The sequence below is a fragment of the Candidatus Chlorohelix allophototropha genome, from assembly GCF_030389965.1.
Classification (GTDB): Bacteria; Chloroflexota; Chloroflexia; order Chloroheliales; family Chloroheliaceae; genus Chlorohelix; species Chlorohelix allophototropha.
Genome location: NZ_CP128402.1, coordinates 57,672 through 115,342, shown reverse-complemented (window position 1 = coordinate 115,342; position 57,671 = coordinate 57,672). Strand labels below are relative to the sequence as shown.

Sequence of the window (57,671 nt, the reverse complement as noted above, 5' to 3'; positions counted from 1 at the left end):
CTTAGCCGGCATCATTCGGCAGATCTCTTTGAGCGTGCGCTTCAATGTTTCTTAGAAGCACCAGGGTGGGAAATATGCCGTTCTCTCGAAAGTGGGTCTAGTGAGTTTTTCGGCTCAGAGTGTCCTATCAGACACAACCTGGAGTTACTAGCAACTCCTCTTGTACAAAATCGACTACAGGATTTATTCTCATTGTGCGATTATAACCAATACCACCTTCCAATACGACAGATTCTTTTGTTACTGGTTAATGCAGTTCTCGGTCATCCAGATGCCAAAGATCAACTTATGAAGGCAAACGATGTACCTAATATTATCCGTAAAGGAACTGTTGCTAAAGCAAGTCTTTACAATAATCTTTTGGGAGGGAATTTATCGGATACGCGTCGTGAGTCTATCCTTGTCTTTGATGCTCTCAACCGATTCGGGATAGGATTTGAAACCTCTAATCGCATTGATAACATACTCATATTTGGTGATACTGATGAACTTTTACAGCCCTATTTCAATCAATATATAAACACCGATAAATTTTATGGAGCTGATCCCAGTTATGCTGCTGCACAGCGGGAATACATAGAGGGAACAGATGAAGATGAAGAACGTAGCTCCAGATTTTTACGAATGCTTGTCAGTCAGCGAAGAGGCCTTTTCTTTAAAATACCTCATAGCGAAGCAGCCGACATGCATCTATGGGATTTGACTGTTTTTTGCTTCGCTGGTGAATACCTTGAACAAGTCGTGAGTGCCTTGGAAATGGGGAAACGGGTAGCCCGGACAATCTTAGCAAGACTTGTTCGTGGCCTTAATCGAGTATTCACAGGAATGTTAGTCTCAGATGACCGAGATCTTCTGCTGGCTACAAGTCTGGCGCTGTCACAAGGTAAGGTAAGTAGACTTTTAGAGGAACGCATATCGGTTGAGCCACGACGAGGTGAAAGGGTTGATATTATTTTGCGTGAAGATGGAACTGTACCTCTGTTAGAGGTAGCATTCAGCCGCGAAATCAGTTGCACATTTCCTCTCTATCTTACCCGTTATGAATTTCTCAGTCGTGTTGCACAAGGGGCTTTACCAAGTAGTTTCTCAAAAGAATGTTATGAAGATGTGCTTGCCTTTAAAAGCCAATTACTGACTGCGTTAACTAAACGTCAAATTCATGATGGAGAAGAACAGAACGATGCATCACTTGCCTTTAGACTTTTAGAAGTCGAAGAAACAGGCAAGGTTACAGTACAGAATCTAGAGATTCGTGAAATGTAATATTATAGGAATAAATGGGTAAGAAGAAATGCCGTCTACTTCTGAAACTAAATCATTCAACACCGAACAATCCGCCATTACACTCTGCCCAGGTGTCTGGACTGGTGTATTGGATACCTTGCCTTTTGTCGAATCACCCTCAGGACTCCGCCCAAATAAAAAAGATCATAAAATTGATCTATGGCTAGATGAACAGATTTGGGGACACCGCATATGGGATTCACAAAGTCCCTGGCTTGTTTTCCTTGAATTTTTGAATGTTGCTGAAGCACGCCATCGACAAGGGCAACTTTTCTCAGATAACGCCCCCTACCCCTTACGCTATAGGCCACGACAACGCATGTATCTGCGCAATATTCTTTTCAACAATGATGAAGTGTTCCGCATTGCTGAAGAGCAAGGGGATAGTGGAAGAGCCTGGCAAAAATGGCTCAAGAGTATGGAAGATTCAGCGCAAGGCGTGCCAGAGCGTGATTTTTCATATCTTAGAGAGCGCTTTCATTCGTTTGATGAGTTTGCGAAAGTAGTTCGTATCATTCGAGGCACGGCGGTAGAGCGGGAAAGCAATAAACGCTGGTCTTCGCGATTTGTTTTCCCTTTTGGACAGAATTCACTTTACATCGATCTCAATATCAACCTTAACGGTCAACCAAGTCGCGAATATATTAATTTTGGTCGGAGTGGAGAAATTCTTTATACAATGTTATCTCGCTCGTCCTATCGTAGTGAGTTAACAAATTCCGTTCGAGTTATGGTTGAAGGAAGTAATCGATGGGATAAACTAGTTGCGTCATTACAACCGGATGATAAAAATGACCAAGAAGGTGAAAACAAGAGTTGCTTTTTACCATATCTTTATCATCCTGTATATGACGATCTTGCACGAGATTGGCTCGCTATTTACAAATTACAGTTGCCTGCGTTCGACGGATATCCACATTTGGTAACCCTTTCCGCACTGCATTTATTACGCTACCACCTAGCGGTCGCATCAATTTGGGCAGATAATAAAAATCCATTCTATTTGGTTTGTGAAATTATAGCCCCGAAGAAAACACTTGTGCGAGAGATCGCCTTGGAGAGTTATGGTCTTAACAATGGTATATCTACCCAGGCTGCTGAGTTTTTTGTTGAACGTATCCGCCAATCCCATTCTTGGCAATCGGCTTTAACTGAAGGGGATTCAGGTGCATATGTGCGTTGCTTAAACGTTGTGCGAGAGGCGGTTTGGTGGGGCGACGACTACAAAGGAGCTAATGACCCAGATAAACTATTAGACGAGTTAAAGGGAGAGATTCGAAAGGGTCATAAGCAGCATGTAGCGCAAGTTCATCGTAGTTATGGCAGAGAAATTGGTCTTATTTCAAGGAGGGGAACAACACGTTTTCGTTACGCTCCTACAGATCAATTGATAAAAACACTCTTATTCGCTACAGTAGATCGACGTATGGAGTTTGATGAGTTTTTAGCCCATCTGTTTAAGAAATATGGGTTAGTGATCGGTGACCACGAAGCTGAGCAAGTGCTATCTACAGAGGAATTCGACCGAAAAGCATTTCAGGCTAATGCACGTCGGTTAGAGCAGAGGTTAGCTAGTTTAGGTTTGCTACGTAGACTTTCAGATGCATGTGCTTATGTAGAAAATCCCTACGGGAGATGGAAAAATGACTAATGAGCAAACCCCAGCTTCAACAACTGATAGCACACAAAAAGTATCTCAATCGCGCGAGATACTCCTAGGGAATGTTGTTGCCTCGTATCTGCGCGAACGATTAGATGACGATGATGCAAGTGGAAATATAAGTGGAACAGCACGTTTCATCATTGATTGTTTATCACCGATGCAGACCGCGGCAATCGCTCAGGCAATCCTGGCTGACCCCCATTTATCAGAGCAATTTGACATCAAACTGCCCAAGCACTTCATGTCTGGATTTGAATTGCCTTCAGAAATACTCACAGAAGAAAGGGCGACCTACTTTCGAAACGCCCCCTGTGCGAAACCAGCTTTGTTACTTGCTAATACTGGTGACGACGAGGAACAATCCCTCCGTGAAGTAAGTTCTATTGGGGCTCCAGATTTGCTGGCTCGAGCAGATCTATGGGTTTTGGCTGCGTGTAAAGATTTAGCCATTTTAGACGATGTCCGGAGATGGTGGGAAAAAGCTTTAAAGGGTCTCAACGATCAGAATTTCGTAAACCTTGACCGGTATGCAAACTATGTATTACGGACAAAAAAGTTAATTGAAGAAGAGGGTCTTCCTTTTGACGAAGCCTTAGATTCAGCGCTACCTGCGCTTCGGCTGCCTAAAAAAGCCGGTCAATTCCGGGGAATGGCACCGGGTACGCGTGGCCAGGTAGCAAAGTGGCGCGCTCAGTATAAAATGGTTCAAAGTAAGTACTCTTGCTACCTGATCAAACAAAATCCCTCTGGGGTCATGTTAAATGAAGATGAATTAAGAATAGCGTTCGAGCGGGTTAAAAACGATATTCCTGAGAAATATCATCAAGTCATTTCTGATTTCATTGCAGCACCGGGAGGTTGGACCCCACAATCCGCAAACTTATCCGAGTGCGAATGGGAAGATATTAGACCACTCTTTGATGGTCTCAGACGGGAGAAATTCAACCTTGGGAAAGCGACTTTGGATTTTTATAAGGAGCGTAATCCAGAATTATTAACTACGATAGAGTTGGATTACATTGAACGCTTAAGCAGGCGTCGTAGTTCCGAAGCGGATATTGAGGATGATCGCCAATTTTATGATGCTCACCGCGATGAATTGCGTGAAGATCGCAAACTTAAATCTGCCTGGGATCGTTTCGTTTTTGGAACCCTAAAGGAAACACATGATTTTCTTAGCGGATTAGTTACTTGTATGGAAGGTTTTAGCTGGGAAACACCATGTACTAATCGTAAGCTGCTTATAAGTTGCGATAGTCTCTACCGTAAAGACTTAAGAAACCTAAATGTTGATGCCGGTCTCTATTTTGCAAGACGCTATGCGGGTCTTAAAGAATTGCTTGGTCGTCATGTTGAGTGGAATGTAGGCGCGCTTTTCAAGTTTCCTGACCTTATCGAAGAATGGAAAGTTCGTGGGCAGCAGTTGAATCGTTCTGAAGCAAAAGCAACTTTACAACTAAAATTCTTCGTTACCCTTGAATTTAAAACTCTCGATGGGGCAGATGAACAAGCTGTCGCTCAATTCATTTGGCGATATAACCCTCAATGGATTGCAAGCGAGTTTGTCAATGATTGGAATCGGTTGGTGACAAAACCGTTCATCATTTGTCGGGCCAATCGCGAGTCTACAAGTAGTAAAGGAGCAGCACAGAATGTCGATCTCTGGAATGTTCGTACGCTTATGGCAGCCTATGGGCAAGATAGAGGTTCTCTAGTTGGTGTATATAAAAAAGCTAACGATCTGAAATTTTTATGGCATTCAAAATTGGATGAGGCAAAATCGAAAAATCTAATAAGCGTGAGTAACGCTGAACAACTTGCTACAGAATTTGAAAGATTTGCACGAGAATATGAGGCAGCTGTTATAGATTTTAAAGTAACTGGGCTCTCCTCATTGAAACTCGAAGATCAGGTTACCACATATGGGACACTTCTTGAATCAATTTGTTGTCTGGCTCAGGGTGATCGTAATCGACAATTGCTTTTACGTCCGATCCTTCAACTAGGTACTGTAGGCGTTGAAGGTGGTCGCCCTACAGCAATTATTGCCCCCTGGCATCCATTACGCTTAGCAGCAATGGCCCGGAAAGCACGTCGTTTCGCAAATGTTATACGCACTTTACTGACAACACAAGAAATTGAATTTGGCGATCCTCGGCTTTTCTTTTCAGAGTTGCGCGAGGAGCTAGCACATATACATTATCCGGAAGTTGTACTTGGCTGGCAAGATAACCAACCTGAGCTTTTAGCTCTAACCGATACTGCTGGAGACTACTCACTTCATGAGTCACCTCTTGCTGCGGATGCTGGTGCAGATGATACAAACGAAAATCCTTCTGAGGGTGCAACACTGGTAGTAGAGCTTGTTCAACGCTACCTCAAGCTGCATCCACATGAACAAGCTAATCTCTCGGTAGTTCTTTATAATTGCGATTCTTCACGTCTGCCTCTGGCAGTTGTAGATAAATTTGGACGTCTTTATCAAGATGATGAGGACACTCGTTGCCAGATTGTACTTAGACATCGAGATCCAAAACAACTCAGCTGGTTATATGAACAGATCGTGGATGCATCGGATGGTGATGGGGGGGATAGATATGTTGCAAGCGAGGCTACACAAGATTTTATGGCTCGGCTACGCATTGGTATCTCAGCAGATCAAGCTCCGCCTCCTGACCCCTTAGATGGTTGCCCACAAGACATTGTTTTTCTTCAAGATGTGATTGCACGCCATGCTCGTCTGGATTGGTATTTAGTGAATTCTCAACCTGCTGATCCAGCATCATTAAATCCTGCCCAATGGTCTCGTCGACGTCCAGCCACTATCGGTGATATGAAATCAACAGTATATCTTTGTTGCCCTGTTCAGCGAGCTGAAGCTTGGGCACATCTTACTGCAGTAACAACATTCTTTAAAGGAGATTGGAATAGTAGCCGTGAAACACGCCTGTTACCAGCACGGCAACTCGACTTTCGCGACAGCACAACTGCAAAAATTTTTGAAGAGACTCACAACCTTGCTAGCTGGGTGGTTAATTACGACGAACTGCTTGACCGGCGTCAGCTGATTGAGCAGAAAGTACAAATCATCCGGTACAAACATATAGCTACGCAAGGGCGTAACTTGATTATCTCTTCTATGGCCCCCATGGGTCTTTTACGCTCTATGGTGGTGAATCGCCTCCGGAATCTTGATTTGGGAATTAGCAACAACGATATAACTGAACTTGCTACCCGCTTTATCAATGATGCAAATGATGTATCGGGGGATATTGTTTTACGTGCAGCGCAACGAGGGCAGAGCGCCAGTGAGTTAATAGGTATAGTTTTAAGCCGATATCTCATTAGCTACGAACTTGGTCATAATCAGAGTGTTGGTTGGTTTTTCCTGGATGACTATGCCGATTGGCTGGGCCAAAAGGAAGAGCAAATTGCGGATCTGCTTGTATTACATCCGACGTTTACGCCGGAAAATAAAATGCTCCTGGTAGTGATAATAACTGAGGCTAAGTATATTGACTTTGGCGGTCTCGCTAGCAAACGTAAGGAATCTCATAAACAACTACGTGATACCCTTAAGCGTGTTGCAGGCGCTGTTATTTCAACACCCCCGCGTTTGGACCGTGATATTTGGCTAGCACGCCTTTCAGACTTGTTAGTGGATGGAATACGTCTTCCTTCTGGGGCCCCACTAGATTTATCAAAGTGGCAGAGAGCAATTCGTGATGGACAGTGCATTCTTGAGCTCCGTGGATATTCTCATGTGTTCATATCTGGTCCATCTGATGCAGTAAATATCTCCGCGCACATACGACTGCCTGAAGCGAAAGATGGTTTTGACGCTCATCAGGAGGTATTTGGCCGCGATCATGTGCGAGAATTGGTCCTGCGATATTATCATCGTGGCGATCCAATGGGTGTAAGGCGTGAGATTGATGTCAATTATTGGGATTTAGTTACGAGCAATAATCACTATAGACCTGGTCAATCCCAAAGCTCTATAGATTACCAAAGTGGGAAGGTCACTAATAATGATAGAAATCAAAAAAATGATATAGACGTAAATATTCCTAGTGATTCATTTGTAACCGAAAGTCATAATTCAGCAGTAGAAAAAATAGAAAATACAAATGACTCCGCCATAGTGATTATTGAGCCAGTACCCAGTGCAGATAAGCTCAAAACGGATAGTGAGTCAGGGGTTCGAGAATCTCAAAAATGGGCATTTCCTAGTATACTTAAGTGGATTCAAGAAATCCCACGTGACATCAAGGAAAGTGAAGAAGACCAGTCCTGGTTACGACAGGTTGAAACAACTACAAAAATTGCCTTACAGCAGTTTAAGCTACAGGCAAAACTTGTTCATAGTGTATTAACTCCAAACGCAGCGCTACTTAAATTCCAGGGTAGTTCACTCCTTACAATTGATCAAGTGACACGGCGAAGAACAGAGTTTCTGACGACTCATGGTCTCAACTTAATTGGTGTACAACCGGAGCCTGGTGTAGTGTCACTATCAATAGCAAGACCCGGCCGTCAAACAGTATCATTACGCCAACTCTGGCAACGATGGACACCCGACGTAAAAAATGGAAACCAGGACCTACTTATTGGTGTCCGTGAAGATGATGGAACATTACTTATCCTTTCCCCGGGCAGCGATCATGCTCCCCACACTTTAATTGCTGGCACAACTGGTAGTGGTAAGTCTGTTCTAGTACAAAATATTATACTAAGTATCGCTGCAACTAACCTACCTGAGCAAGCAAGAATCACGATAATTGATCCAAAGCAGGGGGTTGATTACTTCACCTTCGAAAGCCTTCCTCATTTAGACGGTGGGATTATTGACCAGCAAGATACCGCTATTAACCGCATCCAAACTTTAATTACCGAAATGGATAATCGCTATGTACTAATGAGGAAAGCTAGAGTTCAAAATTTTCGGGCATATAATGAGAAAGTTAGCTCTGGAGAACGATTACCAGCCTTGTGGCTAATTCACGATGAGTTTGCTGAATGGATGTTATCTGACGAGTATAAGCAAGAAGTTTCCTCGTCTGTTCAGCGTTTAGGCGTAAAGGCACGTGCTGCGGGAATTTATTTAGTGTTTGCGGCGCAGCGGCCTGAAGCCAATGTTGTCCCAATGCAATTACGAGCGAATTTAGGTAACCGTTTAATACTTCGTGTAGATTCTGAGGGTACCTCTGAGATTGCTTTAGGAGAACGTGGGGCAGAGCGCTTACTTGGCAGAGGGCATTTATTAGCTAAACTTGAAGGCAATCTTTCACTTGTATATGCCCAAGTACCGTATGTAACTCCCGATGAGATTGACGATCTTGTAAAACTTTTACGAAGTGATAATTTGTATTGAGACCCTTTTATAATTCGGTTTTTAACAGTATTGGTGCTGACTTTGGGTTCTGTCTCACTTTTGCTGATTTTGAAACCTTGGTACGTATATAAATAGCGGAATAATTTAGCGGTAAAATGATATCTCAAAAAGGAGAAAACCATTTCAGACCTTAGTCTCTTGCTGCCTGCCCAAGTTGGATTGGTGCTCGAAACCATTGACAGAGAAGTTGACCAGGAATCGTGGAGTATAGGAAGAGAGAATGCTATACTATTTCACGAAAGGGGCAGAAATGGGAGAGACACAGAAAGAGTATCCAGTAGAATTTAAGCGAGAAGCAGTGCGGTTAATGGAAACCAGCGGTAAAACAGCCGTACAAATCGCTAGAGAACTGGGAGTATCGGACAGTGTGCTATACCATTGGCGTAAAATATTGGCCGAAAAAGGGGAGCAAGCCTTTCCTGGTAAGGGTCATCAAACTGAGGCTGAAGAATAACTCCGTCAGCTGCGAATGGAGAATGAACGACTGCGGATGGAAAGGGATATCTTAAAAAAAGCCAGAGCCATCTTCACGCAGAACCAAAAGTGAAGTTTCAGTTCATTTATGAGCACAAGCAGGAATTTCTGGTAAGGTTAATGTGCAAGGTGCTGGTGGTTTCTGAAAGCGGCTATTACGCCTGGCGGAAACGACCAAAAAGTGCCAGAGCCAAGGCTGACCGGGAACTGGGAGCAGAAATTGAGCCTATATTCGAGCAGTCCCGGCAAACTTACGGTAGTCCCAGAGTAAAGGCGGCGCTAAGGCGTAAGGGGATAAACTGTTCTAGGAAGCGGGTAGCCAGACTGATGCGGTTGCTGGGGCTAGTCTCCTGTCATCGACGTAAGAAGCGCAAGGTTCTAACGACTAATAGCCAGCACAACAACCCGGTGGCACCCAACCGGCTAAAGCGGGATTTCACGGCTACCAAGCCTGATGAGAAATGGGTGGGAGATATTGTCAACAGGCGTTTTAAAGTGACCCACTAACCAGCATAAAAAATGACCCACCTCAATGTCTGCAATTCAGTTTCTAAAACCATACAAGCATTGCCAACTACCGAAAAATCAATTGTCGGGAGGAGGGCAATCAGCTGTATAGCTAATAATTTCATTCTATCTTGCCATTTGGTATGGTGGGCTTAGGTACAAGCGACAAAGTCTCGGTATTTTCTAATCCGGCTTGGCGTTTCTCTTTTAACCTAAAACTCGCCCCACGAATGTTTATCACCGTGGCTCGGTGAAGTAGGCGGTCAAGGGCAGCACTAGCCATTACTGCGTCTCCTCCAAAAAGCTGAGCCCACTCACCAAAGGGCTTATTGGAAGTTAACACCAGGGAATGCCCTTTTTCGTAACGTTTGCAAATCACCTGAAATAAGAGGCCAGCCTGAGTTGCATCCAGGGTCAAATAGCCCATCTCATCAATAACTAGCAGCTTGGGTTGAGTTAATACATTGATCTGGCGGTGCAAACGGTTTTCATCGACCGCTTTAGTTAAACGCCGTGCCAGGTCCATCGCCGTGGTGAAGTAGATCCGATGTCCCATTTCTGCGGTCATAACGCCAAGACTGAGGGCGAGGTGGGTTTTGCCTACGCCAGGCGGACCCAAAAAGATAATGTTGCGTCCTTCGTGGAGGAACCGACCAGTAGCCAGTTCGTCAATTAAGCGACGATCAAGCCCTGGTTGAGCAGTAAAGTCAAACTCGTTTAGGCGTTTGAGATAAGGCATATTAGCAAACCTCAGAATTGTCTCGATTGTCTTACGCTGACGTTCGCGCAACTCTCCTTCTAAAAGGTAACCTAGAAAGTGGGTATAACTCCAATTTTCGGCAGCGGCTCGCTGGCTGGCTTGATCCAACTGGTTGAGCGCGGTCTTGAGACCCAGTTGCTCCAGCCCACTAACTGCCAGATGTTCGTATGTTTGGCTCATCAGATTACCTCCTCATAACTAGAAAGGGCGGGAGCCAACACAGTTTCATTAAAAGTGACTTGCCAGCGGTGGGCTGGAGCGGGAGGGTTGCCCAGCGAAAGTTTCCACAGCGCCTCCAGATGCGCTTTTTCTGCTATACACAAACCTGGTTTAGCGGCCTGAATATGTTCGGCAATGATCAGGTTGTTAGAACGGATCACAATTCTTTGCTGTCCTTGGCGCACCTCTACCAACACTGTTTGCCCAACGTGTTCGGGCGGTACACTATAACGACTACCAGCCCAATGTACAAAACTCTCTGCGCTGACTTTTCGCAACTCTCTAGAAGTGATCTGGTAAGGAGGAAGGGTCTGGTAAGCGCCTAATTTTGCCTTTTCTAGCTGCCATAAATCTACTGGACGGTGACCAGTGGTAGCGTGAACCCTGACATTAGCCGTTTGTTCAAGCCAAATCCGACCTTGGCTATTTAGATCAACCAGGTCAATAAAAGTACGCCCTGTGAGAAAATTATCTTTAACGTAATCTACCATACGCTCTATTTTGCCTTTGGTACGCGGGCGGCGTACCCGGTGAGTTTTGGGAACCAGCCCGTAGTATTGGGCGAAATCCAGGTAGAGTGGGTTGAATTGACCGGGTGCTAATTTAATCTGTTTCATATTGTCATAGAGGATCGTAGCCGGAGACCCCTCAAAATATTCAAAAGCGTGTTTATGGCATTCCAACAGTATTGGCAATTCCATTGAGGTAGTGAATTCTAGATACAACATTCGGGAGAAACCCAGTACAATTACAAAAGCATAGATAGGAATGGTTTCGCCATTTGGATCAAGGAAACGGTCACAGTATGCCCAATCCGCTTGCGCCTGTTCTCCGGGTGGGGTCTCAAAACGAATGGTGGCTTTGGCTAAAGCTTGACGACGCGGTTTGAGGGATTGAAGAAAGCGTCTGAGTACGTCAATTGAACCGGTATAGCCCATCGGTTTTATCTCTTCCATAAGCCGAACCGCCGAAAGTGGATACTGCTTAAACCGATTTTCCAAATAGGGCTTAAAAGGATCAAGTTTAGAACTGCGAATTTTTCTGGAGATTTCGTGGGTCGCTCCCGATTGCTGACGTAAGATTTTGCGAACAGTATTACGGCTGTAACTGGTTTGTTCAGCAATAGCTCGAATTGAAAGCCCTTGCTTTTTGAGCAGCTGTACGTCCATCCTTTCCTCCAACTTCAGCATATTGTTCTCCTTTTACGGCCTTTGGGCTTTGATTAGGGAGAACCAGTTTGATTTAGTTAGGGAGGTGGGTCAAATCTTTACGCTTGTTTCTGGCTCATTATTTCACGCTTGTTTTCAATATTACCGGGGTATGGACTAATGAAGGTTGGTTGTACCTAGCAGCCTTGTTAGATATTTATTCCCGCAAAGTAGTGGGTTGGTCGCTGGGTGCCAACCGGGATGAAGCGTTGGTGGAAAGAGCCTTGGTTATGGCATTGGAGCGACGTAAACCGGGAAAGGGGCTTTTACATCATACCGATCGGGGGAGCCAATACACCAGTAGGGGTTACCAAGGATTGCTGGAGCAGTACGGGATCGAAACCAATATGAGCCGAAAGGGTGATTGTTGGGACAATGCACTCATGGAAAGCTTTTTCGGGACGTTGAAAGTGGAATGTACGGATCGTTATAAGTTTGAGAGTAGACGCGAAGCCAAGACAGTTATTTTCGAATATATGGAAGTGTTTTACAATCGGAAGCGGCTACATTCGGCGTTGGGTTTTATGACACCAGTGGGGTTTGAACAGCTAAATGTTTGACTATTCTCACACCCCACTAAACCGGGGCAAGTTCAAATCCAACTAACGCTCGTCCAGAAGAGAGTGGGCGTCACCATCTTTCCCACCCGTTACCTCTTATACCGCTTGATACTGGACTTAAAGCAGTGTAGCTTTCACCTTGTCGAGACTGCTCTGAGAAACACTCCGGTTTGATGGAACCCTTGTTTTCCCTTTATACCGCCGTGCTATGTTCCCTATTGGCTTTTCAGTCTTTAGGTAAGGCGTTGAGCAGTTCCCCTACCCACAGGGAACAGAGTCTTGACCCCACTGAGGTAATGTCCCTTTACGGGCGCACGGGCTATGAGGTAACAGGCAAGGCGGCTTAGAATGTAATCTTTTACTTCGCGCTGCGCTCCTGATCCAAGAGTGACCATTTTACCGGCGCCAGTAAAATGGTCTTTTGCGATTTGTCCTACCTGTTCGCAGGCGGTTATACCGCGCTTAATAGCGACTTCAAAGTTTTGCCACTTATCGTAACCAAGTAGAGGAGCCAGGTCGCGGGCACTCCAGTATTCAGCCCCGTAGGGGCTTATCTGCTTTATTCTCTCAAAATCAAGAGTTGTCGGGATTTCTTTACCCATCTAAATTTCCTTTACGGTTAACAGGTATATAGAAATAAAGTTTTTCTCATAGAACAATTATACTAGAAATTCAAGGGTATTTTCAAGTTTTGCTTTATTGCTCAGGCATATTTTTATCATACCGGTATGATAATTGGCCTTTTTTTTCAATACACCACCGACCCTGATTACTTTTGATTTCAACTTCTCCTTCCGAACTGACCGGTATTTGATGCGCTGGCTCAAATATATACTTTTTTGTAGCCATCTTGTCACCATCTCTTTGTTACTCTAAAGGCCAACTCGAAATTTGATCCAGCCATACTGACCAGATTACGTCGGTAGTTTTTACAGCCTTTTGTGATGAGGAGCAATTGTATGTCCCAGGGCAGCAAGCGGGGAACCTCTGGAAGAAAGGGGTTACCCGGTCGGAGCAGACGCCTGAAAAACAGGAAAAGATCTAAAGTTTGGTTTAGGGGATTGGGTTTTGTCCTTTTCTCAGGCTTTGGTTTTCTGGCAGTCCTGGTGGTCGGCCTTATATTTCTTACCGGGATCAATCCGCTCAACCTTTTGCTGTCCCCTGAGCGAGGCGCGCCGGTGCTGGAGCTACTGGTAAATTCAGACCCTACTGGAGCAACCGTTTATCTGGAAGGCCAACCCATGGACGGTAGCACTCCCACCAGATTGAAACTGCCCCCCGGTAACAACCGGATAGATGTCGGAAAGGGTGGTTTTAGCACCTACCATACCACCCTCCAGGTAACCGGTAAACCTTTATCGGAGGGGGCGCTTCCGGTTTATACCCAGACTATCACCCTCTTTCCCGACCAGGCCACCCTGCACCGCTTACCCCTGCCTTTCCCCGGTGCCCGTCTGGATTACGCCCGCTTTCTTTCTTCACAGCTGCTTGAACTGACCGAGTTGGATTCCGGCCACCAACCGCTCCCGCCCGGCGCAGAGGGCTGGCCAACCAACCTGTGGCTGTATAAGCTTTCCTCCGGCGCTATAAATCCGGTGGTGGTGTCACCGCCCACCCTTGACGGGTTGGTTAAAGCTTCCGGTGCCACCGGCTCTCGGGAAATTGTCCTGAATGCACCAGCTCTTTCTCCCGATGCCGGTCGCCTGGCTTTTGTGGCCCGTCACCTTAAATCCCAGCCGAGTTACACCTTGAGCGAGGCGGGTAACAGCCTTAAGACTGGCCAGCCGGTCTGGGACGATGAAAACCGTCTGGCTGGCCCGCCTGCCCAACACCCTTTCCCCTGCCGGCGCTTTTTTAACCTTGCCCGACCCCCTTCCACTTTTCAGCCTGGGACAACTGACCGATCTTTTACCGGGAATAACACCACCGGCACCGGGCAACTTCTCAGCGCAGCGTTACGCTACCATTGAGCAGCTTTACTGGTCTCCTGCCGGGGACCGGCTACTGGCGGTAATAAAACTGGCACCAGCAGGAAGTGGCAACCCGGTGACGGTGGCGCTGGTAATGGGAGCAGGTGGAGGTACTCCTCCCGGTCTGGCCCTGCTGGCGACACCCCAACCCTTACCACTCACTGTGCTACCAGGCACGGTCGCCTGGAACCAGGCTGGCACCGCCGTCTCTTTTCTGGTAACGCGGGGCAGTAGCTTTGAAAGCCAAACCGCTCCTAGCCTGTGCTTGCTGGATTTGCGTCAGGCCGGGGAAAGAGCCAGTGTTACTGCCACTCCACTGCGTTATCTGGGTGAAGTCTCAGGAGGACGGCTTTGGGAGCAAGCTACCTCGCCAAACCCGCCAGGGGGAGAAAAAGTCTACCCACTGGCTTACGGCCAGAGTCGTTTCAACCCCTTTGCCTGGGCGGGACAAAATAGCCCGACGGATAATCGGGGGGTGTACGGAGCAAGTGCGCCAGCCTGGGCGCAGGATAACAGCAAACCTTTTGACACCCTTTTCCCTCTGCTCACTAATTCTGGCCCTACTGCCCTACCAATCCCGCTACTGGATCTGGGACAACCGGACGGCTCGGCCAGCCGCAAGAGCCCTGGTCGGGATTCTTCAGATAAGCTCAGACAGGATTCCTTCCCTTATTTCAATCAGGACAATAGCCTGTTTTATCTTTCCGGACAGGTAGCTTCCCGGGATAATGGGCCATTTCTCTCCGGCGCTGCTGGCTTACAGCTGCAAATAAAAGAACTGGCCGGTTTCGCCCGGTCAGATAGTCCGGTGGAAATAGCAAAGGGCCTCAGCGTAAAGGTTTTAAACCAAACCCATGACCCGATCCGGTTGCCGCTGCTGGATAAGGTAACTGCGCCTCGCTTTGAAGCCGAGTGGCGTCCGGATGGTCGGGGACTGCTGGTGGCAGTACCAGGGTCACAACCGGGGCAGGGTGGGGATTTCTGGCTGGTCGATTGGCCAGGTTAAATCTTGAAATAGTCGAATGACCTCGGCTAGCAAATACAAATCAGGAAAGGAGCCTCCTATAACAATGCCATTTTTTGACTTCTTCTCAAAACTCCGGCCGGGCGGTCGCGCCGATCCTTTTGCCGGAACCGGTGGCGGAGATTTCTACGACCTCAAAGACGAGGAGCTTAAGGATTACTCTCCCAAAACGCTGTCACGGTTATGTGATACCCGTGACCTGGAACTCTCGCCCATCCGGATCGCCGATGGAATAGCCCTCTTCCAAGGGGGTCGCCTGGCGGCGGCCCTTCTGGTAGGAACCGGCAATTTCAGTCTGTCCGGCGAAACCGAGGTGGCGCAGGTGATCGGAGGATTCCATGCGGTATTATGCCGGCTGACCACCGCTGAAATCCAGTTCAAGGTGCGAATGGTGGAAGCCGGGCTGGAACCGCTGGCCCAGCAGATCGACTATGCCCTCTCCGGTAATACCAGCGCCGCCTTGCATCGAGTGGCATTGGGTCAAAAACAGTTCCTGGCCGAACTGGCGGGGACTGAAGAACTGGTCGAGCGTCGTAATTACGCCATTCTTTCCGTTACTTCCCCCCGGCTGGCCGAGATGGAGGAAGCTTACCGGCGCGAAACCGGTCTACCCGGCCCCCTTTTTTCCGGTGTAAGCCTGAAAACCCAAGCACCCCTCCTTCAAACCCCTAAACCCGGCCATAAAAAGGCTAACTTGAGTCTCAAGGAGCAGCGGCAGGGGCAGCGAAATCTGGAAAACCGCCGGGAAGAAATGGAACAGGCTATGTACGAGGAATATAAGCGCAGCCTGCAATTACTCCGGCGTGACCAGGAGCTGCTGGTGGTGGGTCTGTCGGCTCTGGGGCTAAATATAACCCCTCTACCCGATTGGGAGTTCACCGCCCTGTTCGCCGAATACCTGCGCCCTGAGCTGGCCGATGAGGTGCGTCGCACCGATAGTTTAAGATCCCGCCGCATGTCTATCAGACCACAACCGCCCTTCTCGCTGTCCGGTTTTGTGGGCGCGCAGAGCCAGCTGGTGGTAGCCAGTAATCTGCCGGACAACTCCGCTTTTTGGGAAGGTAGGCAAATTGCCGGTACTGCCCTGGAGAGGGTAGCAACCGTCAATGCGGTGCCACCCCCTTCCCCTGCTCCCGACCAACAACCCTACCGTCCCATGGGCGGTAGGGTCCCTATTCCAAAAAGTATTCCGCCGGTAGAAGCCCCGCTGGGAAAGGGAAACCGGGCTGAAATTTCTAAGGAAGCACCACCGTCAGGGGGGAAAGAATCGGACCAGCCAGGGAACACCCGTCGCTCCGGTACGGCAGTGCTGCCGGAGTTCAAGTCGCCCCAGAATAAATAGTTTTTACTTGAGACCACACGAGGGGGATTAAAGTATCTTCGCTGCAAGCAAAAGGTATTTAGCTACTTTTAGTCAGAGCGTCTTACCGCCCCAAAGGTTACGCTAATTTGGGACAAAAAATAACGAAAGGATAAGAATAACAAAATGGCTTTAGATAATAGAGAAACCGGAAGACCGGTGGAGGCGGAAGCGGTCGAGCAAGCCCTGGCTACCAGTGCCCGCCATCTGCCCGACCTTTTGGCCCCGGGGCAGGTGGAAATCCGGCAGGAATATATCCGGGTTGGGGAGTTTTACTACGGCCACCTGTATATCGCCAACCTGCCCAGAGAGGTAGCCCCCGGCTGGCTTGACCCACTCCTTTCTTTGAATTTGCCGCATGAGGTGGATTTCTTTTTGACCCCTTTGGATTCCCGCCGGGTGATCGCCCGCCTCCAGAAACAACGCCGCGACTTTATCTCTACCCGGCTGCAGGACCAGAAGAAAGGGCGAGTCACCAGCCCCGAGCTGGAACTGGGGCTGGAGGATGTAAACGCTCTGCAGCAGAAGCTGGAAGCCGGCACCGAGAAAGCGCTGAAGCTGGATCTACTGGTGACCACCTGGGGTGGCACCCCACTTGAAACCCGTGACCGGCTGCTTCAGCTAAGGAGCGCGGTGGTCAGAGGTGGAGCTGATGCCAGGAGTATGCCTTACCGCCAGTTAAGGGGGTTCCGCTCTCTTCTGCCGGACGGGCAAAACCAGGTGCAGCGGCCCAAGCTGGTGGATGCCACCACGGTAGCCTTTGCTTTCCCTTTTGCCTCTACCGATCTGAATATGCCGGGTGGGGTTCTTTTCGGGGTTAACGCGGTGGAACGCTCCCCGGTGATTGTAAACCTGTGGAAAAGACCGGAGCTGGCTAACCCCAATATTTTTATCGGGGGCAAGCCGGGAGCCGGTAAGAGCTTCTTTACTAAAACATTACTGGGGCGATTGCTGACCACCGGGGTCAGAGCTTTTGTGATTGACCCTGAGAACGAATATTCCCGGCTGGCCGAAGCGGCGGGTGGTCGTAATATCCAGCTCTCCAGTTCCCGTCCTTTTGTCTTTAATATCTTCCAGTTACCGGCCAGCGCTACCGGGCGGCTGGAGGCCGGGGGCGAAACCGAATCAGAAAGAGCCAATCCCCTGGCCGAGAAAGTGGCCACTTTACTGCCCCTCCTGACCATGCTGGTGCTGGGAGTGGGGGATAGCCGGGCTACTTCTGATCTGCCCAGGGAAGCCAGAGATTTTCTGGAACATGCCGTCTTTGAGACCTACCGGCGTTGCGGGATCACCTATGAGGAGGTGCTGTCTGGGCGTCTGACCGCGCCTCTGTTGGAACAGGGCACGCTGGCTTACGCCGAACTACTGGCCGGTGAAGGTGGAGCAGCCAATAACCGGCAGGTGGCGGAGAGATTTACCCGGCCGCGGATTCCGGCTCTGGCCGACCTGCGCGATACCATCCGGGATCTGGCAGAAGGTAGCGACTTTGGTCTGGCCAGTGCCCTGGAGCGGTATATCAGCGGGGCTTTTGCCGGTTTCTTTACCAACCGTCCCACCACTCTGGATATTTCAGACCACCTGACGGTCTTTAAGATCAGGGATGTCTCCCGGGAGCTACAACCCATAATTATCCTGATGGCAATGGATTGGGTCTGGTCGCTGGCAGTGCGCTACCGCCGCCCGATGGTCTTTGTGGTGGACGAGTTATGGAGTGTAATCAGTTCGGTGGCAGGGGGTAGGCTGGTGGAGAGTTTTGCCCGCCGCTCCCGCAAGCTGGGGCTGTCGCTGGTGGTGGCCACCCAGCAACTGGAGGATCTATTGTCCACCGAGCAGGGGCGGGCGGTGCTTTCCTGCTGTGACACCAAGTGGATCGGTCAGCAGGAACCTCATCAGGAGAAGAGCCTCCGAGAAGCCTTAAAACTTACCGATGAGCAGGTGCGTTTTGTGCTGTTCCAGGCCCAACAGGGGTTGGCGCTCTTAAAATGTGGTACCCGCTGGGTAATGCTGGCGGTAGTGCATAGCGAGGAGGAGTTCCGGCTGGCCGAAACCAACCCGGTAAACGGTCTACCCTCTCAGCGAAATTATTAGGGAAGGGATTGAAATTATGAGCAGGTTAAAGGTAGGTGAGCCAGGTTTGGATTTTAATTCAGCTCAATTTGATTTCCTGGTGGAGGAGTTTAACCGGCCGCCCCTGCCCGGTTCTGGAGACACCCTGGTAGCCCGCCTGATCCCACCCCGTGAGACTATCACCGACCCCCGCCGGCTGGAAAACTTCTTTACCCAGCTTAGTTCGCTGGTAGCCCAGCTGGCCGGACAGCCCCGGCTGGCCGGAGGACGCACCCTTACAAACTCCTCGGCCCGTAAAACCGCAGCGCGTAGGATGGAGCGCCGGGCTTTTCTGGGCCAGGAAGATAAAGTGGGGGGAGCTGGAAAAAGCGACAGGGGATTGGCCGAAACGGCGGCGCTTATGACCGATCCAGCTATCAGGGCCAGGCTGAAAACCCTTGCCAGACGTCACCACCCGCAGTGGGACTGGACCGTCTCGCTGGAAATCGCGGGAGCTTACCAGCAGCTCTCTTTTCTATTAAGAACAAACCGGCCGGAGATGCTGGAAGAATGCCTGAGGCTACTACGCCATGAATATCCTCACCTGCTGGTAGAGCGGCTTAGCAGTGAGCCGGTCGCCGCTTACCGCCTCCACCGCAATCTCAGCTTTAGCCAGGAGGGGCTGAAAGAGTGGCGGAAATTTGACCCGCTGCTCTTTGCCGATGATCCGGCTTCCCAGGTGGCGCAGACCGGCTGGCTGGCCCTCTCGGAACACCCGGCCTTGCCCCTGGAACTTGCCGGTAAGAGCAACCGGGTTGGAGAAAGGGAAAATACCCCGCTGCGCTCACTGCTGGCGGCCCTGTCGGGGCTTAAGCCCGGTGAAGTCGTAGTTGCCCAGCTACTGGTCTTTGGCCCGGCTCCCAAAGAGTGGAGCAAAGCGCAGGAAGGGTTGGCACTAGCCCTGAGAGCCGCTGGGTCAGAACAGGCCCCGCCAACACCCCAGGCTAAACGGCAGCGGGAAGGGGTGTCAGAACATGGAAGGCGTTACAGACCAGACAGTTCTAGCCGGACAACTTCCCAGAGGAGACCGGGGGGCAATTGTGACCGGCCAAATCCCTGGCTCTTTTTAAGCCTGCTCACCCTGGTGGGAGGAGGCTTTGGGTTATGGCTGTTCTACCGTGATTTCATCGGCGGACCGCTGGCGCACGGGGAAACCCTGACCGCCGTTATAAATACAGGGCTGGCGCTGGTCGGGCTGGTTGTCAGTCTGTTTTTTATGGCGGCACTCTGGTGGTTTATGCGGCGTAAAGGACGACCGGGAGAGGTGCTTTCGCCGCTCGCCATCGAGACTAAAATCTCCTGTCCTGTGTCGCTGGCGGCTTTGCGGCTGGTCACTTCCGTACGCCTGGAGCCTTACCTCCGGCAGGCGGTAACAGGTTCGGAGTTTTTACAGCACTTCGGGCCGGGGGAACAAGCCAGAGCCAGAACACTCTACCGGCTCAGGAACAGTATGCTGGAACAAATTGGTAGTGGGGCAGCGAATGTGGCGGGGGGAAGCGGCTTGAAGATAAAGCCGGAAGATCCGGCCATCTGGGAAATGGTGCAGGAGCTGGCATTGGCTGGGGCGGAGGAACGAGGAGAACAACTGTTACAGACCCTGGCCGGCGGTTATGCCGCCTACCAGAACGGCAGCGGCAACGCTTTTGTGGCAGCCCCACCCCAGCGTGAAATTCAGGTCTTTTCCAGTCTGCATCCGCTGGACTGGCCCGACCCTGAATGTTTGAGGGAAGGCTTTGTGGCTAACCTCTGGCCTTTTAACAGCCGTCTTTTTGACGCACTGGCCAACCTGGGTCGCCGGGAGATACCGGCGGAAATTAAAGCTTATCCTGGCCTGGGTTTATTTAACTCGGCAGAACTGGCCGCCCTCTGGCACCTACCGGGCGGTTTAGAGGAATATCCTTTCCTGGAACGCAGTGGGGCCAAGGAGATCGGCCCGGCCCAAACTCTACTGGAATGTACCGGACAGGCTGACACCGGCGCAGAGGGCTGGGCTTCAGCGGGGTTGGGGCTATTGTTCGAGGTCAAAGAGGAAAAATAGGAGTGGGGAGAGAAAGTCTTCTGGCGAGGCGACACTTGCCGGACTGGTGTAAAGAGCCAGATAGAAAGAGGTCAGCATAGCTACAGGAATCAAGGGGAACACCGGCGAATATAGCCAGCAAAATGACACCCAGAGTAATGTCGGACAGCCCCAAAAGGTGGTAGGAAATCAGGAGACAGGTTTTAAAGGGTGCGCAACTGAAGTGCACCTGGACTATCCCCTGTCTGGGACAACCCTTATGTCTGATGATGTAGAAACCTGGGGGGAGCAACCATGAATGTATTGAAAGCGGATAGTTTCCTGGCAGAACCGGGGCTTTTTCTGGGTTATGTGCGGGTGGCCGGCGCAAAAAAACCTTTTTCCCTGCCGCTGGAAAGTGCCCTGAACCATACCCTGATCACTTCCCGCTCCGGCGGCGGCAAAAGCCATACCCTGGCTGTCTGGTGTCTGGGGCTGGCTAAAATTGCCGCGATCCGGCGGCGTAACCTCCGGCTGGCGACAATTTCTAATTCCAATCACCAGACCCACTCTGCCGATAATGCTTACTCACCGGTAAAATCGGTACCCACTACTCCGCCGATTTCCCTGTGTCTGTTTGACCCGCACCGAAGTCTGGCCCGTCGTACCCTCGAAGATATTGCCCGCCTGGTAGCTTCCGTCAGAGTATCCCGCTGGCTGGGTGCGACCAGGGAAAGCGGTATTAACCCGCAGAGATTGGCGGCGCTTTCTCCGACCGAAATCCAACCGGTGTCGACCCAACTGCTCCAGACCAGCAGGCCATCTGAGGGTTGGTGGGAGGAGCTGTTGGAAGAGATGGTGGTATATCTAAATTTGGGAGACCGCCTGCAGCCTTTTGGTCTGAACCTGCTGGATACCGCGATGTGGGATTCCAAGGAGACCTGCGCCGCCACCACTATTGCCATTATGAAGCGCCTCTTTCCGGATAGCTGGGGAGTGCGGCTGGAGGATTTGCTGCGCAACGCCCTTTTTGCCCTTTTTCTGTTAAACACCTGCCGCCTTACTCAGCACCAGTTCACCTTGCTGGACGTGGTGCCGCTTATTACCATTGACCCTCTCCGGGAAGCCTTGCTGGAATTGCCGGTAATCCGCGAAGATAACCCGGCACTCTACGCCTGGTGGAAGATCCAGTTCACCCAGAAGATGGACGAGCGTTTTCGCAACGAGGTGATCAAGCCGGTTCTGAACAAGATCAACCCCTTCCTGACTTCCGACCTTTTGAGCCATCTCCTGGGGCAACCCACCACCACCCTGGATTTCGCGCCACTCATCTCTTCCGGTGGGATAGTGCTGGTAGACCTGGCGGCAGCCGAGCTTGAGGTCGAGAATGCCGCACTGGCCGGGGCAGTGCTGATTGGTTTTCTCTTAAGACAGGCCCGGCAGGGGGCCAGCGCTATTCCCGAGGAAGAAGAGCGACCAGTGGTGCAACTGGTGGTGGACGAGTTCAGCAGTATGCCGGCGGTACCCTACGGCCGGATCTTTGCCGAGGATCGCAAATTCGGGGTACGGGCGCTGCTGGCCACCCAATCCCTGCGGGCACTGGATAAGTTGGACCCCCTGCTCCGTCCACTGGTGCTGGCTAACCAGGCTAATTTACTGGCGTTGCAGGTGAATGCCGAGGATGCCGAGTATCTGCGGGGAGAACTGGTAGCGGATAGCACCGGTGGTGGGGTGAAAAGTTTACAGGGCGGGTTGATCAACCCGGCGGCGGGCGGGGGTGTTAGCGGCCCCGACCTGTACGACCTGGTGAACGCTCCCCAGGGGCTGTGTTACGCCAAACTCACGGTGGGAAAACGCCGCCAACCGGTCTGCTCCATCCAGGTCGCCCCCCGCTTTTCTATCCCTGACTCCCTGAAAGCGGTCGGGCTGGAAAAGCTGGTAGAAATGGAAAGCCGGGAGATTGAGGCAGGGGTGTTGGAGCGCTCCCGCCTTACTCATAGTCGTCCGGTTGGGGAAGTGGCGGATTATCTTAGGCGTAAAGAACTCGAATACCTGGGTATCTTTGAGTTAAAGCTGCCTGACCCCGATAGCAGCGTGCTGTTTTGTGGGTTTGGGGCTGAAATCAAGGGGCAACTTTTTCAGGAGCTGCATTTCTGGCTAAAAGCGGAAGGGAAACGGCGGCAGGAGTACACCGCTCGCAGAGCCTACCGTGCTTCAGGAAGCACCGCCCGCCCGCCGAAAATACCGGAAAGCCAGGCAGCGACAGAAAAGGGTGATAGGAAAGACGGGACTGGTCAGGCTGCCACCAAAGCTAACATCGGTGAAGAAGTCAAGCTATCCGGGCCGAAAGAAAAGGGTGTAAAGCCGGAAAAGCCGTTATTACCACTTCCAGAACCCCTGCCTGCTATCGGGGTGGACTGGAAGGTACCACCCCCGGTACGAAGCCAGGGAACTCCGGCGGAAGATCTGGAAAAAGGTCTTAACTGGCAGGATGGACGGGATTACCGGCCCGAAACTCAGGTAAAGCAGCAGCGGCAGGCACTACTGGCTGCCCAGCGGCGTAAAGCCAGAGAAGTGCTGGCCGCCAGGGAGGCCAGAGAACAAGGGCTGAGATTGGGAGAACAGGCTTTGCGGCAAAAGCAAGCCGAAGCCGCTAAACCCTTCTCTCCCGAAAAGGTCGTCGGCCATCAGGAAGAAAACCGGGAGCCTGGTTCCGCCCCCACCAGGAAAGAACCGATTGACGAACCGGGAGAAGAAGGTGCAGATGATACCCCGTCAGAAAAAGGATAAACGCCAGGGTTTGATTATCACGCAAGCCCGCTATCTGAGCCGACCGGCTTTTGCCAGGTTGCTTTCAGCCCTGGCCCGTTTCCCCTTTGCCTCAACTGCGGAGCTGGTGGAATTCTGCCCTTCCTTGAGCCTGCACCGGGTGCAGATATATTTACACCAGGCGCTGGAGTGGGGCTGGGTGGAAGAGTGCGACCATTATCTGACCGGGAGCGCTGAACTTTCTGGGCTGGCGGCGGTGAGCCCGGAAGGATTCCTACGCTTACCGGGAATACCTCTTTTGGGAAATGAAACAGAAAATTTGCTGGAGGCGTTGGCTAACACGCCGACTGCCACGCAAGCCGCCACCCGGCACCGGCGATTCTGGCTGACCCATCGGGGAGCGCTGGCGCTGGCTTACCTGGTCCAGGCCATTCTGCCTATTGAGGACCTACATTATGCCAGGCTGTCCGGCTGGCGTAACAATTTTGCCAACTGTGCCGGCATAACATTGGGGGAAGTGCCACTTTACCTGAGGCGGGTGGGGAGTCTGGCGTTAGCCCGGCGATTTCTCATGGCACTATACCGGGCGCAAGATCTCACCGGACCACTGGCCTGGGGCGAAGGGGTTTCGCTGGTGGCCGGTGAGGGAGAGGAAGGACCGGTTCTTTCTATACCGGTGGATGCGGTAGGACTGCTGGAATTTCCGGCAGAAGATTTGCCCGAGACTGGAATAAAAAAGGTTTTACTGGTAGTGGTTGATCCAGAAACGCTACCGGATAGCTGGGTGAAGCCTTATCTGAAAGCGCTGGCGGAAAGGCTGCACCAACCAGGAGTAGCCCTCTCCAGCCAACCCTTGCCGCTTGCCGCGGTATCCAATATTAAGGAGCGCTTTTTTCCTGATTTGTTTTTCCTGCCCGGTCTGGCGCGACCCGGTTCAGGAAATTTCACCGCCCCTGAATCGGTCGGGCAAAATCTTACCAATCCAATCCCCGCCTTCTCCGACCCGACACTGGCCCAACGGCTGGCCGCGACCGTCCGGCCAGAACCGGCAGGTCCTGGAGCGGCCTCTCGCTTGCCAGCTACGCCGTTTCCACTGGAGAACCCCCGGGAGATTGGGCTGGTGGTAATCACCAGAAGCCGGGGGAGAGCCGGATTGTGGCAAATAGCCCTGTCTCAGACACTGCTGGAACTTGAATTGGTCGGGCCTGAACCGCTCGCTTTCACCACGGGCGAGTTGGCCGGTATGGACCGTGCTATGTTGCTTTCCCGGTTGGGGGTGGGCAAGAATTTTCCTCCTGGTCCACCTCCTGTAACAATTCAAACCCCTCTGGCAAAGCCTCCTTCTAAACGGTTGACCACCGGCCTGCGTTATTACCTGGAGCATGACCCGATTTTTTCAGGTTATATTGCGGAGAAAGCCAGGCCGGGCTTGCCGAAGATTGCTACTTCGAACCGGCAGGCCAACCTGAGCAGGTTCGGGGAAACCGGGGGTTTATTGTTATACTTGCTGGCCCGCCCGGCTTTGCGCCGGCTGCTTTACACTCTACATGCCTTTGGCCCGCTGGACCTGCCTTCTCTTTACCGCCTTACCGGGGTAAAAATGTCAGGACTTGAGGCCGAATTAAACCGGCTGGAGCATTCCGGGCTGGTGGCCCGGTTCTGGGGTGAGACGGCCGCGGCTTTCCGGCAACTGGCGCGGCCGGAAGTGGCCCTTTTACCTTCCGCCCTGCCGGTAGCGCGATTGAGCCAGGGGCGCCTAAAAGAGCGCCGTCAAAACTATGGGCAGCTGGGGGCTATAGCCGCCGCTGCCACCGGAAGAGAAGGTCCGGTTCCCTACCCCTATGAACCGGAAGAGAGGCGACTGAAACGCTTTAGTTTTTATCTCACTGAACCTGCTCTGGTGGCGCTCTTCTGGCTGGAGGGTTTTGCCCTGGAATATGACCCTCATTACCGGCGGGAAAGAGCCGTTTTCGCCTCTCGCCGCCGCCTGCTCGTCGAGGGTCAGGCAAAACTGGTTTTCTACGACGGGGCGGAGCAGGAAAGTTCAGTGCCGCAGGATCTGGGAAACTCGGTGGCGGAGATCGGCTTTACCTGGCCAAATACGCTGGCAGAACACGCCGGGGCGGTGGTTAACTTCTTTCTGTCCCTGCCATCACGCCACTTTTTTAGCCCTTTCTCTACTACCCCCGGCTGGTACCGTGATACCAAAAAGGTCGAGCGGCTCAAACAACGCTTACCGCTCCCTCCCCCAACTTTCTGGCTGGAAAGCTGGCAGGCCGAGCCCTTCTGCCACCGCTTTTATTTGCCGCCCGAAGAACTCTCATTTGTCGCCTGGCGGGATAAGCTCCAACAGGGAATAAGGCCGCTAACCACTGAGATCGGCTATGCCACCGGCCAGCTTTTGCCGGACGGTTACGGGGAGTTACGGCTGGGAAGTCCCGGCGATACCATTCGCTATCTGGGCTTCTATCTGGAATATGAGCGGGGTCTGCGTAACTGGTCTGCCCGTTATCTCGCTAAAGCGGCCGCCTATGTGCGGCAGCGCTGGTCACTCTGGCTATTGGACTGCTACCGGCGGGGAACAGTGGTCCCACCACCCCGGAAAATAGCGCTGTTACTGGTAACACCGGATCAGGCGAAAGAAGCACAACTGGCCCGGTTGTTTAACGCCGCCTGGCTGGGGGTAGTGAGCCGGCTCTGGTGGGAGGCGACTTACCGGGGAGTGGCGCCGGGTGGAGTGTCAATACCCCAAAGCCCCAAAACTTTCGGGGTGGAACTGGCCCGGCAGATTCTCCGGCTGGTGGAGTGGGTCTGCCCGGTGGAGGAACGATTGGGAGAGCGCTATTTTCTGGGAGAGGAAATACTGGGGTGGGTCAGAGCAGCCTTTAACCTGAACGGAGAAGAGCGTTGGGACGAGTTGGGAGGAAAAGAATCAGAAAGGCTGGTAATGGAAGTGTTGGAGGGGAGTTCCACGGTGGTAGAGACTGACGCTTCGCTGGGCTGGCCCGAGCTGGCGTTAGAACTGCTTACCACCAATGAGACCCTCCTGGCTGAAATAAGTCCGGCAGGGAAAGTCTGGCAGAAGGCGATTACTCCCTGGTCGGATTTGAGCGCTATAAGGGCAAAGTATCTTTCACCAAGGAGGTTGCTCGGCGAGTAGAAAAAGAGCTTCAGCCCAATAGCAAAATAGTCTATAAAAGCGAAAATCCCACCAGGCCTACCAGCTCATTGGGATTTTCTAACCAAGTTTACGCCCCTGATAGGCGCTATTCTTTTAGGGCAGTTTAGCTGCCGGCTAATAAAAGCTTAGCACACCTGACATGGTGCTGTCAAGAGGCGTAGAAAGGATTTTCTATGCCCAAAATACAGCCCGGTAATCAGGGGGCCGGTTTATTAAAAACACCTGGTTTTAGGGAAAGGGTGGAGTGGAAACGTACCAGCAGGAAATATCCCTGCCCGGTGTGTGGCCGGTACGGTTGGTGCGAGGTCTCCGGGGATGGAGCGCTGGTCCACTGCATGTATACTCCTGGAGAGCGTAGCATAAAGTGGCGTGGCGGCGGCTGGATCCATGAATTAAGACCCGCCTTGCCCAACTCCACCGTCTCTAAAGCATTTCAGGCTGAGCAACCTTTATCAGTAACTGAGCAGGAAATTAAGCCACTACCCCCCGAGGCTATAGATAGGGTTAACCAAGCTATCATTGGGATATGTAAATTGTCTGCTGAACACCGGGCCTACCTGAAAGCGGAGGGATTGGCGGAAGAATTTATTGTCCGCTGCGGCACCCTCCGTTATTCCCAGGCGGGGAGTATCGCTGGAAAAATAGTACAGCAGTTTGGCGAAGAAATCGCCTGCCGCCATCCGGCCCTTTTGAAGGTAATCGCGGGTAGCCGGAGTTGGTGGACCATCGCCGGAGCGTCCGACGGGCTGCTCTTCCCGGCATTTAGTCACACCGGTATTATGTTGGGAATCCAGCTCCGAAAAGACCGGCCGCAGGGTCGTAGTGACCGTTATCGTTGGCTCTCCCACGGCGGTCTTGGCGGTACCCCGCTTTCGGTATTCAGGGTAGAAACTAAAGCTCAAAATTCCCACCACCTGATCATCACCGAAGGTTTTAAGAAAGCGGCGGTGGCCTCCCACAACTGGCAGTGCCACGCTATTTCCCTGGCCGGTGTTACCGCCTACCGGGAAACTGAACTGATCGAAATTATCCAACAGCTTGCGGTCAGTGGTATTTCGCTGGCCTTTGACCGGGATAAACACCAAAACCCCAGGGTAAGGGAAGCCGAGCAGAAGTTGCTACGCCTGCTGGCGGCGACTTTCCCGCAGATAAGTCTGTTTAGTTTGAATTGGGATATGCCGCATAGTGCCGTTGAAGAAACGAATTCAGCCCTATTGTTGCCGCCTTCCCAGGAAACGGTCTTTACCCCGGATCCCTTAAAAGGCCTTGATGATGCTTTGAAAGCCGACGCGGTTTTCCGCTTTGACCTGGCTATTTCCACCGGCCCCCGCTTTGTCCCAGCTCTTCCCCCTGAAGCCCTTGCCCTAAACTTTGGCACCGCCACCCCCCTCTTTACCGTGGAGCAGGCCCGCCGACAGCACCGCGCTATTCTTGACCGTAAGATCCGCTGCCCTGACGGCACCAAAACCGTTATCACCTCCACCACCGGCACCGGTAAAAGCCAGGCCGCCGATGAGGCGTTGGCTACCGCTCTTTTGGAAAGTACCCTTGAACACCGGGTGCTTTTAGTATGTCCCACTAAAGAGAATATCCGGGAGCGCACCCGCCCTGATACGCTGCTGGGTCAGGCGGTAGCGCAGGGGCTGGCAGTTATACAGCGTGGGCGGCGGCTGATCGACCTTAACGCCCCTCCTGCGTCACCCGAACCGGAGGATTGTGCCAATCCGCTGGCTCTCCAGGCCGGGTCCGCTCGCCATGCGGCTGCCCGCTTTGTCTGCCGGGATTGTCCTTTTGGCAGTGAGGTGAACTGGCAAAAAGCCTTTCCCGGCCAGCTACGTCCTTTCCATTGCGAGATTGACGGGTATCTTGCCAGCCGAAAACTGAGCCGCCAGGCCAGGGTGGTGATCGCCACCAAAGAGGCCTACCTGAATAACTCGCATGAGCTGGGCCGGTTTGAGGTGGTAATTTGCGACGAGGAACTTTTACCCTATCTGCTCGAAAGCGGTATTACCGTTGACGGCGAGGTACTGAGAGGCTGGCGGGAAAAGATTGCCCTGACCGCCCTTTACGCGCCGGAGTGGCAAAAGCTTCTGGGGATAATCGAGACCACCCTGGATACTTTAAGCCGGGAGGAAGCAGATTGCAGGGCCGGACGACTGGTAAACGCCTGGCCCTATCTGGAGCAGGCGGCGCTGGCGGTGGGGGAAGATCTCAGAAGCCTGGCCGCCTGGTGTCAGATCCAGGCCGCCCCGCCGATTGCCGAGATGATGCTTTATGAAGCCTTTCATTTTGAAACGCCCTACCGGCACAATGCAAAACTGAACCTGCCTTACCGGGCCGCCGCAGCGCTGCTACGGGCGCTGACGGAAGAAAATGCCGGCCCACCCTACGCCGTTAAAGGGCCGGACGGTAGTTTCCGGCTTGAAATTATCGAGGTCAGAGGGCACCTGGTGGAACTGCTCAGACATAAAACGCTGGTGGTGTTGGATTCTACCGTTCCGCCCCAGCTTAAAATGCTGTTCCCGGAACTGCAGGAACAGCATTACGCCGTGCCCCAGCACCAGTGGATTACCCAGATTACCGGGGCCCTTTATTCCAAAGGCGATTTGTATAAGGCGACTACCAGAGCTAATATCTCAAGGGCGATCAGGGCTTTTGCGGGTAACGGAGAAAAACATCTAACGGTGGTGCCGCTTCGCTTTGAAGAGGGGGAAGAAGCGCTGGAACTCCCAGAAAGCGGGCAGGTGGAACACTGGGGGCTACACCGGGCCACCAACCGCTTTGCCGGACTGGATAGTCTGGCGCTGGTCGGTCACCACCTGCGCCCGCTGGACCGGATCGAGGCCGAAGTAAAAGCGCTCAAGGCTTTTCTGGGAGAAGAACAAGGGGTAGCGCAAGATTCTGTTCAACCACGGTATCAAAAACTTCGGCTGTATAACCATTTGGACCGGACGGGGCGGAGTGCCGGTTTATGGCGGCAGTGTCATAGCGACCCCGCGGTTCAAGCCGCCATCGAACACGATTACGCCTCCCATATTATCCAGGCCATTGGACGGCTCCGAACCGCGTTACGGTCGGAACAGCTGCCTCCGGCCAGAATTCTAATACTTTGTAATGAGCCAGTGGGGGATTTAAAGATTGATGAGCTTACCACGACCGGTAAAATAGCCATCAACCCCGCTGAAAAAATGAATTTCTCATGTGAATCTTATGAGGAATCGTCCAAAAACCAGGGGGTGGTTCATGGGGAGACTAAACCTGATAAAGAGAGAGATAGCGAACCGGAGATGAGTTTGCTCCAGGAAGAGACGGTTGACACCCAGGTAAAAGATCCGTTTTGGGAGGATTTGCCCATAGCCTGGGCGCTTACTTGAGGTGTGAGCGAGAACCTCTAGTTGACTGACATCATTTGCATATAAGGCATCTATAGCAGGGCTGTAAGTCAGTATTTCTGTAGTAGTGCTACCATCAATTGCTGTTCATACCCAAGTTTTGCATATCGTACTTGTCCATCCCTAGAAGTTTCCAAGTTTGATAGGGAAAACTATCGGTATTACTCAGACCATATCCGGAGACAAGCAAGTTCCCCACAAAAAGAAGTTGGGGCAATGTTGAACTGGCAGTTGTCGCTGCGTTAGTTGTGGTTAAAGCAGTCGTCGCCGTTGCTATACTGGCAACTGTAATTGTCGTTGGGGTTGTTAACTGAGCCACAGTGGTTGTGGTGGCGGATGTTGCAGCTAAAATTGGGACAGCAGTGGTGGTATTATTCCCACAGGCTGAAGCAACAAGCCCAATAGCGTGCATAGCGCTAAGCTTAAACCAAATCGAAAAAGGACATACCTCATAAAATGAACCTCGATCAAGCTCTCTCTTCTTTTCTACTCCAGCGGGAAGTATTAGCTGGGCTGATTGGTAAAATAGCCGCAGTCGCTATCCCGAATTGGGCTTTTTCATCGGAGGTGAGGGAGCGGGTGACAGTCTTTTTAGCCTGCTCCAGCGCTTGGGAAAAGCTACCGCAAATATCGCAGGGTTGAATGATGGCAGTGAAATCTTCGCTGGCGGTCAAGATGTTCTTCCCATCCGGGCTGAAATTGGCATCGCTCACCGAGCCTTATACTGTTTACTTATTTCAGACTTGCATGGTTCGTTTTTATTCGTGTCCATATTAAAAGAAACAACTCACGCCACCTCAAAATTGGTATTGGTCACGAATTTCCCCAAATAGATGGGAGTGTTGAAATTATAAAATCATACAACAGGCGCTGGCACAAAGAACAGGGGAGTGCAAGGCGGAGGCGGGCAGATTTCGTAAGCAAGTTTTACCAGCTCAAGAATAAGTTTACGAGCAGCCAGTTAGTATGGTGGCAAAGTGAAAGGAGAGTTTAAAAGTGAAGGTGTGCTACGAAGGGAATATTTGTTCTCTTGTCCGAAATTCGCCGGAACCGGAATGCTGTGATGGCATCACCACCACAGCAACCTTAAAGTAATGTGCTAAATTTTCTGCTCGATATCAAAACGATCGGCGTTCATAACCTTAGTCCAGGCAGAAATAAAATCTTTTACAAACTTTTCTTTATTATCATCCTGGGCATAGACTTCCGCATAAGCGCGAAGGATCGAGTTGGAACCGAATACAAGATCTACGCGCGTGGCGGCCCACTTGACAACACCTGTCTTGCGGTCAATGATTTCATAAAGATTATTGCCTGCCGGTTCCCATCTGAATCCCATGTCTGTCAGGTTTACAAAGAAATCATTAGTCAGAACGCCTTCACGTTCAGTGAATACACCCTGCTTAGTTCCGCCGTGGTTTGTTCCCAGAACACGCATACCGCCCACAAGTACCGTCATCTCGGCGGCGGTCAGACCCATTAGCTGAGTACGATCAAGCATGAGTTCTTCTGCGCTGACAGCGTAGTCTTTCTTAAGCCAGTTGCGATATCCATCATGGATGGGTTCAAGCGCCTCAAATGACCCTGCATCTGTCATCTCTTCCGTTGCATCACCGCGACCAGGGGAAAAGGGAACCGTCAAATCAAAGCCAGCGGCCCTAGCAGCCTGCTCAACACCCACATTCCCGGCAAGAACAATCACATCTGCAACGCTTGCCCCAGTGTTAGTGGCAATACCTTCATACACCGCAAGCACCCTGGCAAGACGCGGCGGCTCATTTCCTTCCCAATCTTTCTGGGGCGCAAGGCGGATGCGGGCGCCGTTGGCACCACCCCGCAAATCCGAACCGCGGAATGTTCGAGCGCTATCCCAGGCAGTAGTAACCATTTCGCTTACGGTCAGGCCGCTATTCGCGATACGTGCCTTGACCGCTACCACATCGTAATCCTTAGGGCCGGCTGGAACCGGGTCCTGCCAGATCAAGTCTTCCTTTGACACATCCGGACCAAGATAACGCGCCTTCGGGCCCATATCACGGTGGGTCAGCTTGAACCACGCCCGCGCAAATACTTCAGAGAAATACTCTGGCTCATTAAAAAACCGTTCAGAAATTTCCCGGTAAATCGGGTCCTTTTTCATGGCCATGTCAGCATCGGTCATAATTGGGTTATGTAGGATTGAGGGATCTTCCACATCAACCGGCTTGTCTTCTTCCTTGATGTTGAGGGGTTCCCATTGCCAAGCGCCCGCAGGGCTTTTCTTCAGTTCCCAGTCATAGTTGAAGAGAAGGTAGAAATAGCCTTTATCCCACTTGGTGGGGTGGGTCGTCCAGGCCCCTTCGAGACCGCTGGTCACCGTGTTACGACCAATACCTCTGCTGGTCTTGTTGATCCAGCCAAGTCCCTGTTCTTCAATTTCAGCCGCTTCAGGGTCTGGCCCCAGTTGGCCCGCGTCGCCATTGCCGTGAGCCTTGCCCACGGTATGGCCACCGGCGGTCAGGGCGACGGTTTCTTCGTCGTTCATCGCCATACGGGCAAACGTCAGGCGTACGTCCTGCGCCGTCCGGAGCGGATCCGGCTGGCCGTTCACGCCTTGCGGATTGACGTAGATCAGCCCCATCTGAACTGCGGCGAGTGGGTTTTCCAGAGACTCGCGGTTGTCACCCTCATAACGGCTTGAACCTAGCCACTCCTTTTCGGGACCCCAGTTGATGTCTTTTTCAGGCTGCCAGATATCTTCACGGCCAAACCCAAACCCGAAGGTTTTCAGCCCCATGGATTCATAGGCCATAGTACCTGCGAACACGATAAGGTCGGCCCAGCTGAGTTTGTTGCCGTACTTTTTCTTAATAGGCCAAAGCAACCGGCGTGCTTTATCAAGGTGCACGTTGTCCGGCCAGGAATTCAGCGGAGCAAACCGCTGGTTGCCTGTACCTGCCCCGCCCCGGCCATCGGCGATACGATAAGAACCGGCAGCGTGCCAGGCCATCCGGATCATAAGGCCACCATAGTGTCCCCAATCCGCTGGCCACCACTCCTGACTTTCAGTCATAAAATTGAGCAGGTCTTTTTTGAGTGCTTCAACGTCAAGTTTCTTGACTTCCTCGCGGTAGCTGAAATCTTTCCCCATTGGATTGGTCTTTGTGTCGTGCTGGTGGAGGATGTTCAGGTTCAAGGCATTAGGCCACCAATCCATGTTTGATTTGCCGGTAAGAGTGTTTCCACCGTGCATCACCGGACATTTGCCTGCAGTTTCCGTATTATTCTGATCCATATTACTCTCCTGTTGTTGCCCCTTTTGCTGAAGTAGAAAGACAACAGCTCCTAACCACTTACCTGTAAGAAGTAACAAAGATATCCTATATCCAGTATTGTTTACGGTCAATAACAAATGGCTCATCCGCAACCTCCATACTGGTGGCGAAGTCTTTATTGACTTATGCCTTTTTGTCAAGCTTTTGACTATGCAACTACCCTGACCGCCCTACTGTCTATTGACAAGCAGTTATTTTGGTTATTAAATACAATAAATTAAATTGGAGCAAAATCACTTGGTTAAGTGAAACGACCTTACATTCAGCCTTCTCGTTCGTCTTAATACCAGTTTTCACCCTTATACCTCACAAATTGCAGATTAATTTCACAATCTAAGAGCGTTTCTTATAATTTGCGAAAGCCTAAAGTTGAATAAATAAAAAAGGTAAAAGGCCGAAAACTTCATTTACTGGTAGATACTCTGGGCTTTTCGCTAATTGATTGGATAAAGGGAATCGATCATGGATAACATCCACTTGGCGGCTACTTTATTACAGCTTACAGGTAATCTGGTTCCGGTAGCGGGATCAACACCGGAGCAACTTTCACAGTTGAGACAAGCTCTGGCTCAGGTGCTCCAGTCTCAGCTATTATCTGAGATTCTGTCCCCCAATTCTGTGGATTTGCAAACGATATTTTCCCGTAAGCCATTCATCACGAGCGATGCCATCAATACAGTAAGCCAAATTGCCGGCAGCCTAGAGCCGACACCAGAATCACCACTTTCGGACCTGCGAGTTTTCCGGCGAGAAGTTCCGGTTCTCACCAGCCAGAATGCCGCTTCGGTTCCCCAATGGGCGGCTGGGCAAATGATCAGTTCCACTTTAGGTCCCTTTGCGGATAGCCTAGGACGGTTATACTGGTTCGATTTTTACCGGATCAGACGCCAGCTAAAAGTAGCCCGTGGCAATGCGTCGGCGGTTTTCCTCTCGATTCCCGTCAGAGGGCTGTTAATGGCGAGCAACACCTATCCCTTGGATGCGGGAAGTATCTGGTTCATATCCACTTTGCTAGCCTCCTCAGCACCCGCCGGGTCTTTCACCGGACTGAAAATTAAGAGAGGAACCCTGAGCATCAACGGTCCTGTCAATATTTCCGGAGACACCCTTGTCATCGCCAGTAATCAATCCTGCATGCTAGAGTTAGAATTGGATCAGCCAGTAGCCTCTTCTGCGCTGGATACTAACACCGGTGATGACGCCAAACAAATGACGATTACGCTACCCCGCAGCGTCACTCTAATCTGTAATCCTGGTGGAATGTCCCTGGTACAGGCCGAGGATATGGCACTAACCCTCTATGGGCAGGAATATAGTCTCACAAGCGCCAGCCATAACGGTAATTATGAGCCGATTCTCAACCGTCTTCTGATCCCGTTTAAATCAACGCCCCACACAGTGCACATCGCTCGGGTTTTGTCCCAGTTATTTCAGCCGGGTGGGACGGCCCCTCTTACCCTGGGCGCCTGGGCCCTTCCGGTCACTTTAACCAGCAGTATCGATCATTTAGGTGATGCTGGTGGTATCGGTGCCATCTGCTTGGTCACGGATGTAGGGCTATCGGCAAACTGGCAGGGCCTTGAAAAAGGGACTGTCAAACTAAGAAAATCCTATCTGATGGCCGAACCTGGCCGTATAGCTTTGACCGCCACACAGGCTTTTGTCCGGGGCGGAAGACAACATTTTGAACTGTGGAACGATAGCAACAGCAACATGATTCGCCAAATCCGAGTGCAGGCCAACATAAGCTATCCTAACCAGTTTGAAATCCGCTATAACTCTCTATCAAGTGGCAATGAAATTGTGACAATGATGGAAGTAAAGTCAAGTTTCACGATTGATAGGCCTCTTCGTGCGGACAGGCAAAGGCCAAATGTCCATTCCGACCGGACAGAACTGGCTTTGCTGGAAACAAAATCTGTCACACAGGTCTATCTTCTGGCCTGGAACATTTTAGAAAGACTCGTCATCAATAAGCTTACCTCGGAGCTGAATCCCATTTCGTTTGCACTGTCAAATTCACTCATCAAAACGACCCCTTTCGACGACCTTGTCCTGGTGGGGGTTTTAGAAAACCAGCACCAGTTTAATAAAGGTGCTCTGGCGCTTGCGGCACATATATATGATTTAATCCCTTCGCTGCCTGACCCCTATGTCTCGTCCTATAAAACACCCTTTAGCAACGACTATTACCAGGATAAAGTGCGCCTTACTACAGGGCAGCTCGGCTATAAAAGCACCTCCGGGGTTAGCTTGCTAACTCTCATCCGGTGGACTGCTCCCGATCAACCGCTGATGACTTTTAGCTTTATCGAGACCAATCCCTTTAACATAAATACACTAGCCAATGCGTCGAGATCATCAGGTTCGACATTGGTGGGTCAGCCCCCTCAAATCATTCAATTACCCGCTCCCAATACAACCGATACAGCGTTGCTGGCAACTGATATAGAAACATCTGTATTATCTTCTATGACCTACCGCATGTATGCGGCAAGAATACCTCAGATAGAAGAGGTTGCCAGGGAGGACCAGGCTAACACGCAAAAACTGCGCAGTTACTTTGATGCGGTCCTGAATACCGCCAAAGAGCAGATTTACATGCTAGACGTTTCAACTAATGCGGACCTGTTGGGTGTCGGCTTGGACATTTTTGGACGCAGGCGGGATCAAACCAAAGAAGCGCAGTCGGCTACCGCCAGCCGCATCCCCTTCGAGATTATAGGGGTAGATTTAAGCGCCCTTGCCGCCAATACAAGGCTCTACACGCTGCCGCAGATTCAATGGGAAGCGATTCGGACTATCCAAAATCCTAAAGTAAAGCCTTATCCCTTTCCCTCGCCTGCTACATCACCCGATACTGGCGATCCGGCCCTGCTTGGGGCGGAAGTCTATGAGTTAATTCCAATTGCCCCTAGGCCCGTAGTCAAGAAAATCCTGGCGGCCTACAATGACAGCGACAACGCCGCCAGAGTGGCCGGACTGTTCACACTGCCCTTTGGCATGAAGGCTGTAGCGCTCTGGGACAACGCCTATGACAATACCAAGCCGGGCGCCTTGCTCTCGCTCAACCAGCCCAAATTCGATACCAGTAACGTTGAGGGTGGCATTCAAATATCAGTCCTAGCCACCAGCCCTGATGTGGGCGACAATTTTGAGACGGCAGGCTTTAAGGGCGCCACTATCCAAACCCGCAATCTGATTGATCTGTTAACGGGCACTATTCCCCTGGATGACAATGGGAAGCCGCTAAGCGTATTGGGTCCGGTCGTGGATACAATATTTAATAACGAATTCAAGCCGGGGGGCGCCAACGAACGGGTACCAGTACACCGAATTGATTTTTCCGGTTATGGGGCTACACTGTTCAGCAACTGGCTGAATCCTAATGCCGAAATCGCGGCGACAAGCCAGACCAGATTCGATGTCTGGATCGGGCGCACTTCTCATGAAATTGTGCAGGTCAAAAGTATACTGTACCCCTGTGGTGTGCCTCTCGTCCGCACCATCACCATCCAGCGGACGAGCGGTGGCGGTGTTACCCGCTATGATAGCGGATGGAAAGCCCAGGGACCCGGGATTTATGATTTTTCCTATTATGTAGTCATAGCTGGAATAAAAACACAGTTGCCGAATCCCTTTGAATTCCATCCAGGCGTGGTTAAGGGCCTTTACAATGTGACTAATATCGCCGACACCGGGCGCATCTACCACAAACCCGGAGGGGTACCGACCGATGATGTCACTATGCAGGAAGTCTTTTTTGATGCGGACGTGTTGCTTGAAGATGTGAGCCTCGGTGCTCGAAATGGATTTGTGCCCAGTAAGAAGCAAAGAGGGTTTGTTCAATTAGCACCCTATCAACGCCCCCTGAGCCCTCAGCAATTCTACCAACTTTTGCAGGAAGAAGGCAATCTGGGCGGCCCAGTTGATTGCATGGTAAACGTGGGGGCGTCCGGACAGCCGATGCGCTTGACAAGGATAGATGTGAGCGGCGTTGATAATTCTGGCGCCTACCTCTTCGTATCGGCCGGTCGTGGTTCCTTGCAACTTCCCAAAGAAGGCTCCTGGAGCCTGGTCAGGCGGCAGGAAAGTACAGCGGACATTGTCGGTATCGATGTTGATGGGGCACTTCCACTAATTCGAGAAGGTCGGTTGAATACCATACCAGTACAGCCTTACCGCTTTGCCGAGCCTTCTGACATTAGGCAAGCCTCCAGTCCTGCGTCGGATTACGGGATACTTCACTCCACCGGGTCCCAAAAAGTCTTGTATCTGCGACCAACCATTGCGCGTGGCGATGCCAATATACGAAGCACCCTGCGGCCCTATTTTGCCGATAGCTATGCCATCCTCGGTTCTACCGCCATTTTCCCCAACGTGGATTCGACTTTCCCGCTGGGATTGGTCGGCACGACCCTCGCCGTCATAGGGCCAGGCCAGTTGAGATTGACCTCCGGCGGGACATTTACGACACCGGTCGGCTACCAGCGCGACTTGCTGAATAAAGGCGGGTCTCGGATTTACGTTGATTATTCGGATGTAGCGGATTCAGGGGGTCAGGCTGTTGTCACCTATACCTTTGACTCGCAAGCTCCGGTCCCCTGGACGGCCATGGTGAAGAAGGAAAGTATAGTCATTGACATCATGGCCTTCAAGGGACTTATCACGGTAACTTCTGAGTTTGAAGCTGCCTTCGGCCAAAAGCCGACAATGCCAAAGCCAAAAGTTAAGTTCGGCTCTATTTTACAGCCTATTGTGGATCTCCTGAAGTTTCTTGGCGATTTCGACATGAGCCAGGCGTTTTCCGTCAATATGGGCAATGCCACCGTCACTACCTGGCAGCCGAAATGGAAAGCCTCGCTGATCGGCTTCAAGCTTAAGTATGAAGCGCCAGCAAAGCTGGAAATCTGGGTTTTTGGCTTCAAAATCAAGTCGGTTCCGCAAACGCCCGGTGTGACGAAACCTCCGGTTAAACTTGAATTGGACATTGAAATCGAAGGGCACTATAACATGCTGCCCTTCTCGAAGAGTTCCGACACTCCCTCAACAGACCTGGCAAAAGTGGCAACCGACATGTTATCCGTTGGCGCATCACTCAAGCTGGGCGGGGAGATAGATATTTTCTGTACTTCTATTGGCATCCTTGATCTTTACTTTGTTGGAATTCTTGAATTTGAATTCGGTATCGACTCCAAAGAGGGCAAGTCCTTTGGCTTTAAGGTAGCGGTAGGCCTAGAGCTTGCCACCGAATGGCCGGTCGTTGGCGAAGTATCCGTGATGATGGCGGTGGGCCTGGAAATGGAATGGAAGGATTCCGGCTCCGGCATTTATGCCATCATGATCTTTAAGGGTGAAGCCGAACTCCTCGGTGGCATTATAGTTATCGGTATTTCGATTGAGGCAAAAGGTGGCACGGAAAAGGAAATCGAGAGCGGTGAAGAAAAGACATACGCTGTTTGCGAAGTGGAGTTTGCCGCTGAAGTCACTCTGGCATTTGTGATTCATTTCGAGTTTGACGTAACCTGGCAGGAAAAGAAACAGGTATAGCAACCGTCCGTTCTTGAGCAGAAAAGAGATAGAACTATGACTACTTCGACTACCAGATTGACCATTATGCCGTTCCCGCAGCACTGGGATGGCACGGTATTGAAGATGAATATCCTGGTCATGCCCCACGAGGACCCGACGACTCCCTTTGCGGTCAATGTACCTTCTGGGGTAACGGCGTCACCATTTGCCAGTGTCCGATTGAAGTTTGATGCAATGATCATCGACAGCCTGGATATGATGCCACGCCCGGTAGACGTTACACACACGGTGGTACTCAGCACCACCCCGCCAGCCGATTCACTGACACTCTTCCAGCAATTGGCCCGTTCATTCAAAATCACCAAGCCTTCCAATGTAATTAATCCCGTCAGCGCGTCAACGGTTATTCAGAAATACTTGCCGAATAGTTATCGCCATTCTTTTTCTTTCTCCCAGCCCCGGACCCCTTATGCGAAAACCGACGACAGCTACCAATGTGCTATCAAAGACAGGAAAGAGGGCCTGCCAAAGCCCATTTATAGCACCGACGAAGTCAGTTGGGGGAAAGTTTTTGCTCTAGCCTTGCGCCAGCCTATCTTGGCGCGCCGTCTGGGGTTTGTATATGAAGTGGATTTCACGCTGCCAGCGGGTGTCTATGCAGACGGGGGTTGGCTATATATTGATCTGGATAATACCAGCGAGTACCATGCGCAGATAGTGGCACAACCTGATATTGTAAAGCGCTATGCGGCGCGCATCCCAGCGCTGTCGTCCCCAAGAAGCCTCTTCGCCGCAGTCCAATTCCCGGTTTCCGATGCACCCGTCCCCGGCAATTACGACCCAATTTTCATTGAAGCAGAAGATTACGATGATGGCTTTGCCAAGATAGTCCATTGTATACAGCCCGTGAGCGCCAATTTGCTGCTTGAACCCGGACAGGAGCAGAACGGGCTTCCGCCCACGCGGGATTTTGGCGTACGGCTGGGATGGGACGATGAGCAACTGCTCATCTGGCAAAATCGTCAAATGACCCTCGATCCCGATCTGGGAATTCAGGTGGACGCGCCGATGGGGACGTTTAACTATCGGGTGGACGTCAGGAAAAACGGCGACGACGACACAAAGTGGAATTCCCTGGTGAAGGTGCACGGGGACTTGCAGCTCAGTGGAATCGACCTTGGCACAATTGATGCTGAACTTGGCATCGAAGTCGGGCCAGTGCAGTTAGAAGGGCAGAAACAGGGCGTTTTCTGGCTGCCAGCCTACTACACCCAGTGGACAGGCACCTCGCTGATCATCAAGGATGAAAGGGCGGCTAAGCTAGGCGGCACTGATGCCGTTTTGAAGAAGCAAATGCAAGGTGTAGATGCGGAAAAAGTACCTTTGCGATACGGGGAGATATATGATTTCCGGGTCCGCTTTGCCGATACTACCGGCGGTGGTCCACAAGAACAGGACGTTCCCCTCAACGGCGGACCTGCTCCCTTTGGAACGTGCCGCTTCCGCCGATATTTGCCCCCCATGAAAGCACGTGTCCAGGATCTTGACCTCGACCCACCCCCTGCTACATCGCCGAGCAGCTATAGAGTCTACAGGCCCTTATTAGGTTATCCCTCCCTGCTCTTTACCGGGCTGCCTAACGCTTACAATTTGCTACTGGCAGACTTTCCCACGGCATTGACTCAGAGCAGAGAGGCTGGCTACTTCGACCCTGACGTGGACTTTTTGAGAATTGAAGTAGCTGTTAAAGCGCCGGAAATGGATACACTCCTCTCGCAGCGTGGCAATGAAGCATATTACCCTTTATTTACCACGATTCGCACCTTTCCGGAGGATATTACCCAACCTTTCGACCTGCCTGTTGAATTTCATGATGCACTTGTCATCAAATTTGGCGATGAGTCGGATCTGGGAGATTTGCCCCTGACGACTGATAGCTCTGCACTTAAATTACCCACTTCGCGGGATATTCGCATCCGGGTTTTCCCCGTATGCAGGGCAGACCCGACTTTATCATACTTCGGCAGTCAGGAAACGCGGGTCGGCAGGGCAGTATCCATCTACACGCGCTCCGATGCGGTAGACGAAAGATCTTTGTTTGTCAATGAAAGTCCGGCCCGCCAATTTCAGTCTATCCTTTTACAACCCGATCCGACTCCTACGACCAACTTATTAGCCCTGATGGCATTAAGTGGACAGTCAACTGATACCCCGGCCAACTTATTCCAGCGGCTGGCAGAGCAACTTCAATTGAATACCGCTGGTGCCTCGCTTTTCGGCAAGCCGGGCGAAAGGATTATCTTTGGTTGTGCCAAAGGGCTGCCCCATACGCTCTCTCCCGAACATTCCACCATCACCTTTGCCAATAAAACCGATCTGGTGCAGCAGTGGATTCCAACAATCATTCTGGATATCAAGCGGGACTGGTCATGGGATGGTCTGGACATCATAAGTTTTGAAATAAAACGGAATGGCGTGGAGCTTGTCGGCATCATTGAGCTAAAGAACACCGTGAGCATAACGGCGCTCCAAGACGCGGACCGGAGCCATACGAAGCTCATCTTCTTTGACGTGGTCGATCCCAAAAATTTCTCCGGGCCATTCCCGGAACCACTTGAATTGAAATACACCATAACAGCGCATTTCAAAAAGGCTCCTGCTCAAAAGGACGCCGATAAGGAATTGACGATGACCGTCCCTGTTGCGGTCCCGCCTGCGCAGGTGCCCAGGGTTGTGTCCGCTGGCATCGCGCTCAGTCCTTACGTGCGGAGTGACGATTACTCGTCCACGGAAGCCAGGAAGAAAGTGGTGTGGATTGAGTTTGAGGAGTCTATACAGAACCCGGAAGATGGCTATTTTGCTTTTGTAAAGGCGTACGCACCCGACCCACTGCTGCTGGTAGGTCGTGATCCTGTTCCTGACCCGAAAGAAAACACGCCATTTATTCCACCAGAACTGATTCGCGTGATTACCGCCGGACAATCCGACGACCAAGCGGGCTTGAATGCCTGGCAACCACTCATTCCTTGCACCGAAATTTCACCAAGGCATTTCATCATCCCGCTGCCACCCGGTTTGAATGTAGAGTCTAACGAGCTATTTGGCTTCTTTGTGTACGAATTTTGTGTGGGTCATGCCAGAGTCTGGTCTACTGCACAGGCAAGATTTGGCCGGGCAATCCGGGTCACCGGGATTCAACATCCTGCGCCGCAGATGACGTGTACTGTAGCCCGTACCGATGACGCCATCCTCCTATCCGCCCCCTATGCAACATCCACTTATGAGGGTCGAAATGCCCTGTACACATATCCACAAACGGAAATCTGGGGAGTCTTGTATGCCCAGGTCATGCAGTTGGATGGCAAAGACTTCAGGAACATAGTGTTACGCGAAAAGAAAATGAAGGTTGAAAGGAACCAGATCGATTTAGAAAGAAAGCGCCAGGAGACTCCGCAAGAATACGGTATTTGTAGCTGGACACAGACCGAGGTCAGAGCAATGTTGCTTTACCTAGGGCTGCCGGAGAATACGCCGCTAAGCGTGCTGGCCATTGAGATGATCCCGAACTTTGAAAATGTCAATGAACCCTTGAGTACGGACCTGGGGAAAATGCGTATCTATAGAACATCTCCGCTTGAACCAGTGCCCGAACTCTGCCTTTGAGCCGTCAATTTTGCTGCTGTTTTTTAACAAACCGCAGTCTGTCCGGCTATGGTTCAAAATAAGCAGCGCTTGGCGCCAGGCTTTAACTTTACTGACCAGCACTACCAGCCAGAAACGATCAAGTGGTTTAAACTGAGGGTGTTTTACCTGACGGGTTAAAACGATCTGCTGTGGGCAAAGCCTTGATAGCCGTTCCATCCAAGTCAGCACATTGGCGATACGGCTTTCCAGTAAGGGGGTAGCCAACCTTTAGGTCTGGTGCGGTTCAGGAAACGAGGTTGGCAATAACGGGTCTTGCGGTTGCGCCTACCTCTCCGTAGTTGCCTACGGGTTAGAAGCGCATCTCTAATCTGCTGTCCCCTGTGCGTTATCTCAGCCGCGAATACCACCTCTCCAGTGGCATCGTTGACTATCGCCAGTCCGATAGTTTTGCTGCCGGGGTCTAGCTTCAAGTGCAAGTGGTATGTCTCGGCATCCGTCACTACCCGTTTCAAGATGATGGTGAAGGGATAGTGTTTGAACATGGCTGCCTTGCCTTGTGTGAGAAGCCACCGAGCGTAGCCGGGATGTATCGGGTCTAGCGGTTGCTTGTTCGTGTCCAATAGAAATACGTTGCTCAAAAGAGCCTCCTTACGGGTAATGGTTTCCTCGACAAGGTGTAAAAGGCTTGTTATGCCCGACTCCTTTGTGCCTTACCTCAGCACTCTTGAAATCGGGCGATAGAGCTACAGGCTGGAAAGCACCTGTAGGTATCATGACCTGCTACACGTAGAAGGTGTTTCAGTTCTGAGTCTGGTCAATACAGGCTCTTGGGGACTTGTTCCTCAAGCCGCCTGCTTTAGCTGGCGGTTATTGACAATAGATTCAGGTTAGCGTTTAGAATATTTGGTTGAGGGGATAAGTTTGCTTTTGAGGGATAAGTTCATCAAACAATTCTCATGTCTTGACAAAGTTGAGAATCACATTACAATTAGACTCAGGTAGAGTACAGGCGTTCCCAATGACTACCTGTGTTTATATACTCAATCTTTTGGTCATGGGTCTATCACTACTCACTAATTGAATATTTGTAATGCTATTAGAGCATTTAGTTGTAGAAAGATACAATAGAAACAAAAAAGCTGGTCAGTGACCAGCATCTAAAATGTCTATAAAATAAGAAAATCCCCTCTCAGCCCTGGAAAGCAACGGGGATTCTCAAACAAGTGCATAGCCCTCACAGGGAGGACTTTTATTTTCCTTTTACACTTAAAGGATAGCATAAGAGATTCTCCATGTCAAGAGCTAAGGAGAATTTTTTATGCCTTCTTTACAAAAGAAACAGGCTCCTCTTGAGGTTGCTTCAAGTTTTGAGTCATCGGCAAGGACGAATGGATATTTTGTCCAAGTTCCCGTAGAACTAATAAAAAACCCAAACCTCACCCCGGCTGCTCTAAAGCTTTACCTGCTGTTGCTTTCTTATTGTGGTTCCAAATCCTGCGCTTGGCCTTCACAAGGTAGGCTAGCAGAGGAAATGGGACTTTCCGAAAGACGGGTACGAGGGCTATTAAAAGAGTTGGAAGGAGCGGAATTGGTTACGGTAACGCACTCCAGCGGTACAACCAACACTTATCATCTTGGAAGACCTTCGTTAAAAAACCAAGGTGTGTCAGAAAGTAGTGAGGAAAATCTTTTCCGGAGGGGGAGGAAATATATTTCCTCCAATATACATGAATTAGAATTAAACCATGTGTGTGAAAAAGTACCATCACAATACGATTCTAACGAAGACAAAAATACACCGCTTGTTTCCACCACTGAAACTGAACCACTAGCCTATACACTACCTTCAATTCCCTCCGCTTTATTACCATCGGAAGCAGCAGAAATTGAAGCTCTACTGGTTTCAGCCGGTCTATCTCAACTCTTAAGCGAAGAACTGGCACTCCTAATCATCGGAAGAAAACGGGATATCGAGTATGTAAGGTTGATAGTACAGGCAAGTCAGAAATCTGGAATCTACAATCCTCCCGGTTTTATTCGCTTTATGCTTCTGCGCGACGCTGACCCTGTTCAGGTAAAAAAACTTGGCAGCGATGCTAGGCAGCGTAAACGACAAGTTAAAAACCCTGCTCCTATAGATTTTTCCAAATACACCACCGGTAAATATGCCTATCTAACTTGTTCTACTACCTTTGGAGAGGATACCAACACCTCCAGTCCCGAGTTTTCAGAAGAAATCATGGGCGCAAATCCTACTGAAATCCTATCTTCTGAAGAGTCTACTGCTCCATTTGAAACAGCCTTTGAATACAAAATCGAGAATGCTCCTAAAGATAGGACGGCTTTCTATATCACCGAAGACAAACCTTCGAGTCAAGAACTTTCCGATATCTGGCGCATATTGAGGATTGAACTAGATCACAGTAAATGTCTACCGGCAACGGTATCGCAATATGCTCGATTGAAACTGGATAAGGATTCAGAAAAATGCTATTTGTGGTTTCCAGATTGGGTCTGCCTGACACCCCAACAGGAAAAAACAATTTACAAAACGCTGTTGGAAATACTGCAAAAAAGGATGTTTTTGCACTTTTTACCGGGTGGGTTTGATCAGAAGATTCAGCTTGCGTAGCTGGAATAATAGCTTTTCAGATTTCCTGTTCCTGATGATTTATGCTATATTTATTACGCTACTAGCGATAACATAGCTTCAATAAGTATTGAAAGTTCATATAGTATGACTGCAAAAATAATCTGCTTGGCTCAAAATAAAGGTGGCACTGCCAAGACCTCTTCCGTTCTTAATCTTGCTGCCTGCTTGGTACAGTTCGATCTTCGGGTGTTGACGGTTGATCTTGACCAACAGTGTAACCTGACAGTATCGTTGGGGGTTGATCCAGTTGGTCTGAACCCAACCACTTTCCAGCTTATTACGGATAGTTCGGTTACGGCTCAGGATACTATTGTACACACTGCTGAAGGAATTGACCTCCTACCTGCCTCTATAAAGCTGGGGGTGCTTAATTTCTCGATACAGGAAACACTGGGTCGGGAGCGTCTTCTCTCCAAAAAAATCAGAGCTATAATCGGAAACTATGATTTTGTATTGATCGATACCCCACCTAGCTTCGACATCGCCACTTTAAACGGTCTCACTGCCGCCGATTATTTGATGGTTCCGGTTGTTCCAGAACGGTTGTGCGTGGAAGGTCTTGGCAATATGCTCAGGACTTACCAAGAAATACGCGAGAATTCCAATCCCAATCTTGAAATGCTGGGTATTTTTATAGCCCGCTATGATGGTCGGCGCACACTTCATAAAGAATTGGAGGGAGCGTTACGGGAGGAATGGGGAAATAGCGCTTTTGCCACAATCATACGTGAACGGGCTAATATGCAGGAAGCGTCTATGCGTGGTCAATCGGTTATTGCTTACCAACGTGGCAGCGACTTGTCGGCTGACTATCTGGCTCTTACTCAGGAGGTACTAGACAATGTCAGATCTGTCTAATAAGAAGAACCTCCGACCAGCCAGAATCAATATTCCTTCGCTTAATAATATTGTAGCTCGCACGGAAGGGCAGCAATTGGTGGGAACTGCTTCCTCAACCAGAGCACTGGTGGGCGCTATGATTATACCGATTGACCTTCTAATCGAAGCTAGCGAGCAAGTACGTCACGACTTCCACTCGGATAAAGCCAAAGAAGCGCTACAAGAGTTGGCTGATGATATACAGTCCAGAGGTGTTTTGGAACCGCTGATTGTACGTCGTTCTGGTGCGAATGTGCCGGAGGAGAAGCAGTATGAGATTATTGCGGGTGCGCGACGCTTTCGGGCGGCTCAACTTGCTGGGCTAAAGGAAGTGCCGGTTATTGTCAAAGATATGGATGACCGTGAGGCGAAATTTACTATGTTGGTCGAGAATATACAACGCCTTGACTTGACCGATACTGATGAAAAACGCTTCTTTTTGATGCTTCAAAGCGACTACAACTTGACCAACCGTGAAATCGCCAAATTAATCAATAAGAGCGCAATGTATGTCAATCGACGTTTAAATGATCAAGTTGAAGAGCTGGCAAAAGATAGTGAAAATGGTAACAATAGTAACGCTCCGTTACAAGACCAACCTGTAACACCAAGAATTATTCGCTTCAATCCTTCGGTATTTCGTAAATTTAACCAGGCATTGGATACTGCTTTGGTATGGGTCACGCAGACTACACCCGACACAAGAGATATTATACGTCAGAATATTTCTGAAATGGAGCAAAAACTGGCAGAACTTAAAAAACTGATATCTTTGGAAGAAGACTAGGAGATAGGTCATCTTACTACAGCCGATAAATCGGCGTAGCTTGTCCCTAGCGAGTGCTGGAACGATAGGTCGGATGACACAGGTTGACTAGACCTGCCGGATTTCTCCGGTGCGACCCACCAGCTAAAGACGGTTCTAGTCTAATCACGAACCGGGAGTATCGCTACTCCTATACCAAAGCTGGCATGGTTTAGCCCCTCTATTAGCAGGGCGTGGCAGACACTTACTGATAGCAGAGTGCTATCAGCCCTAACCGTTTCAGCCGAGTGGCGTTTGTGTCTTAAAGTGCAGCGTATGTATCTGCCTTAGCTTTACAAGCTATGAGCGAATTATAACAGGATTTGAGGCTAAACTCAAACAAACGTACTATTCGGCTAGTGTGTTTTTGGTGGCTGTCCACAGCCCGCCTGTGCCCCGTAGGGGTATAAAAGGGCGTGGCTTCCGCCACATAAGGAAAGGTTTTATTGTGATTCTGCTAATACCGGTGCGCGATTTGCTCTTGTGGGGCAGAAATGCATCGGAATACTGCCACCGCTAACGTAATTTTGAGTCGTGGGTTAGCGAATCAGGGTTTGTCACTAGATGTCCTATGCCGAAAGGCGGCTGTAGTCTATGACTTGGCGCAAAAAAGCAAAGTAGCAACCATTACCAAAATGGTAACGGTTGGATACTAGAAGAGGGAAATATGGCTCAGGGTAAAGAACTATCTCTGTTCAACGGTATCACGATTAGAAGGATTTGGCACAAAGGCGAATGGTATTACAGCATTGTAGATATTGTGGCAGCCCTTACTCAAAATGAGAAACCTAGTATCTACTGGTCTAAAGTAAAGAAACGTGCCAGAGCAGAAGGGTTTGCAGAAGGAATCGAACCTCTGAAACTTAAATCTGCCGATGGAAAGCTCAGAGAAACCGATACAGCAAACCGCGAAACAATTCTTAGACTTATCCAATCCGTACCCTCACCCAATGCAGAACCTTTCCGTATCTGGCTTGCCCAGGTTGGAGAAGAGCGTTTCCAAGAAATTGAAGATCCTTCTCTGATGCTGGAGCGAATGCGGCAGCATTATCGCAAACTTAACTACCCGGAGGAGTGGATTGAACAGCGCATACGAAATGATATTGTACGCAATGATCTTACTGATGAGTGGAGAGAGCGGGGTGCCAAAGAAGGGGTACAATTTGCCGTTTTGACAAATGAAATTCATGAGGGCACTTTCGAAGTCAGCATACAGGCACATAAAACCTATAAGCTTCTGCCATCAAAAACCAATCTGCGTGACCATATGACCGTGCTTGAGTTGGCTTTATTGTCTCTAGGAGAAGCTACTGCTATCACCCTTCATCAGGATCGGGATACGCAAGGCTTTGAAGGGTTGAAAAAGGATTCCAGAGAGGCAGGAACAGCGGCAGGGAGAGCTAGAAAAGAAATTGAGCAATCGGTAGGACATCCCGTAGTGAGCAATCAGAATTTTTTAAAGCAGCAACGCCGACCACTAGGACAGCTTTCGATGTTTGAGGAAGAAGAGGATGTTTGAGTTCGTCATAAACTACAGCCGATAAAGCGGCGTAGCTTGTCCCTGAACCGAAGTCCGAGACGATAGGCTGTATGACGGCAGCCCACCAGCGAAAGCTATACCGAGAGTAGTATGGTGGCTTATCCCTGATGTTATAGCTGACGTTTAAGATTAGGTTTCACGTGTGACAACCTCACAACCCACCCTGATAAATATCATTCAAATTGACGCAACATTGAAGGATTGCTATTATCTCATATTAAAGGTCACTGGGAACATTGCAATTTTGAGAGGAAATAAACGAGTCAATAACTACAGCCGATAAAGCGGCGTAGCTTGTCCCTAATCAGATACCCCTACGGGCACAGGCGATTGAGACGATAGGCTGATTGACGGCAGCGTTGAGGTCAGCATTTAAGCTGTGACCACAAAGTTTACAAACAAATTCAGATTGATTGCGGCGGGAACGTTTATCTACAACCCCGCAAGAGGAACAACCTTGAGAACTGTAGCGGGCATCAACATACTTAACTCTAACTCCGGCAAACTTGGCTTTGTATTCAACAAATCCTTGAATTTGTCGGAAGCTCCAGTTGCTCATAGCTCGGCGTTGAGTACGTCTGCCCTTTACCCTGTCTCGAATATCGGTCAGGTTTTCCATTGCAATCATGTCACAGGGAGAACAATTGAGAACTATAGTCTTCGAGACGCAGTGGTTCACATCACGCTGAAACCGTGCAATCTTACCAGACAGCTTTTAAAGATACCGTTTAGCAGATTTAGTGCCTTTAGCTTGAAGCGACCGGCGAAGTCGAAAGTAGCGGTTGTTTACTTCTTTCTTGGCTTTACCACCAAAGAAGTTGCGCTTGGAAGTAACCGCTATCCGGCTGCTACCCAAATCCACCCCGATAGCTTTATCGGTAGGAGTTGTATCAGCTTTATCAGTGGAAACAACGATATACAACCAGAAACTACCCTTACGGTAGATAAGGTCGGCACTATCGGTTTGCCACTCTTTTCCGAGATAGCGGTTAAAGAACTCAGGAACAAAGACAGGGATAATAGCGCGGTTGCGTTTTTGTCTTTGTTGCTGGACGTGTACAAGGCTAATCGTTCGTTTTACCCTGTCAAAAAGGTAGGAACGAGCGTCTTCTGCTAATAAGTGTCGTGCAATCGTTAAGCTATCTAGTCGATCGGTTTTAGCGCGCAACCCTCTATTGGCAGCCCATTGATGGGTGTGAGCGGGCTGGAGTAAAATTAGCTGATAGCCATGCCTGCTCAGATAGTGATAAAGGTTTTCCCAATAACGGGCGGTTGCTTCCATTCCTACCAGAGTGTGTGCCGGTACCAGACCGAGTTGGTCGAATTGAGCACACAATTTCTCGAAACCAGTCAGAGAGTTGTCGAATTCGAGCGGTTTGAGTGTGATTGTTTTATCCAACTTAAAAACTGCCACCATAAATTTTTGGCTAGCTATATCGACACCTACTAGAAATTGAGGAACTGGTGTAGCGGATGGGCTAGCTTGGCTTAGTTGCCCTGACATAAAAGTATCCTTTCGTCGGGTGTTGAATACTTTCTTTAAACCCTTTGAGAGGGCTAAGACGCTTTTACGGGAAACCCACCCGATCAGGGTAAACGTAAACTCATAACGGATTGGCAGTCTCCCTGGGGAGCTGCAACAAGCTCAATTGACGTATAAGACCCTGACGGGCGGGGAGTAATCTACTCCAGGTGGTCACGATGTGCCACAGTCACTATTGAAGTCTCTCCCGTTCTTCCCTTCAGTCTAGCACTCTATTTACTTCTCGTAAAAGGTGTGCTTCTACCATCTATGTATATGAGTCACTATAGTTCATATTTGGCGCGTAGCCATTTTGGCTACGCGCTGTTCAATAACTAGTGAGCCAAGTGTCACACTCATCGCCACTGGATAAAAAGAAATTTCGTAATAATTACGCTCAAAAACTCAGTTCCCAAGTCTTTCGTAAAGGCCACAGCCGTGACACTTGACCCACTAGTGGGTCACACCACAATTGAGTTGCCATTGCTCTAAGCTCAAAATGCTTGATTTGATAAGCAATTAGGTTAAAATAGCTATTTCAATTACCCAACATGCTTTCAGATCAAGTTAAAACGAGGATTTTTATTTCAAATCTGGCTCGAAAACCCAGATTTTGGCATTTTATGAAAGGCTCTCGTAATACTATAATGCCACGCCAAACTAAAAAAATACGCTTGGATCAACTCGTGAGTTATATTCAAACTCAAACCCCAACCAGACTTGAACTCCTTACAGAATTATATAATCTTAGAGAGTCAGGTCGCAGGATGTTTCAACGCGACCTAGAGGAACTCCGGTTGGAATATGAGATTGAGCTGGACGGGGATGGACGCTATTATCTTCCCGAAACCACTGCCACCACTAGAATCCTTTCAGCTATACTGAGTAAAGAGGAGCAAGTGTTACTCAGCCGAGTTCAGCAGGAATTTCAAACTGGTCATCCCTATGCCAGTGATGTCAGCCAGTTACTCAGTAAGTTAGCCGGACAACTTAACCAACAAATGCAACGCTTAGATAGTTCTACCCCTCTGAGTTATTTTGGACCCTATTTCGCCCGAGATTACAGTCGCTATCGCCCACTTATAGAGACGTTAGAACAGGCTATCCGTCAGCAACAGAAAATCCAATTTATTTATACTCGTCCTGTCAGTCGTTCCTCCGAAGAAATCCCTCACCACGCGGTTGAACCACAAAGTGTTGGTGTGCGAAACGGGGTCTTCTATTTATATGGCTACAATCCCAAAATGAGCCGAGTGTTTCCATTCCGCCTTGACAAAATCAAGGAGTTGCGCGTATTGCCCCAGAAGTTTGCAACCCTTCGTAAGCCGGAACTCGTGGAATTTGAATATTTACTCCATACAGACTTAGTTAAGGGCGGAATATCCGAGCGGTTTCATCAGCAAGAATTACTTGAAATCCTGTCCGATGGTCGCGCCCATGTGAAAGCCAAAGAGGAGGAGTTCTGGATTATTCAGGAAATGCTACGCTTGGGTCAAAAGGTAGAACTACTTTCCCCGCTTTACCTTCGTCAACGCCTTGCCCAAGAAATTAAAGTAATGATGAGTTATTATGCCGGAGATGAAGTTTGACCGTTAACTTATACAGTGATAAGCTATAGTCTAATTCCGTTTGAGGAATTGAAAATACTTATATAGACTTGCTAAATGCTTTAGCAGTTACAACTAATACCGTTTGAGGTATAAACCCTTCCTTTGAAAACAAGAGGGTTTATATTTTTAATGCATATATAGGTTTACTTATATAGACTAAACAACAATTACAATATTTGATAAAATAAAAACGTTGAAGGTTTTACTTGGCAGTTTTCCTCCAACGCTTAATTTGGATATAAGTTATTCTAACTGTACTATGATTGTATACCTATAACAATCTGATACGGTAAGGAGACTTCTGTATGAATCAATATATTGCAGTACAGTTAGAGTTTTGGGTGGCTATAGCACCCGATGGGAATAGCTTTTTCATCAACCCTCCTACCCCCCTGCTTTGCGAAGTCATCCAATCGAGCAATTCACAAATTGCTCTTCACGAGCTAAAAGCAGCCTGATAGTTTTTGGCTGCCTCGCTGGTTTTGAGGTAGCCTAGTTTTAGAAACGAAAAATCATCCTAATTAGTGACAAAAGTGACAAAACGACTTTGTTATAATAGGTTTAGTTTTTAATGCTGCTAATTTTTAGTAAGTTTCCATATATTATGGAATTGTATTTTCTAAAGCTAGGAGCCAGATATGGCAGAGTTTAGGATTGAATTAGGATCAATTTATTCCAGGTTAGCGACTGCGGCTGACTTAAAGGGGCTTTCGATAGAGCGGTTGCCGCTACACTATCAAAGCAAGTTACGCTATCATCAAGCCCGCGTCTGGCAAGCCTTTAACGACCCAGACTTAGATGTAATATTTGATACAGCCTTAACTGGCGATGGCAAGAGTCTGGCGGGACAGCTACCCATATTAACTCAGAATAAATGTGCCTTACTCACCTACCCCACCAACGATCTGATTAAAGATCAAGAGCGGCAAGTTGCGCGCTACATTCAAGAATTCGGGAGAAACCTCCATTTCGACACCATGTATGGGGAGCGTATCACCGAACTGATGGAAATACAGGAAATAGGTAAACGCAGTAGCCAGATTCTAAAACTGTTCAGTAGTAACGATGTATTGTTGACTAACCCAGACCTGTTTCATTTGCTAGGTAGCTACAATTATCCGGGCAGCGATGGGGAAAAACGAGATTATGTTTATGCTATTCCCCCAAATTTCGACTATTTTATCTTTGATGAATTTCATATTTTTGGCGCACCACAAGTAATTTCAATTTTGAACATTTTGAACTACCACCGAGCGATTGGTACAGGTCGAAAGCTGAAATATATCTTTCTATCGGCTACGCCCAGCAAATTATTCAAAAAATTGCTGGACAATAGCGGCTTTCGCTGGACAGAAATTGCGGGTGATTATTCAGCTGTACCAGCCTTTGGTTATACCGAAAAACCGATTGTCCAGCCTATTTCGTTGCGGCTACATCCCCTAAATGAAAAAGGCGCTTTTGCTTGGGCTGAAACTCATCTGGAAGAATTAGTAACTTTTTACCAGGCTAATCCGGGGGCGAAGGGGGTTTTTATTGCGAACTCGGTTGCCACTGCTAAACGCCTAACCAAGTTTTATCAAGCGGAATTAGAGCAGAAACATGGTATTAAGGTTGGCGAAAATACGGGTCTGACCTCTCGCGAGGAGCGTGACCGAGTGATGGGGCAAGACTCGGCGGTACAACTTATCATCGCAACCAGTACAATAGATGTGGGAGTGGATTTCAAAATAAACCTGCTTATTTTCGAGTCATCCAACGCCGGAACCTTTATCCAACGCTTAGGTCGGTTAGGTCGCCATGAGGGTTGGCAAGAGTATCGAGCTTATGCCCTCTTACCAGATTGGATAGTCGGGAAATTTGCTGCTCGCTTTGGAGATATCGGAACAAGCGTGCCACGGCTGGATTTTCTGGCGGCGATACAAGGGAGCGACAAACTGACAACGAAACCAGATGCTGCCGCCGATGCTGGAGCGATTTTTCAACCTGACCAAGAATTCAAAAATTACGCATCCAAATGGGGCTGTTTGCAAACCGCCGCTATTATCGTCAAGGCTCAGAGCAAACTTGGCGGCTTTAAATCAACTGGGGATGATGTTAAAAACCTCCGAGAGCAATACAACCGCCAGTATGGGGTAAAGGAAGGAGAAGATAATACAAAACGTTGGGTTGCAAAATATTTGGAGTTGTGGGGTAAACCGGAAGATACCAATAAAAAAGAACGCAAGATTTTGGAGGAATTGACCAGTTTTCGGGGAAGAAGCCCGCTGGCATGCGGTATTTATGATGAAACGGACGGTCACTTTAAAACTTACGATTTGTTTTTTTTGCTGGCAAATACCGAGTTTATCCCAATGTCGGAGAGTGAGTTCAGGCGCAAGGCGGGAGATGATTTCGCCAAATACCAGAGCCGCGAACTAAAACTCTATGTGCGCTTGAAAAGCTATCTGGAGGAGCGCGAAAGTTTCACTCTATATAACTCGCGCTCTTTCAAGGATAAGCTTAACCAGATAAATGTCTTTGATAACTTCACAATTCAGGACAACCGCACCCTAGCCTTGCTGCCCGATGACTCGGTTAACGATAGGTTGGCTGAACTTTCACTGGTATCTCTGGTAGTAGGAGATAAACCCAAAGATTTCAAACGTAGAAAAGCCTTAAGCCCCTTGTTTCCGGTTTATACCGTGAAAGATAAAAACGGCCTGTTGCGGAGTGTGGTTTTTGGAATGGACGCATTATTAGCCCATTCGCTGGTTTTTTACGAAAAACCTAGCGATGAGGATTCTATCTTTATCTGTTAAGGAGTTCAAAATGGCTGAGGTTGAAATGTTTCAGGTCGAAGTGCTAAAACGAGCCATTGAGGAGGAAGACCAGCAAAACCCTGCGCTGGTTAATAAGGTGTTGTCTTCTTTTATCACCACAATGGTTGGTCCAATGTTACAGCGTTATAGTTTGTACCCCGCCAAAGGCACTACCGATGATAAATTTGCCCATAACGCCGACCAGATGATGGTAACGCATTTGCTCAACGGCATTTTTGCCACTCTTAACTTTGTGCGCGAAGCTCAAAAATATGGTAGTTCGCTAGAGCGCTTGGACGATAAGGCTCTCAGGCTTTATATACTTGGTTATACCATGCACGATTTGGATAAAATATTGAGCCAAGAACTCCGCACCAGTAAGAAGGTAGAAACCATACAGGTCTTGCGACAGGTAAAAGAGGAATTGCTAAAGCTGAATGTGGGGGAGTTTTTGCCGGATTTCGAGGAGTGGCTTGACCTGATTGCTTGGTTGGCGGTCAATACCCAACGCACTTGGGGCATCAATATGAGCCATACCACCTTTGCCAGCGCTATGAGCGAAGAACAATTTAATTCATTCTGCCCTCGTACTGACCGCCTTCCTACCAAAGTTGAGCCGATGCTCCGTGACCTGTGTACTTTTAGTGATTTGATGGCTTTTGTAGTCAAATCGCCGGAAGTGGCTTTGCTGGGCGGGTCTGTCGGCCGATTACAGGATTTCCTTGACCACTACAGCGATTTTAGTCTGGTATATCACAAATTGGCGGACGTGCGTGGTTTTCTAAGCAACCTGATTAATAACGCCACTATGGGTTATCTAAAAAACATATATGGAACAGATGAGCCACCCCTGCTTCCCTATCTCTTTTTCCCTAATGGCGTGGTTTATTTGAATTTAAAACGCACCCGCCCCGCTCCCGTGATTGACCGAACTGCCCTCAACCAATTGGTGAAAGCCGAAATACAGGAAGCGTGCGAAGAAGCTATTGGTGATGGTGCAGGTTTGGGTTTTAGTCCGCTTGGCTTGCTCAAATATCCCGGCTATTTCCATGACTTTTTAACTTTGCGGAAGTTTTTGCAGCTTTTTGCGGAGAAAGCGGTCAGCGATAGCAAAGAGAACGTGGCAGAAAGCACTCTATCGAAGATGAAAGAGATGCAAACCGCCGGACGAATTTCAGCATCTATCGCCCTTGATTATTTTCCTTCGGCGCGGATAACAATGTTAGGGCGGTTTCTAATTAATTATCTAAAACTAATCGATGAAAACTTGGGGAAAGGTAGTCCATTGCTTAAAGCCGAGTTAGAGAAACGTTTGATTGCACGTCTCAGCTCGGAAGTCTGGCAAGAGGCTCAGCAAATCCCTAGTAGCGGCGGGCTGGATTATCGTTATTATTGGATTGCGGCGCAGTACCTCAGTACCCACCCTCTATCAGAAAATGAATTAGAGGAACTGTTTAAGCAATTGGTGGACGAACTGCTGGAAATAGCTGGGGAAAAGCTGGAACATGCGGAGGGGTTACAGGGACCCTATCTCCAATATCTGCCCGATTATCTGGATAAAAACCTGATTTTTGGCTTCAAATCAGCCAAAGCCGCATCCAATAGCACAACTGGTACGGACTTTGCGGGAGAATTGGCTAAATATACAGCCGCAAAAATGCCCCGCAATAGCACACTACCCTGCACTATTTGTAACTCAGCTTATCCCACCGCTGTGCAAGAGGATGCTTCGGTGTTGTTCCAGCCTTGGGTCTATAAAAATCGGCTACCACTTTATAAAGGTTCAAACGCAGGGGGAATCTGTTGTATTTGTTCGCTAGAACTGATGTTGCGCCAGATTCTTCTGACCGATAAACCGGGTGGTCAGGGACGTATCCGCGTGACCGGCAAAAAGTACGAGAGCATGGAAATGAAATATTTCTTTATCTATCCGGGCTTTTTCTTCACAACCCAAACCTATCGGCTGGCTAGTACTCTTATCCAACGTATGCAGAACCTTAAACTTTTTGCGGTCGGCAAAACCTTGCGGGATAAAGAAACGATTAGCTCTAGCGACATTTTTAACCTGGAGTTTTTCAATCCAAGAGTGGGGGAATTACGACAGTTAGATGAGGAGCAAAGCGAGGAGCAGGAAAAAAAGGGCAGTATGTACCTGTTCAATCGCAAGGAAACCCACCAATATCCCGGTTTTATCTTTTTTGCCAAGAAAAATTTTAATAACCGCGAAACGGGGGCAGCTGCCACTACCGCCTCTTGGGTAGAAGCCGCTTGGTTGGGATTGGCTCTGCCGTTGGTAATGGGGGCGCGGGTAGTAGTAAGCGAGATGTATATGCCAGTTTATTCTTCCTCCGCCGATTTCAAGGAAACTGTGATACTGGATGCTCCGCATCAATCTGTGCGTTATCTGTTGTCCGATACACACCTGCGCCTTGACCAGCTATTCGGCGATAGAAAAAAGGTGGGAGATGTTCTAAGTGGTAGTTTGGCTGCTTTCAGTCGGGCTATCGAACTCCACCTTGATACCGAAGCTTCCGGTGGCGACCCCAAGTTAGGACGCTTTAACCGTATCGCCCGCGACCTAGCAACTGACCCGCTTTATGTGTTTTCGTTCCTGCAAGAACAAGTGCGGGAAGCCAAGTTAGAGGCTATGCCCGGTGAGAAAGCCCATCACTATAAGCAAATCTATTACCAGTTAGTGAAATATCTGGATACGACTACGAAAGGAGGCTCTATGCCAGTAAATGCAACCCGTCACGAAAAAGCGGTTCAACTTTATCTCAGATTTTATAGCCCTTATAGCCCCAAAGCTTCCGGCTACCCAAGCTCAAGAGCTATTGTACGACCCGTAGATATTGCCGCCCGCAGCATTATCAAGGATACCTTGAATCTGACCAACGAGGAAATCATGCTGGAAACTCGGCAAGAAATTAAAGACTGGTTGGAAATAGTAAATAGTGGTCAGGCTACAGGACGGGCTATTTTTAGCAAAGAGATTGAACAGCATATTAGAGATTTCGTGGAATTTTTCTTTGCTGAGGTTTTCCAAGGCTATGCTGAAGGGCAAAGGAGTGTTCTTAGCTCTCGGCTTAATCGCTTCAAAAATGGTTGTGAAGCCGCCTTTGCCGATATTAATCGCCAGCGTCGCTTGGAACGTGAGGCTCTAGGGCAAATTGTAGAGCCGTCATCTGAGGGGGACGACAAGGAACTGTCCGACATAGAGTAGTTTTAACCTATACTAGCAACTTTAACTTACAAGGAGAATTAAGAATGTTTCTGAAAACCATTTCCAACCCTGACGTTTTCCAAGCGGCTATTCCCCAAGTACCGATGGGTAAGTATGCCCACTTTGTGTTACTGCGGGAGAGCAATTCATTTCCTCTTTTCCAGACCGACCAGCAACTTAACTTTGCAAGAGTTAGCGCGGGTCTAAGCGATAGCCATTTGTTGAGCCGGATAGTAATTTTCAAACGCAAACAAACTACCCCTGAACGCCTGACCGGACGGG

At 49.6% G+C, this 57,671-nt stretch carries 32 protein-coding genes and 2 pseudogenes (2 of these 34 cut by a window edge); 25 read left to right on the top strand and 9 right to left on the bottom strand.

All coding sequences use genetic code 11. From position 1 onward, the window contains the following. The 5 genes and pseudogenes from OZ401_RS24990 to OZ401_RS24970 form a co-directional block, all read left to right on the top strand. Positions 1 to 1,263, top strand: partial view of a hypothetical protein gene (locus OZ401_RS24990; protein WP_341472273.1) — the 3' portion only. The gene continues 273 nt to the left of window position 1, outside the view; 1,263 of the gene's 1,536 nt are visible here — the last part of the coding sequence; its start codon lies beyond the left edge, outside the window; its stop codon occupies positions 1,261 to 1,263. 28 nt (positions 1,264 to 1,291) lie between these two features. Further along, positions 1,292 to 2,935, top strand: coding sequence for a methylation-associated defense system protein MAD7 family protein (locus OZ401_RS24985; protein ID WP_341472272.1), 1,644 nt, complete (start codon positions 1,292 to 1,294; stop codon positions 2,933 to 2,935). Next, positions 2,928 to 8,321, top strand: coding sequence for an FtsK/SpoIIIE domain-containing protein (locus tag OZ401_RS24980; RefSeq protein WP_341472271.1), 5,394 nt, complete (start codon positions 2,928 to 2,930; stop codon positions 8,319 to 8,321). Before OZ401_RS24985 ends, OZ401_RS24980 begins: the two co-directional genes overlap by 8 nt. Positions 8,322 to 8,592: 271 nt before the next feature. Further along, positions 8,593 to 8,796 (top strand): transposase, encoded by a 204-nt coding sequence (locus OZ401_RS24975; RefSeq protein ID WP_341472270.1) that lies wholly within the window; start codon positions 8,593 to 8,595, stop codon positions 8,794 to 8,796. 59 nt (positions 8,797 to 8,855) lie between these two features. Continuing rightward, positions 8,856 to 9,323, top strand: a pseudogene (locus tag OZ401_RS24970) (IS3 family transposase); the annotation flags it as partial. Between the two features lie 121 nt (positions 9,324 to 9,444). Here OZ401_RS24970 and istB read toward each other — a convergent pair. Together istB and istA are read right to left on the bottom strand one after the other, a co-directional pair. Next, on the bottom strand, positions 9,445 to 10,263 hold the full coding sequence (gene istB, locus OZ401_RS24965) for an IS21-like element helper ATPase IstB (protein WP_341472268.1): 819 nt from the start codon (positions 10,261 to 10,263) through the stop codon (positions 9,445 to 9,447). Then, a complete protein-coding gene (gene istA / locus OZ401_RS24960; protein WP_341472267.1) occupies positions 10,263 to 11,492 on the bottom strand; it encodes an IS21 family transposase in 1,230 nt (409 codons plus the stop codon). Before istA ends, istB begins: the two co-directional genes overlap by 1 nt. An 83-nt stretch (positions 11,493 to 11,575) precedes the next feature. Between istA and OZ401_RS24955 the strand changes: the two genes are divergently transcribed. Next, positions 11,576 to 12,070: an IS3 family transposase gene (locus tag OZ401_RS24955; protein WP_425607652.1), complete on the top strand. Its 495-nt coding sequence runs from the start codon at positions 11,576 to 11,578 to the stop codon at positions 12,068 to 12,070. A 233-nt stretch (positions 12,071 to 12,303) separates the two neighbouring features. Here the strand turns inward: OZ401_RS24955 and OZ401_RS24950 are convergent, their stop codons facing one another. Then, entirely contained in the window at positions 12,304 to 12,672 is a 369-nt protein-coding gene (locus tag OZ401_RS24950) for a BRO family protein (protein ID WP_341472266.1), read from the bottom strand. Positions 12,673 to 13,176: 504 nt separating this feature from the next. On the opposite strand from OZ401_RS24950, the gene OZ401_RS24945 reads away from it, so the two are divergent. The 7 genes from OZ401_RS24945 to OZ401_RS24915 all read left to right on the top strand — a co-directional run bounded on the left by OZ401_RS24945 (position 13,177) and on the right by OZ401_RS24915 (position 29,850). Beyond that, positions 13,177 to 14,040 (top strand): PEGA domain-containing protein, encoded by an 864-nt coding sequence (locus OZ401_RS24945; RefSeq protein ID WP_341472265.1) that lies wholly within the window; start codon positions 13,177 to 13,179, stop codon positions 14,038 to 14,040. A 1,070-nt stretch (positions 14,041 to 15,110) separates the two neighbouring features. Next, a complete protein-coding gene (locus OZ401_RS24940; protein WP_341472264.1) occupies positions 15,111 to 16,406 on the top strand; it encodes a hypothetical protein in 1,296 nt (431 codons plus the stop codon). Between the two features lie 144 nt (positions 16,407 to 16,550). After that, positions 16,551 to 18,512 (top strand): VirB4 family type IV secretion system protein, encoded by a 1,962-nt coding sequence (locus OZ401_RS24935; RefSeq protein WP_341472263.1) that lies wholly within the window; start codon positions 16,551 to 16,553, stop codon positions 18,510 to 18,512. 16 nt (positions 18,513 to 18,528) lie between these two features. After that, positions 18,529 to 20,568 (top strand): hypothetical protein, encoded by a 2,040-nt coding sequence (locus OZ401_RS24930; protein ID WP_341472262.1) that lies wholly within the window; start codon positions 18,529 to 18,531, stop codon positions 20,566 to 20,568. A gap of 273 nt (positions 20,569 to 20,841) precedes the next feature. Continuing rightward, positions 20,842 to 23,316, top strand: a complete 2,475-nt coding sequence (locus OZ401_RS24925) for a hypothetical protein (protein ID WP_341472261.1) — start codon at positions 20,842 to 20,844, stop codon at positions 23,314 to 23,316. Continuing rightward, on the top strand, positions 23,264 to 26,455 hold the full coding sequence (locus OZ401_RS24920) for a hypothetical protein (protein ID WP_341472260.1): 3,192 nt from the start codon (positions 23,264 to 23,266) through the stop codon (positions 26,453 to 26,455). Before OZ401_RS24925 ends, OZ401_RS24920 begins: the two co-directional genes overlap by 53 nt. A gap of 554 nt (positions 26,456 to 27,009) precedes the next feature. Further along, positions 27,010 to 29,850: a DUF3854 domain-containing protein gene (locus OZ401_RS24915; RefSeq protein ID WP_341472259.1), complete on the top strand. Its 2,841-nt coding sequence runs from the start codon at positions 27,010 to 27,012 to the stop codon at positions 29,848 to 29,850. A 94-nt stretch (positions 29,851 to 29,944) separates the two neighbouring features. On the opposite strand, the gene OZ401_RS24910 is transcribed toward OZ401_RS24915, so the two are convergent. The 3 genes from OZ401_RS24910 to katG form a co-directional block, all read right to left on the bottom strand. Beyond that, positions 29,945 to 30,280, bottom strand: coding sequence for a hypothetical protein (locus OZ401_RS24910; RefSeq protein ID WP_341472258.1), 336 nt, complete (start codon positions 30,278 to 30,280; stop codon positions 29,945 to 29,947). 55 nt (positions 30,281 to 30,335) lie between these two features. Further along, positions 30,336 to 30,581 (bottom strand): hypothetical protein, encoded by a 246-nt coding sequence (locus tag OZ401_RS24905; protein ID WP_341472257.1) that lies wholly within the window; start codon positions 30,579 to 30,581, stop codon positions 30,336 to 30,338. 386 nt (positions 30,582 to 30,967) lie between these two features. Then, positions 30,968 to 33,142: a catalase/peroxidase HPI gene (gene katG / locus OZ401_RS24900; RefSeq protein WP_341472278.1), complete on the bottom strand. Its 2,175-nt coding sequence runs from the start codon at positions 33,140 to 33,142 to the stop codon at positions 30,968 to 30,970. A 502-nt stretch (positions 33,143 to 33,644) separates the two neighbouring features. On the opposite strand from katG, the gene OZ401_RS24895 reads away from it, so the two are divergent. Together OZ401_RS24895 and OZ401_RS24890 are read left to right on the top strand one after the other, a co-directional pair. After that, entirely contained in the window at positions 33,645 to 38,732 is a 5,088-nt protein-coding gene (locus OZ401_RS24895; RefSeq protein ID WP_341472256.1) for a hypothetical protein, read from the top strand. 36 nt (positions 38,733 to 38,768) lie between these two features. Continuing rightward, positions 38,769 to 42,377, top strand: coding sequence for a hypothetical protein (locus tag OZ401_RS24890; RefSeq protein WP_341472255.1), 3,609 nt, complete (start codon positions 38,769 to 38,771; stop codon positions 42,375 to 42,377). Between the two features lie 171 nt (positions 42,378 to 42,548). Here OZ401_RS24890 and iscB read toward each other — a convergent pair. Beyond that, positions 42,549 to 42,997, bottom strand: a pseudogene (gene iscB / locus OZ401_RS24885) (RNA-guided endonuclease IscB); the annotation flags it as partial. Between the two features lie 680 nt (positions 42,998 to 43,677). Between iscB and OZ401_RS24880 the strand changes: the two are divergent. From OZ401_RS24880 to OZ401_RS24860, 5 genes are all read left to right on the top strand, one after another. Then, positions 43,678 to 44,991 (top strand): helix-turn-helix domain-containing protein, encoded by a 1,314-nt coding sequence (locus OZ401_RS24880; RefSeq protein ID WP_341472254.1) that lies wholly within the window; start codon positions 43,678 to 43,680, stop codon positions 44,989 to 44,991. A 105-nt stretch (positions 44,992 to 45,096) separates the two neighbouring features. Continuing rightward, the gene (locus OZ401_RS24875) at positions 45,097 to 45,870 is read left to right on the top strand and encodes a ParA family protein (RefSeq protein ID WP_341472253.1); all 774 of its coding nucleotides are present in this window, start codon (positions 45,097 to 45,099) and stop codon (positions 45,868 to 45,870) included. Continuing rightward, positions 45,854 to 46,678, top strand: a complete 825-nt coding sequence (locus OZ401_RS24870; RefSeq protein WP_341472252.1) for a ParB/RepB/Spo0J family partition protein — start codon at positions 45,854 to 45,856, stop codon at positions 46,676 to 46,678. Before OZ401_RS24875 ends, OZ401_RS24870 begins: the two co-directional genes overlap by 17 nt. 512 nt (positions 46,679 to 47,190) lie before the next feature. Further along, positions 47,191 to 47,352: a hypothetical protein gene (locus OZ401_RS24865; protein ID WP_341472251.1), complete on the top strand. Its 162-nt coding sequence runs from the start codon at positions 47,191 to 47,193 to the stop codon at positions 47,350 to 47,352. A gap of 11 nt (positions 47,353 to 47,363) precedes the next feature. After that, positions 47,364 to 48,215: a BRO-N domain-containing protein gene (locus OZ401_RS24860; protein WP_341472250.1), complete on the top strand. Its 852-nt coding sequence runs from the start codon at positions 47,364 to 47,366 to the stop codon at positions 48,213 to 48,215. Between the two features lie 325 nt (positions 48,216 to 48,540). On the opposite strand, the gene OZ401_RS24855 is transcribed toward OZ401_RS24860, so the two are convergent. Next, positions 48,541 to 48,948, bottom strand: coding sequence for an RNA-guided endonuclease InsQ/TnpB family protein (locus OZ401_RS24855; RefSeq protein WP_341472277.1), 408 nt, complete (start codon positions 48,946 to 48,948; stop codon positions 48,541 to 48,543). A gap of 3 nt (positions 48,949 to 48,951) precedes the next feature. Beyond that, the gene (locus tag OZ401_RS24850; protein ID WP_341472249.1) at positions 48,952 to 49,740 is read right to left on the bottom strand and encodes an IS110 family transposase; all 789 of its coding nucleotides are present in this window, start codon (positions 49,738 to 49,740) and stop codon (positions 48,952 to 48,954) included. A 785-nt stretch (positions 49,741 to 50,525) separates the two neighbouring features. Here OZ401_RS24850 and OZ401_RS24845 point away from each other — a divergent pair. The 5 genes from OZ401_RS24845 to cas7d form a co-directional block, all read left to right on the top strand. Then, positions 50,526 to 51,347: a helix-turn-helix transcriptional regulator gene (locus tag OZ401_RS24845; RefSeq protein ID WP_341472248.1), complete on the top strand. Its 822-nt coding sequence runs from the start codon at positions 50,526 to 50,528 to the stop codon at positions 51,345 to 51,347. A gap of 326 nt (positions 51,348 to 51,673) precedes the next feature. Next, complete coding sequence (locus OZ401_RS24840) at positions 51,674 to 51,826, top strand: hypothetical protein (RefSeq protein ID WP_341472247.1); 153 nt, start codon at positions 51,674 to 51,676, stop codon at positions 51,824 to 51,826. A gap of 180 nt (positions 51,827 to 52,006) precedes the next feature. After that, positions 52,007 to 54,166, top strand: coding sequence for a type I-D CRISPR-associated helicase Cas3' (gene cas3 / locus OZ401_RS24835; RefSeq protein ID WP_341472246.1), 2,160 nt, complete (start codon positions 52,007 to 52,009; stop codon positions 54,164 to 54,166). 10 nt (positions 54,167 to 54,176) lie between these two features. Beyond that, complete coding sequence (cas10d, locus tag OZ401_RS24830; protein ID WP_341472245.1) at positions 54,177 to 57,389, top strand: type I-D CRISPR-associated protein Cas10d/Csc3; 3,213 nt, start codon at positions 54,177 to 54,179, stop codon at positions 57,387 to 57,389. 44 nt (positions 57,390 to 57,433) lie between these two features. Then, on the top strand, positions 57,434 to 57,671 hold the 5' portion of the coding sequence (gene cas7d / locus OZ401_RS24825) for a type I-D CRISPR-associated protein Cas7/Csc2 (protein WP_341472244.1). It continues 776 nt past the right edge of the window; 238 of the gene's 1,014 nt are visible here — the first part of the coding sequence; its start codon is at positions 57,434 to 57,436; its stop codon lies beyond the right edge, outside the window.

Coding starts and splice junctions, on each gene's coding strand:
- OZ401_RS24940 (WP_341472264.1), top strand. CDS start 15,111: ATGCCATTTTTTGACTTCTTCTCAAAACTCCGGCCGGGCGGTCGCGCC.
- OZ401_RS24865 (WP_341472251.1), top strand. CDS start 47,191: ATGCATCGGAATACTGCCACCGCTAACGTAATTTTGAGTCGTGGGTTA.
- OZ401_RS24895 (WP_341472256.1), top strand. CDS start 33,645: ATGGATAACATCCACTTGGCGGCTACTTTATTACAGCTTACAGGTAAT.
- katG (WP_341472278.1), bottom strand. CDS start 33,142: ATGGATCAGAATAATACGGAAACTGCAGGCAAATGTCCGGTGATGCAC.
- OZ401_RS24860 (WP_341472250.1), top strand. CDS start 47,364: ATGGCTCAGGGTAAAGAACTATCTCTGTTCAACGGTATCACGATTAGA.
- OZ401_RS24880 (WP_341472254.1), top strand. CDS start 43,678: ATGCCTTCTTTACAAAAGAAACAGGCTCCTCTTGAGGTTGCTTCAAGT.
- OZ401_RS24875 (WP_341472253.1), top strand. CDS start 45,097: ATGACTGCAAAAATAATCTGCTTGGCTCAAAATAAAGGTGGCACTGCC.
- OZ401_RS24930 (WP_341472262.1), top strand. CDS start 18,529: ATGAGCAGGTTAAAGGTAGGTGAGCCAGGTTTGGATTTTAATTCAGCT.
- OZ401_RS24935 (WP_341472263.1), top strand. CDS start 16,551: ATGGCTTTAGATAATAGAGAAACCGGAAGACCGGTGGAGGCGGAAGCG.
- OZ401_RS24910 (WP_341472258.1), bottom strand. CDS start 30,280: ATGCACGCTATTGGGCTTGTTGCTTCAGCCTGTGGGAATAATACCACC.
- OZ401_RS24975 (WP_341472270.1), top strand. CDS start 8,593: ATGGGAGAGACACAGAAAGAGTATCCAGTAGAATTTAAGCGAGAAGCA.
- OZ401_RS24980 (WP_341472271.1), top strand. CDS start 2,928: ATGACTAATGAGCAAACCCCAGCTTCAACAACTGATAGCACACAAAAA.
- OZ401_RS24890 (WP_341472255.1), top strand. CDS start 38,769: ATGACTACTTCGACTACCAGATTGACCATTATGCCGTTCCCGCAGCAC.
- OZ401_RS24870 (WP_341472252.1), top strand. CDS start 45,854: ATGTCAGATCTGTCTAATAAGAAGAACCTCCGACCAGCCAGAATCAAT.
- OZ401_RS24840 (WP_341472247.1), top strand. CDS start 51,674: ATGAATCAATATATTGCAGTACAGTTAGAGTTTTGGGTGGCTATAGCA.
- istA (WP_341472267.1), bottom strand. CDS start 11,492: ATGCTGAAGTTGGAGGAAAGGATGGACGTACAGCTGCTCAAAAAGCAA.
- OZ401_RS24925 (WP_341472261.1), top strand. CDS start 20,842: ATGAATGTATTGAAAGCGGATAGTTTCCTGGCAGAACCGGGGCTTTTT.
- cas10d (WP_341472245.1), top strand. CDS start 54,177: ATGGCTGAGGTTGAAATGTTTCAGGTCGAAGTGCTAAAACGAGCCATT.
- istB (WP_341472268.1), bottom strand. CDS start 10,263: ATGAGCCAAACATACGAACATCTGGCAGTTAGTGGGCTGGAGCAACTG.
- OZ401_RS24845 (WP_341472248.1), top strand. CDS start 50,526: ATGTTTCAACGCGACCTAGAGGAACTCCGGTTGGAATATGAGATTGAG.
- OZ401_RS24850 (WP_341472249.1), bottom strand. CDS start 49,740: ATGTCAGGGCAACTAAGCCAAGCTAGCCCATCCGCTACACCAGTTCCT.
- OZ401_RS24950 (WP_341472266.1), bottom strand. CDS start 12,672: ATGGGTAAAGAAATCCCGACAACTCTTGATTTTGAGAGAATAAAGCAG.
- cas3 (WP_341472246.1), top strand. CDS start 52,007: ATGGCAGAGTTTAGGATTGAATTAGGATCAATTTATTCCAGGTTAGCG.
- OZ401_RS24985 (WP_341472272.1), top strand. CDS start 1,292: ATGCCGTCTACTTCTGAAACTAAATCATTCAACACCGAACAATCCGCC.